At 65.1% G+C, this 56,491-nt stretch carries 51 protein-coding genes (2 of these 51 running past the window's edge); 19 read left to right on the top strand and 32 right to left on the bottom strand.

Annotated features, from left to right (window positions below):
* A protein-coding gene (locus tag AC2FNY_RS13880) for an EamA family transporter (RefSeq protein ID WP_234137915.1) crosses the window boundary here: on the top strand, positions 1 to 885 show its 3' portion. It extends 18 nt beyond the left edge of the window; 885 of the gene's 903 nt are visible here — the last part of the coding sequence; its start codon lies off the left edge, out of view; it ends in the stop codon at positions 883 to 885.
* 225 nt (positions 886 to 1,110) lie between these two features.
* Here AC2FNY_RS13880 and AC2FNY_RS13875 read toward each other — a convergent pair whose 3' ends face one another.
* The 10 genes from AC2FNY_RS13875 to AC2FNY_RS13830 all read right to left on the bottom strand — a co-directional run bounded on the left by AC2FNY_RS13875 (position 1,111) and on the right by AC2FNY_RS13830 (position 11,958).
* Positions 1,111 to 2,490 carry a DEAD/DEAH box helicase gene (locus AC2FNY_RS13875; RefSeq protein WP_496802830.1) on the bottom strand — a complete coding sequence of 460 codons (1,380 nt, stop codon included), beginning with the start codon at positions 2,488 to 2,490 and terminating at the stop codon, positions 1,111 to 1,113.
* Positions 2,491 to 2,680: 190 nt separating this feature from the next.
* Complete coding sequence (locus AC2FNY_RS13870) at positions 2,681 to 3,613, bottom strand: glycosyltransferase family 2 protein (RefSeq protein WP_496802829.1); 933 nt, start codon at positions 3,611 to 3,613, stop codon at positions 2,681 to 2,683.
* A 57-nt stretch (positions 3,614 to 3,670) separates the two neighbouring features.
* Positions 3,671 to 4,393, bottom strand: coding sequence for an SDR family NAD(P)-dependent oxidoreductase (locus AC2FNY_RS13865; RefSeq protein WP_496802828.1), 723 nt, complete (start codon positions 4,391 to 4,393; stop codon positions 3,671 to 3,673).
* Positions 4,390 to 5,166, bottom strand: a complete 777-nt coding sequence (locus AC2FNY_RS13860; RefSeq protein WP_496802827.1) for a cyclase family protein — start codon at positions 5,164 to 5,166, stop codon at positions 4,390 to 4,392. The genes AC2FNY_RS13865 and AC2FNY_RS13860 overlap by 4 nt, the downstream gene beginning before the upstream one ends.
* Positions 5,163 to 6,419: an SDR family oxidoreductase gene (locus AC2FNY_RS13855; protein WP_496802826.1), complete on the bottom strand. Its 1,257-nt coding sequence runs from the start codon at positions 6,417 to 6,419 to the stop codon at positions 5,163 to 5,165. Before AC2FNY_RS13855 ends, AC2FNY_RS13860 begins: the two co-directional genes overlap by 4 nt.
* Complete coding sequence (locus AC2FNY_RS13850) at positions 6,416 to 7,591, bottom strand: thiolase family protein (protein WP_496802825.1); 1,176 nt, start codon at positions 7,589 to 7,591, stop codon at positions 6,416 to 6,418. The genes AC2FNY_RS13855 and AC2FNY_RS13850 overlap by 4 nt, the downstream gene beginning before the upstream one ends.
* A complete protein-coding gene (locus AC2FNY_RS13845) occupies positions 7,591 to 9,204 on the bottom strand; it encodes an AMP-binding protein (protein WP_496802824.1) in 1,614 nt (537 codons plus the stop codon). The genes AC2FNY_RS13850 and AC2FNY_RS13845 overlap by 1 nt, the downstream gene beginning before the upstream one ends.
* Entirely contained in the window at positions 9,201 to 9,677 is a 477-nt protein-coding gene (locus tag AC2FNY_RS13840; protein ID WP_496802823.1) for an aromatic-ring-hydroxylating dioxygenase subunit beta, read from the bottom strand. The genes AC2FNY_RS13845 and AC2FNY_RS13840 overlap by 4 nt, the downstream gene beginning before the upstream one ends.
* 17 nt (positions 9,678 to 9,694) lie before the next feature.
* Positions 9,695 to 11,020 carry an aromatic ring-hydroxylating dioxygenase subunit alpha gene (locus tag AC2FNY_RS13835; protein WP_496802822.1) on the bottom strand — a complete coding sequence of 442 codons (1,326 nt, stop codon included), beginning with the start codon at positions 11,018 to 11,020 and terminating at the stop codon, positions 9,695 to 9,697.
* 11 nt (positions 11,021 to 11,031) lie between these two features.
* Positions 11,032 to 11,958, bottom strand: coding sequence for a PDR/VanB family oxidoreductase (locus AC2FNY_RS13830; RefSeq protein WP_496802821.1), 927 nt, complete (start codon positions 11,956 to 11,958; stop codon positions 11,032 to 11,034).
* Between the two features lie 67 nt (positions 11,959 to 12,025).
* On the opposite strand from AC2FNY_RS13830, the gene AC2FNY_RS13825 reads away from it, so the two are divergent.
* The 4 genes from AC2FNY_RS13825 (at position 12,026) to AC2FNY_RS13810 (ending at position 15,475) form a co-directional block, all read left to right on the top strand.
* On the top strand, positions 12,026 to 12,484 hold the full coding sequence (locus tag AC2FNY_RS13825) for a MarR family winged helix-turn-helix transcriptional regulator (RefSeq protein ID WP_496802820.1): 459 nt from the start codon (positions 12,026 to 12,028) through the stop codon (positions 12,482 to 12,484).
* Between the two features lie 113 nt (positions 12,485 to 12,597).
* A complete protein-coding gene (locus tag AC2FNY_RS13820; RefSeq protein ID WP_234137927.1) occupies positions 12,598 to 13,614 on the top strand; it encodes a TRAP transporter substrate-binding protein in 1,017 nt (338 codons plus the stop codon).
* A 56-nt stretch (positions 13,615 to 13,670) separates the two neighbouring features.
* Entirely contained in the window at positions 13,671 to 14,165 is a 495-nt protein-coding gene (locus AC2FNY_RS13815) for a TRAP transporter small permease (RefSeq protein WP_345790443.1), read from the top strand.
* Positions 14,162 to 15,475, top strand: a complete 1,314-nt coding sequence (locus AC2FNY_RS13810) for a TRAP transporter large permease (RefSeq protein ID WP_496802819.1) — start codon at positions 14,162 to 14,164, stop codon at positions 15,473 to 15,475. The genes AC2FNY_RS13815 and AC2FNY_RS13810 overlap by 4 nt, the downstream gene beginning before the upstream one ends.
* Before the next feature lie 2 nt (positions 15,476 to 15,477).
* On the opposite strand, the gene AC2FNY_RS13805 is transcribed toward AC2FNY_RS13810, so the two are convergent.
* Positions 15,478 to 15,909, bottom strand: coding sequence for an acyl-CoA thioesterase (locus AC2FNY_RS13805; RefSeq protein ID WP_234177690.1), 432 nt, complete (start codon positions 15,907 to 15,909; stop codon positions 15,478 to 15,480).
* Positions 15,910 to 16,086: 177 nt separating this feature from the next.
* Here AC2FNY_RS13805 and AC2FNY_RS13800 point away from each other — a divergent pair, with 177 nt between their 5' ends.
* From AC2FNY_RS13800 to AC2FNY_RS13780, 5 genes are all read left to right on the top strand, one after another.
* On the top strand, positions 16,087 to 16,566 hold the full coding sequence (locus AC2FNY_RS13800; RefSeq protein WP_234137931.1) for a MarR family winged helix-turn-helix transcriptional regulator: 480 nt from the start codon (positions 16,087 to 16,089) through the stop codon (positions 16,564 to 16,566).
* A 6-nt stretch (positions 16,567 to 16,572) separates the two neighbouring features.
* On the top strand, positions 16,573 to 18,720 hold the full coding sequence (locus AC2FNY_RS13795) for a thiamine pyrophosphate-dependent enzyme (protein WP_496802818.1): 2,148 nt from the start codon (positions 16,573 to 16,575) through the stop codon (positions 18,718 to 18,720).
* Positions 18,717 to 20,270: an indolepyruvate oxidoreductase subunit beta family protein gene (locus AC2FNY_RS13790; RefSeq protein ID WP_496802817.1), complete on the top strand. Its 1,554-nt coding sequence runs from the start codon at positions 18,717 to 18,719 to the stop codon at positions 20,268 to 20,270. The genes AC2FNY_RS13795 and AC2FNY_RS13790 overlap by 4 nt, the downstream gene beginning before the upstream one ends.
* Positions 20,271 to 20,370: 100 nt before the next feature.
* Positions 20,371 to 21,144: an aspartate/glutamate racemase family protein gene (locus AC2FNY_RS13785; RefSeq protein ID WP_496802816.1), complete on the top strand. Its 774-nt coding sequence runs from the start codon at positions 20,371 to 20,373 to the stop codon at positions 21,142 to 21,144.
* A 207-nt stretch (positions 21,145 to 21,351) separates the two neighbouring features.
* Positions 21,352 to 22,248 carry a sulfotransferase domain-containing protein gene (locus AC2FNY_RS13780; RefSeq protein WP_234218843.1) on the top strand — a complete coding sequence of 299 codons (897 nt, stop codon included), beginning with the start codon at positions 21,352 to 21,354 and terminating at the stop codon, positions 22,246 to 22,248.
* Positions 22,249 to 22,481: 233 nt separating this feature from the next.
* Here the strand turns inward: AC2FNY_RS13780 and AC2FNY_RS13775 are convergent, their stop codons facing one another.
* The 3 genes from AC2FNY_RS13775 to dctP all read right to left on the bottom strand — a co-directional run bounded on the left by AC2FNY_RS13775 (position 22,482) and on the right by dctP (position 25,442).
* Positions 22,482 to 23,819, bottom strand: a complete 1,338-nt coding sequence (locus AC2FNY_RS13775; protein ID WP_234137937.1) for a TRAP transporter large permease — start codon at positions 23,817 to 23,819, stop codon at positions 22,482 to 22,484.
* Positions 23,820 to 23,846: 27 nt separating this feature from the next.
* Complete coding sequence (locus AC2FNY_RS13770; RefSeq protein WP_234162932.1) at positions 23,847 to 24,350, bottom strand: TRAP transporter small permease; 504 nt, start codon at positions 24,348 to 24,350, stop codon at positions 23,847 to 23,849.
* A gap of 63 nt (positions 24,351 to 24,413) precedes the next feature.
* Complete coding sequence (dctP, locus tag AC2FNY_RS13765; RefSeq protein ID WP_234137939.1) at positions 24,414 to 25,442, bottom strand: TRAP transporter substrate-binding protein DctP; 1,029 nt, start codon at positions 25,440 to 25,442, stop codon at positions 24,414 to 24,416.
* A 207-nt stretch (positions 25,443 to 25,649) separates the two neighbouring features.
* On the opposite strand from dctP, the gene AC2FNY_RS13760 reads away from it, so the two are divergent.
* Positions 25,650 to 26,729, top strand: a complete 1,080-nt coding sequence (locus AC2FNY_RS13760) for an NAD/NADP octopine/nopaline dehydrogenase family protein (protein ID WP_496802815.1) — start codon at positions 25,650 to 25,652, stop codon at positions 26,727 to 26,729.
* Position 26,730: 1 nt separating this feature from the next.
* Positions 26,731 to 27,714 carry a 3-hydroxybutyryl-CoA dehydrogenase gene (locus tag AC2FNY_RS13755; protein WP_496802814.1) on the top strand — a complete coding sequence of 328 codons (984 nt, stop codon included), beginning with the start codon at positions 26,731 to 26,733 and terminating at the stop codon, positions 27,712 to 27,714.
* 84 nt (positions 27,715 to 27,798) lie between these two features.
* On the opposite strand, the gene AC2FNY_RS13750 is transcribed toward AC2FNY_RS13755, so the two are convergent.
* From AC2FNY_RS13750 to AC2FNY_RS13720, 7 genes are read right to left on the bottom strand one after another with little or no spacing between them, the layout of a single operon-like run.
* Positions 27,799 to 28,887 carry a pyridoxal phosphate-dependent aminotransferase gene (locus AC2FNY_RS13750; RefSeq protein WP_496802813.1) on the bottom strand — a complete coding sequence of 363 codons (1,089 nt, stop codon included), beginning with the start codon at positions 28,885 to 28,887 and terminating at the stop codon, positions 27,799 to 27,801.
* A gap of 50 nt (positions 28,888 to 28,937) precedes the next feature.
* Entirely contained in the window at positions 28,938 to 30,326 is a 1,389-nt protein-coding gene (locus AC2FNY_RS13745) for an FAD-dependent oxidoreductase (protein WP_496802812.1), read from the bottom strand.
* Positions 30,310 to 31,173: an isocitrate lyase/PEP mutase family protein gene (locus tag AC2FNY_RS13740; RefSeq protein WP_496802811.1), complete on the bottom strand. Its 864-nt coding sequence runs from the start codon at positions 31,171 to 31,173 to the stop codon at positions 30,310 to 30,312. Before AC2FNY_RS13740 ends, AC2FNY_RS13745 begins: the two co-directional genes overlap by 17 nt.
* Positions 31,170 to 31,790 (bottom strand): cysteine hydrolase family protein, encoded by a 621-nt coding sequence (locus AC2FNY_RS13735; protein WP_496802810.1) that lies wholly within the window; start codon positions 31,788 to 31,790, stop codon positions 31,170 to 31,172. The genes AC2FNY_RS13740 and AC2FNY_RS13735 overlap by 4 nt, the downstream gene beginning before the upstream one ends.
* Positions 31,787 to 33,853 (bottom strand): hydantoinase/oxoprolinase family protein, encoded by a 2,067-nt coding sequence (locus AC2FNY_RS13730; RefSeq protein ID WP_496802809.1) that lies wholly within the window; start codon positions 33,851 to 33,853, stop codon positions 31,787 to 31,789. The genes AC2FNY_RS13735 and AC2FNY_RS13730 overlap by 4 nt, the downstream gene beginning before the upstream one ends.
* Positions 33,850 to 35,544 (bottom strand): hydantoinase B/oxoprolinase family protein, encoded by a 1,695-nt coding sequence (locus tag AC2FNY_RS13725; protein WP_496802808.1) that lies wholly within the window; start codon positions 35,542 to 35,544, stop codon positions 33,850 to 33,852. Before AC2FNY_RS13725 ends, AC2FNY_RS13730 begins: the two co-directional genes overlap by 4 nt.
* A complete protein-coding gene (locus tag AC2FNY_RS13720) occupies positions 35,541 to 36,107 on the bottom strand; it encodes a tautomerase family protein (protein WP_496802807.1) in 567 nt (188 codons plus the stop codon). Before AC2FNY_RS13720 ends, AC2FNY_RS13725 begins: the two co-directional genes overlap by 4 nt.
* Before the next feature lie 92 nt (positions 36,108 to 36,199).
* On the opposite strand from AC2FNY_RS13720, the gene AC2FNY_RS13715 reads away from it, so the two are divergent.
* The 6 genes from AC2FNY_RS13715 to AC2FNY_RS13690 all read left to right on the top strand — a co-directional run bounded on the left by AC2FNY_RS13715 (position 36,200) and on the right by AC2FNY_RS13690 (position 43,902).
* Positions 36,200 to 37,018 carry a GntR family transcriptional regulator gene (locus AC2FNY_RS13715; protein ID WP_496802806.1) on the top strand — a complete coding sequence of 273 codons (819 nt, stop codon included), beginning with the start codon at positions 36,200 to 36,202 and terminating at the stop codon, positions 37,016 to 37,018.
* Positions 37,015 to 38,421, top strand: coding sequence for a 3-isopropylmalate dehydratase large subunit (leuC, locus tag AC2FNY_RS13710; RefSeq protein WP_496802805.1), 1,407 nt, complete (start codon positions 37,015 to 37,017; stop codon positions 38,419 to 38,421). Before AC2FNY_RS13715 ends, leuC begins: the two co-directional genes overlap by 4 nt.
* Complete coding sequence (gene leuD / locus AC2FNY_RS13705; protein ID WP_234137951.1) at positions 38,421 to 39,032, top strand: 3-isopropylmalate dehydratase small subunit; 612 nt, start codon at positions 38,421 to 38,423, stop codon at positions 39,030 to 39,032. Before leuC ends, leuD begins: the two co-directional genes overlap by 1 nt.
* Before the next feature lie 544 nt (positions 39,033 to 39,576).
* Complete coding sequence (locus AC2FNY_RS13700; RefSeq protein WP_234137952.1) at positions 39,577 to 40,284, top strand: ABC transporter ATP-binding protein; 708 nt, start codon at positions 39,577 to 39,579, stop codon at positions 40,282 to 40,284.
* A 7-nt stretch (positions 40,285 to 40,291) separates the two neighbouring features.
* Positions 40,292 to 42,655: an ABC transporter permease gene (locus AC2FNY_RS13695; protein ID WP_496802804.1), complete on the top strand. Its 2,364-nt coding sequence runs from the start codon at positions 40,292 to 40,294 to the stop codon at positions 42,653 to 42,655.
* Positions 42,656 to 42,660: 5 nt separating this feature from the next.
* A complete protein-coding gene (locus AC2FNY_RS13690) occupies positions 42,661 to 43,902 on the top strand; it encodes an efflux RND transporter periplasmic adaptor subunit (protein WP_496802803.1) in 1,242 nt (413 codons plus the stop codon).
* Positions 43,903 to 43,936: 34 nt separating this feature from the next.
* On the opposite strand, the gene AC2FNY_RS13685 is transcribed toward AC2FNY_RS13690, so the two are convergent.
* On the bottom strand, positions 43,937 to 45,445 hold the full coding sequence (locus AC2FNY_RS13685) for a fumarate hydratase (protein ID WP_234137955.1): 1,509 nt from the start codon (positions 45,443 to 45,445) through the stop codon (positions 43,937 to 43,939).
* A gap of 234 nt (positions 45,446 to 45,679) precedes the next feature.
* Here AC2FNY_RS13685 and AC2FNY_RS13680 point away from each other — a divergent pair, with 234 nt between their 5' ends.
* Positions 45,680 to 46,573, top strand: a complete 894-nt coding sequence (locus tag AC2FNY_RS13680; RefSeq protein WP_496802802.1) for an alpha/beta fold hydrolase — start codon at positions 45,680 to 45,682, stop codon at positions 46,571 to 46,573.
* Here AC2FNY_RS13680 and pqqE read toward each other — a convergent pair.
* The 10 genes from pqqE to AC2FNY_RS13630 form a co-directional block, all read right to left on the bottom strand.
* Positions 46,570 to 47,664 (bottom strand): pyrroloquinoline quinone biosynthesis protein PqqE, encoded by a 1,095-nt coding sequence (pqqE, locus tag AC2FNY_RS13675; RefSeq protein ID WP_496802801.1) that lies wholly within the window; start codon positions 47,662 to 47,664, stop codon positions 46,570 to 46,572. The genes AC2FNY_RS13680 and pqqE overlap by 4 nt on opposite strands.
* A gap of 94 nt (positions 47,665 to 47,758) precedes the next feature.
* The gene (pqqD, locus tag AC2FNY_RS13670) at positions 47,759 to 48,046 is read right to left on the bottom strand and encodes a pyrroloquinoline quinone biosynthesis peptide chaperone PqqD (protein ID WP_234166821.1); all 288 of its coding nucleotides are present in this window, start codon (positions 48,044 to 48,046) and stop codon (positions 47,759 to 47,761) included.
* Positions 48,043 to 48,768: a pyrroloquinoline-quinone synthase PqqC gene (gene pqqC, locus AC2FNY_RS13665; protein WP_234137959.1), complete on the bottom strand. Its 726-nt coding sequence runs from the start codon at positions 48,766 to 48,768 to the stop codon at positions 48,043 to 48,045. Before pqqC ends, pqqD begins: the two co-directional genes overlap by 4 nt.
* Positions 48,765 to 49,652 carry a pyrroloquinoline quinone biosynthesis protein PqqB gene (gene pqqB, locus AC2FNY_RS13660; RefSeq protein WP_496802800.1) on the bottom strand — a complete coding sequence of 296 codons (888 nt, stop codon included), beginning with the start codon at positions 49,650 to 49,652 and terminating at the stop codon, positions 48,765 to 48,767. Before pqqB ends, pqqC begins: the two co-directional genes overlap by 4 nt.
* A gap of 27 nt (positions 49,653 to 49,679) precedes the next feature.
* Positions 49,680 to 49,787 carry a pyrroloquinoline quinone precursor peptide PqqA gene (gene pqqA, locus AC2FNY_RS13655; RefSeq protein ID WP_011047241.1) on the bottom strand — a complete coding sequence of 36 codons (108 nt, stop codon included), beginning with the start codon at positions 49,785 to 49,787 and terminating at the stop codon, positions 49,680 to 49,682.
* Positions 49,788 to 49,872: 85 nt separating this feature from the next.
* Positions 49,873 to 52,086, bottom strand: coding sequence for a hybrid sensor histidine kinase/response regulator (locus AC2FNY_RS13650; RefSeq protein WP_234137961.1), 2,214 nt, complete (start codon positions 52,084 to 52,086; stop codon positions 49,873 to 49,875).
* Positions 52,087 to 52,092: 6 nt separating this feature from the next.
* Positions 52,093 to 53,262 carry an FIST N-terminal domain-containing protein gene (locus AC2FNY_RS13645; RefSeq protein ID WP_496802799.1) on the bottom strand — a complete coding sequence of 390 codons (1,170 nt, stop codon included), beginning with the start codon at positions 53,260 to 53,262 and terminating at the stop codon, positions 52,093 to 52,095.
* A 30-nt stretch (positions 53,263 to 53,292) separates the two neighbouring features.
* Positions 53,293 to 53,997: a response regulator gene (locus AC2FNY_RS13640; protein WP_496802798.1), complete on the bottom strand. Its 705-nt coding sequence runs from the start codon at positions 53,995 to 53,997 to the stop codon at positions 53,293 to 53,295.
* A 221-nt stretch (positions 53,998 to 54,218) separates the two neighbouring features.
* Positions 54,219 to 55,997, bottom strand: a complete 1,779-nt coding sequence (locus AC2FNY_RS13635) for a PQQ-dependent methanol/ethanol family dehydrogenase (RefSeq protein WP_496802797.1) — start codon at positions 55,995 to 55,997, stop codon at positions 54,219 to 54,221.
* Between the two features lie 288 nt (positions 55,998 to 56,285).
* Positions 56,286 to 56,491, bottom strand: the 3' portion of a protein-coding gene (locus AC2FNY_RS13630) for a c-type cytochrome (protein WP_234137964.1). Its footprint extends 202 nt past the window's final position; only the last 206 of its 408 coding nucleotides appear in the window; the start codon falls outside the window, past its right edge; the stop codon is at positions 56,286 to 56,288.

Below are 56,491 nucleotides of genomic sequence, written 5' to 3'. Positions count from 1 at the left end.
GTCACCCTCGCCGCCGCGCTTTTTCAGACCGTGCGGTTCATGCTGCAAAAATCGCTGGCGACGGTGAAACTGTCGGCCTCCGGCGCCACCTTTGCCCGCTTCCTCTATTCTGCACCGCTGGCGCTGGCGGGGCTCTTGATTGCCACCACCGCCGGTGGTTTTGATCTGCCGGAGCTGGGACCACGGTTCTGGCTGTTTGTCGCCATTGGCGGCACCGCCCAGATCCTTGCCACCATCTGCGTGGTGGCACTGTTCAAGCAACGCAATTTTGCCGTGGGCATCACCTTCAAGAAGACCGAGGTGATCCAGACAGCGATCGTCGGTTTTGTCATTCTGGGCGAGGGCGTCTCCTTTGGCGCGCTGGGCGCGATCCTGCTGGGGCTGGCGGCGGTGCTGCTCTTGTCGAAAACACCCGGAGGATCCGGCGCCTGGTGGCGCCACCTGACCAACCGCGCCTCGCAGCTGGGGTTGGGCTCGGGCGTTCTGTTTGCCTTTTCGGCAGTCAGCTACCGGGCCGCCTCGCTGGAACTGGGCGATCTCACGCCCTGGTTCCGGGCGCTGGTGACGCTGGCCGCGGTGGTGTCGTTCCAGCTGGTGTCGATGGCGCTCTGGCTCTGGTGGCGCGACCGGGCGCAGCTGGCGGCGGTCTGGGCCACGCGGAACACCGGCGCCTTTGTCGGGCTCACCAGCCTGGGCGGGTCGTTCTGCTGGTTTCTCGCCTTCACGCTTCAGAACGCGGCCTATGTCAAGGCGCTGGGGCAGGTGGAGCTGATCTTCAGCCTGATGGCCTCGACCCTGTTTTTCCGGGAAAAGATCACTGGGCGCGAGATTGCGGGCATCGCGCTGCTCGGCCTGTCGATCCTGGCATTGGTGCTGGCGATCTGACCCGAGAGCGGGGCGCTCCCGCCCCCGGCCTGGTGCTCTCTGCGAGAGCCCCGTCCGGCGTTGGGCTGGGCCGCGCGTGCCGCGCGGCGGTTTCTTGCGAGGCGCTGCCTCGCGCTCCGGAGTATTTCAGACCAGAAAGAAGCCCGATCTGTCCAAGCCTCTTCATTTCGCCAATAATACTCCGGGGGAGTCCGAAGGACGGGGGCAGCGCCCCCTTGTGCCCGCTCAGCTGGCGCGCCGCTCCTCGAAACTGAGCGCGATGAAGCTGGGCAGGTGATCTCCCATCCCAACCACCTTGGCGCCGCGGTCATCCTTGCGGTCGCGGCGGTCATCGCCCTTGCGGCTGCGCGGCTCACGCTTGTCGGTTTCGGGCTTGTCGGCCTCGCTGCGCCTGGGCTTGTCGGCCTTCGCGGGTTTTTCCTCGCGCCGGGGTTTGGCTTCGGGCTTTTCCGCCGTTTTGGCCGGGTTCTCGAGACGCGGGATCTCCTTCTGGATCAGCTTCTCGATGGCATCGAGCGCCTTTTCGTCACGCGGGATGCAGAGCGTGATCGCCTTGCCGTCGCGACCCGCCCGGCCGGTGCGGCCGATCCGGTGCACGTAATCCTCGGGGTGGCCGGGGACGTCGAAGTTGAACACATGGCTCACCGAGGGCACATCCAGCCCGCGTGCGGCCACGTCCGAGGCCACCAGCAGGCGCAGTTTGCCTTCGCGGAACCCGTCCAGCGTCCGGGTGCGCTGGCTCTGATCCAGGTCGCCGTGGATCGGCGCCGCATCATAGCCGTATTTCTGCAGCGATTTCGCGACGATATCCACATCCGTCTTGCGGTTGCAGAAGATGATCGCGTTGGTGCATTTCTCGCCCTCGGCGTCGATCAGCGCCCGCAGAACGGCGCGTTTTTCGCTCGCTTCGCGGTCGCGGCGCGAGCCTTTGAACAGCACCACGCCCTGTTCGATGGTTTCGGATGCCGTGGCCTGGCGGGCGACCTCGATCCGTGCGGGGGCGCTGAGGAAGGTATTGGTGATCCGCTCGATCTCGGGCGCCATGGTGGCCGAGAAGAACAGCGTCTGACGGGTAAAGGGGGTCAGGCTGAAGATACGCTCGATATCGGGGATGAATCCCATGTCGAGCATCCGGTCGGCCTCGTCCACCACCATGATCTGCACGCCGGTCAAGAGCAGTTTGCCGCGTTCGAAATGATCGAGCAGCCGGCCCGGCGTGGCGATCAGCACGTCGACACCCCGGTCGATCAGCGCATCCTGCTCCTTGAAGCTGACACCGCCAATGAGCAGCGCCTTGGTCAGTTTCAGGTGCTTGGTATAGGTATCGAAATTCTCGGCCACCTGGGCGGCCAGTTCCCGTGTCGGACACAGCACCAGGCTGCGCGGCATCCGCGCCCGGGCGCGGCCACGGGCCAGAAGGGTGATCATCGGCAGGGTGAAACTGGCGGTCTTGCCGGTGCCTGTCTGGGCGATGCCCAGCACGTCGCGGCCTTCGAGCGCGGGCGGGATAGCGCCTGCCTGGATCGGAGTCGGCGTTTCATAGCCGGCCTCTTCAATGGCCTTAAGAACTTTGGGATTGAGGTTCAGTTCAGAAAATTTTGTCATGAGTGTCCGATGTTTGCGGACACTATTCGGGCCCGCACGTCTGTCGTATCGCCGGGTCCGTGCGACCTGATTGCGCGTTTTTCGCGTAACGGCTAGGCGGGGCATAGCAAAAAGCCCAGTCAGCGTCAAATGGTGCGCGCGCAGCAGCGGATTTGGCGATATTTGTTTCTTTTTTGGAAACTATGGGGTGTTAGTTGGGAAACTGTTTGCGTATCGCCCCGTCGAGGTCGAGCGGGCGGTGCTTCAGCATCCCCGCGGCCCGCAACCGCGCCCGGCTTTCGGGGGTGGTTGCGTTCAACTCGTCGAAGAAGGCGCGCAAACCGGCTTCGCCTTCCTCTTCCTCGATACCGCTCAGCAGTTCGTGCATGCTCAGTCCGCCCGCCTCGCGCGGGACATTGGGGGCCAGGTCGGGGCGATAGGACCCTTTGGCGATGCGATAGCGATAGGCGGCGATCCAGTGATCCCAATCGGCGCCGTGCCGGTGGCACAGGTCGACCGTGTCCAACTCCACCTGGTGCGGGTTCATTTCCTTGTTGCGAAAGATGTTGTGGATGCGGAAGTCGACCTTTTCCATGCCGGTGCGCGCAAACACTTTGCCGGCCACATGGCTCATGAAGCCGCCTTTTACAAAGGCGCCGAAGGTGGGGTAGAGGCGGCGCACGATTCCGTCTCGGGCCGGACCGCCGGGGATGAACGCCTTGTAGAGCGCATCCTCGCCCGCAAGAGCCTCGATCGGGCGCATCCGGGCGCAAAGCGTGTCGTCGGACAAAGTGGACAGGATCGTCGCAATCGGCGTTTCGGACCAGATGAATTCATCCACATCGACATGGGCCAGCCAGTCCACATCGGCGCGGTTATAGGCATGGCGGGCATTCATCGTCTGGCGGGCCTGGTGCTTGACAGGGCGGGTCAGTTTGCGCCGCTGCCAGTAACTCTCGTCGCAGGCAAAGACCCGGATGTGCGGATGCGCCTTCAGCCGGGCAAAGACCGCAGGGTCGGGATCGTCGAGATAGAGGAACAGCCGATGCGCGCCCAGTTCCAGATGCCAGGCGGCAAAGCGCAGGATCTCGCGTTCGGGCGCCTTGACGGTGGCCACCACGCCCCAGGTCGGTGATGTGTTCATGGGGCTATTGGTGACCCGCCGGGCGGACCTTGGCAAGGTTGGAAATCGCAGGCAGCCTCAGATCTGGAGCGAGCCGACACTGGCCCCGCCGCAGACATACAGGGTCTGGCCGGTGACAAAGCTGTTTTCGGGATCGCAAAAGAACAGAAAGGCGCGGGTGACGTCGTCGACCCGGCCAAGGCGACCCATGGGAATGCGCTTGGCCAGCGCCTCTTGCTGGGGGCTGTCCTTTTCCACGATGCCCCAGAAATTGTCAGTCAGGATCGGGCCGGGCGCCACCACGTTGACGGTGATGCCATGGGGGGCCAGCTCCAGCGCCCAGGTGCGCGCCATGCCGATCATGCCCGCCTTGGTGGCGCCATAGGCGGTGCGTGTGGGTGCGCCAAGGGCGGCGCGTGAGCCGTTGAACATCACCCGCCCGAACTGGCGCGTCTTCATCGCGGGCAGAAACGCCTTGAGCAGGGTCAGGGCGGACCCCAGATGCAGTTGCGCCAGCCCGGTGATGTCCGAGGGTTCGGCCGCTTCGATCAGGTTGGGCCAGATCAGGCCCGCATTGTGGATCAGGTGAGTGACCTCGTGGTTGGTCGCGACTTCAGCGGCGGCTTCGACCACCGCCTGCGGGTCCAGGAGATCGGCCTCGACCGAGTGAAGGCGCGGGTGGGTGACCTCGGGCGCGTGACGCGAGATCGACACGACCGTGTAGTCGCGCGCCAAGAGCGCCCGCGCCAGATCGGCGCCGATGCCCTTGTTGCCCCCGGTGATGACGGCGGTATGGGTCATGTCTCCTCCACCAGCGCCAGTACCCTGAGCGGGCTGCCGGTGCCGTTCTTGATCTTGAGGGGGGCGGCGATCAGCACCGCACCGGTGGGCGGCAGCTGGTCGAGGTCCGACAGGCATTGCAGCCCGAAGCGCCCCGCGCCGTGCAGGTAGTAATGCGCCGGATAGGGCGGGGTATAATGGCTGCCCTGACCGGCATCGGTGCCCACGGTTTCCACGCCGAACCCGCGAATGTCGCGCTGGTCGATCAGAAAGCGGATGGCCTCGGGCGTCGGCCCCGGCGAATGCGGTCCGTCCTCGCGCATGTTGAGGTATGCGGCACCGCGCCGTTTCGACCAGTCGGTGCGCATCAGCACCCAGGCCCCGGCGGGGATGCGGCCATGGGCGGCTTCCCAGGCCTCGATCAGCGGCACGGTCAGTTCAAAATCTTCGTCCTGCGCGGCACCTTGCGAACAGTCGATCACGCAGACCGGGCCGATGAAATCGGCCGGGTCGATCTCGTCCACCGCCGCGCGCGGCAGGTCGCGGCCCGAGATCCAGTGCGCGGGTGCGTCGAAATGGGTGCCGGTGTGTTCGGACATCGAGATATTGTGCCATTTCCACGCCGGGCCGCGATGGTCATAGGCGCTGATCTCTTCCATCCGAAAGCGGGCGCATTGGCCGAATTCGGGCGGCAGGATGATGACCGGGAAATCGGGGTCGAGCGTGTGGGTCAGGTCGACGACCCGGATCTCTCCGCTGGCGATGCGGGTCGCGAGATCGGTCAGAGTGCTCATGCGCCTTCTCCTCCCAGCGTCATTTCGCGTTCCAGCACCTTGGGGTCGCGGCGAAAACGGTCGCGCAGGTCCTGGGCGATGTCGCCGCACCAGACGTCTTCCAATCCCCGTTGCAGCCCATCCACGACGGATCGCGCCAAGGCGGATGCGGTGACGCGCGGTGGTGGCAGTGGCTGGTACCAGTCGTCTTCTTCGGTGGGGCCAAAGAACACGTTCATCACCCGCAGGCCCGAGGGCCGGAATTCGGCGCGCAGCGACTGGCTGAGGGAATAGGCCCCCGCCTGGCTGGCGGAATAGGCGCCGAAAGGGCGCGCATTACTCAGCGCGCCGACGCTGAGCAGGTTGACCCAGGCGGCGGCGGCATTCACGCCGTCCGAGGCACGCGCGCACATGGCCGGACCGAATGCCTGCGCCAGGCGCATCAGGCCAAGGTAATTCACCTCCAGTTCGTCGCGGGCAAAGCCGGTATCGCCCCGGTCCAGTACGCCGCCGGGGCGCAGGAACCGGGCGGTATTGATCAGGATATCGGTCTTGCCCCCGATCTCGCCTGCCAGTTTCTGCACCGATGCGGTGTCGGTCACATCCATCGGCAGGATCTGGACACCCAAAGCCTCCAGTTCGGCGCGTTGCGGATAGGGTCGCCAGCTTTCTGGCTCGCCTGCGAAGATGATCGCCGCACCCGCCTTTTGAAGGGCGCGCGCCAGCGCGGGGGCCTGGGCACTGCGGGCATCGGTGATCAGCACGCGGCGGTGTTTGGGATCGGCAGAGAGGGCACGCATCAGCGGATCGTCCTCCATGTTCGGGGTATCGGTTTCGGGCAGGGCAACCAGCACGCCCTGGCCTGCCTGGTCAAGCCGGGCGGTGATGCGCACACGGGCGTGGCGCGCCACGTCGCCATGGATATGGGCCAGCACGGTGGGGCCGTCGTCCAGCTGCACGGTGCCCGCGCGCCATGGCATCCGCTCGCGGAAGTAAAGCCGGGGCGAGGTCTGCACCGTGGTTTCCGCGATCAGCCTGCCGCCCGGCGCCATGTCCTGCCACGGCAGGTCGGTGCTCAGGCAGGCGGAACAGGCGTCGCGCGGTGGGTATTGCACCTTGCCGCAGTCGGCGCAGCGTTGCAGGGCAAACCGACCTTCGGCGGCGGCGGCGGTCAGGTGGAGGGCGGCGCGCGAACGCACCTCGGGCGGCCGCGTCGGCGAGACCGAGCGTTTCTGCGGGTCTTTCTTGGGCGGCGGGGACAGGGGATGGGTCATGCGCGCGCTCCGGTCGTGAGGACAGCGGCGCTGGAACACAGGCCCCGGTCGAAATTGATCATGCCAAAGCCCGACACCAGCGCGTGTTCCGCATCCGGCACCTGCGTGCCGGCCGCCTGTCCGGTGACCTGGCGGATCGCCTCGACCATGCCGATGAAGCCGCCCGCCGCCCCGGCCTGACCGCCAGAAAGCTGGCCGCCCGAAGTATTGTGCGGGAAATCGCCTGAAACGGTCAGATCCTTGTCGCGCAGAAACGCAGGGGCCTCGCCCTTGGCGCAGAAGCCCAGATCCTCGATCTGCATCATCGAGATCACCGGATAGTCGTCATAGGTCTGCACCAGATCCATGTCCTGCGGTGCCATCCCGGCCTGATCCCAGAGCACATCCACATCCATCGTCCAGCCGCCGCGCAGCTGGATCGGGTCGTCGGCATGGGCATTGTGCCGCTCGATCGCGGCGGCCAGCCGGGCGTAGGGCAGGTTCAGCGCCCGCGCCCGATCCTCGGACATGACCAGAAACGCCTCGGCCCCAGCGCAGGGCATCACGCAGTCAAAGAGCGCAATCGGGTCGGCGATGGGGCGGGCACCCAGGTATTGCTCCATCGTCAGGGGTTTCTTCATCACCGCGTTCGGGTTTTTCAGCGCATTGGCGCGCTGGGCCACGCAGAGGCGCCCGAAATCTTCGCGCGTCGCGCCGTATTCGGTCATGTAGCGGTCGGTAAGAAGGGCAAAGCTCGCATTCGGGCCGCCATAGCCATAGGGATAGCTCGCATCCATGGCAAAGCGCGAGAAGCTGGACAGGAGTTGCCGGAAACTGTCGATATGGTTGGTGTCGCCCGCCACGCAGGCGATGATTTCGGCATCACCCGCCTGCACAGCGCGCGCGGCGCGGCGTAGGGCCACACCGGCCGAGGCGCCGCCCATCGGGATATGGTCGAGCCAGCGCGGGCAGAGGCCTAGATGCTGGGTCAGCCCCACCGCGGTATCGGGGAACAGCGTGAAGGACGCGACCTGGAACCCGTCCAGATCGCCGGGCTTCAGCCCCGCCGCCCGCAAGGAGCCGCGCAGGGCGGTGGCGATCCAGTGATGCGCGGTGTCGATGGAATAGCGCTGATAGGGCGTCGAGAAAGGCGCCACCAGCGCCACGCCCTCATAGCTGGCAGGCCGCGCCATCACGCCACCTGCCGTTTCTTGAGATGGGTCAGCGTCACCGTGGCCGGATCCGAGAGCAGCGCCTCGGCCATCTCCTTCAGCGCCTTGCGCTGGATCTTCTGGGTGGGGGTCATCGGCAGGTTGTCCACAAAGGCAATATAGCCCGGCACCTTGTAATAGGCCATCTGGGTCAGCGCCCACTGTGCGATCTGCTGGGCAAGATCGGGCGAGGGGGTGTCGACGGTGAGGCAGGCAAACACCTCGTCCCCGCGCATCGGGTCGGGCACGGCGGCCACGCCTGCCGCGCGGATGGACGGGTGGCGCATCAGTACGCTTTCCACCTCGACCGCGGCGATATTCTCGCCCGAGCGGCGGATCACGTTCTTCTTGCGGTCGACGAAGAAGAACTGGCCCTGCGCGTCGCGGCGCACGATGTCGCCGGTGTGGAACCAGCCGCCTTCCCAGGCCTCGGCGGTGGCCTCGGGGTTCTTGTCGTAATGCGAGAAGAAGCCGTAGCGCGGGTCGGGTCCGGCATTGCGGACGAGGAGTTCGCCGGGCTCGTCCGGGGCGGCGTCCTGGCCGGTATCGGTGACCACGCGGGCTGCGACCCAGCCTTCGGCCCGGCCCAGACAGGATTGGCCGATCAGCCGGTCATGCGTCTGCGCGGCGATCACCGCGCCCGCGCCGGTTTCGGTCATCGCCCAGGCCTCGATCAAGGGAAAGCCGAACCGCGCCTCGAACCCGGCCTGCAATTTCGGGTCGATGCCCGCGCCAAAGCCGAAGCGCACCTGATGGGCGCGGTCCTGCGGTCCCTCGGGCAGGGACATCAGGATCGAGGGCATGACGCCGAGGTAATGCAGGCAGGTGGCGCGCGCCTCGGCCACATCAGCCCACCAGCTGGACGGGTGGAACCGGTCGAGCGCGATCAGGCAGCCGCCCACGGTAACCATCGCCATGAAGGAATAGGCCATGGCATTCATGTGAAAGATCGGCAGGGGCGTGATCATCCGCTCGCCCCTTTCGGTCAGCGAGGCGACCCCGCCCAGATCGGCATACCAGCGCCCGGCCAGCAGGAAATAGGCATTGGGCAGCACGCAGCCCTTGGGGTTGCCGGTGGTGCCCGAGGTATAGAGCAGTGCCGCCTCGCGCGCCTCGCCCTCGCGCGGCTCGGTCACGGTGGCATTTGCGCGGGGTGGAGGTGGCGTGTCTTCGGCCCCGATGACCGGGGCTGTGACACCCGCCGCTGTGGCCGCCGCGCGCAACTCGTCCGCACGGGCGGGCAGGGCGACGATCAGCGCCGGTTGCGCATGGCCGATCAGGTATTCCAGTTCGGCGGCGCGCAGGTCGGGGTTGATCGGCACGATCGAGGCGCCGATGCGGTTGAGCGCGGCAAAGAGCTCGAAGAACACGGGCCGGTTTTCGAGCAACACCGCCACCCGCATTCCCGCGCCATAGCCCGCCTGTTCCAGCGCCCCGGCCCGCGCATCGACGCGCGCAAGGAAGGCGCCATAGCTGACCGGGCCGGCCGCGATGTCATAGGCCGCCGCCGTGCCGGGCAAAACGTCAAGCAGCGGGCGGTCCGGCCAGCGTGCCGCCGTGGCCGCGATGGCGGCGTAAACCGTCTCGGCGCTCACGGCAGCAGCTGGATATTGCCAAAGGCGGCGTCGCAATTGAGCAACTCCACCTTCTTGCCCGCGATGCGGAATGCGCCGTCCACCAGTGCCAGGTCATGGGTCACGGTCAGCGCCAAAAGCTGCTGTTCGTCCAGCCGCGTCTCGACATAATGCATGTTGGTCACGGTCTGGAACTTGCCCGCCTCGGGGTCGAACACATCGACAAAGGGCCGCTGGATCACGTGGTTGCAGCGCGATTTGGGTTTCTGCGAAAAGGTCCGCTCGCCATTCAGGCGCTCGACCCTGAGGCGCAGCATGAAATTATCCTCGTAGAGCAGCGAGGTCGCGTTGACCGGATCGGCCTGCTTGTAGTCGAGCGGCATCCAGTAGACCGCATCAGGCAGCCAGAGGTCGAGCCATTCGGAGTAGCGGCCTTCGTCCAGCATCCGGGTTTCGGCATAGATGAAGTCGATCACGTCGTCGCGGGTGATCATTGCTGCATTCCCCTCGATCATTGGGCGGCGACGCCAGCGGCGTCCTCCATGGACATGGTCATGAATTTGGCCCAGGCGTGGAACTGGTTCCGCATCTGCCGTTCGGTGGTGCCGTTTTCGACCGCTTCGGTCTCGAAATCCTCTGTCCCTGTATGCAACCGCCGGATATCGACCCATTGCATGCCCTCGGCATGCAGCCCCTCTTGCGCGCGTTCATACATCTCCAGATCGTCATGGCCCACGATCGAGGTGGGCGCATTGATCATCCGGTTATACATGGCCGACATGGCGGTCAGCTGCTCGGGCGCGCCGACCAGCCGGTAGACATAGCTTTCCACCAGCGTTCGGTCCGCCCCCAGCGGGATGAAGTTGCGCAGCTGCGTCAGCGGCGCCTTGACCATGACATTGGGGAAATAGACGGTATTGTGCCGGTTCTCGTCCAGTATCGCCTTGGCACGTTCCTCGCCGTAACTCTCGACCATGGCCTCGAAATAGCCGGGGATGGCGTCATAGTTCGAATGGATCGACATGTTGACGCCGGTATGGCCGTGGCCATTGGGCCAGGTGCGGATGCCCATATCCTCAAAGAACTCATAAGGGCTCATGAACGGCGCGATGATCTGCATCGCGGGGGGGCGCGGTTCGGGGTTGCCCATCTGTTCATAGATCTTCACCGCCGTCCCGGCCGAGCTTTCATGCGCCACCATAGGATGGCAGGTGTCGGTCTGGTTCTCGACCAGCATCTTCCAGTTGCACTTGTGCATGTAGCGCAGCGGCGGGCCGGAAACTTCCACGCGGCCTTCAGGCGCGCGGTCGACCATATTGTCGATGGAGCTGAGAGAGCCGCCAAAGAACTCGTCGAACCCGATGCCCTCCTCGGCCAGCCGGGCAAAGACAAAGCCGCGATAATTGTGCACCGCGCCCACCGCCTGCATCCCCTTGCCGTTCTGGGTCTCGGACAGGCCGGTGCCCTCGTATCCCTTCTTCAGCGGGATGGCGAGCAGGCAGCCGTCGGTCTTGAAGCTCCAGGCGTGGTAGGGGCAGCGAAAGAACTTGCCGGTGTTGCCGGCCCGGTCGATGGCGATCTTGGTGCCTTTGTGCGGGCAGCGGTTGTAAAGAACCTTCACCTCGCCATCGCTGTGGCGCACCATGATCACCGGCTGGTCGCCGACTTGGGTGGTGATGTAATCGCCCTTGGTCGGGGTCTGGCTGTCATGGCCGACAAAGACCCAGGCATTGGTGAACAGGTGGCGCATTTCCAGCTGATAGACCGCATCGCTGATATAGACATCGCGATGGACCTGGGCGGGCTGGATCATCGCCCTGATATCGTCCGCGTTCATGCCTTCCTCCCTTACAGATCCAGCACGAGGCGCGCGCTGAGCGCCCGGCTGACACAGATTTGCATGACCTTGCCGCTGTCGCGTTCGGCCTGGCTGAGCACCACGTCGCGGTGATCGGGGGTGCCCGCGATCACGTCGGTCTGGCAGATGCCGCAATCGCCGCGTTGACAATCATAAAGCGGGTCGAGGCCCGCGGCCTCGAGCGCCTCGATGATGGTCTGGTCGGGTGCGACGGTGATGACCTGGCCCGACGAGGCGATCTCGATCTCGAAGGCGCTGTCGCCCGCGCTGGGCGCGGCATTGGTGAACAGCTCCACATGGATCTCGGCGATACCCGCCGCCTCGGCGGCGGTGCGGGCGGCATCGATCATGCCCTTGGGTCCGCAGATATAGAGGGCGTGATCGGTCAGACCCGCCATCAGCGTGTTCAGGTCCAAGGGCGCGGTATCGTCGTAATGGGGATGGTAGCGGTCGCCAAAAGCAGCGGCCAAGCGGTCGACATAGGCCATGTCGCCCGCGCTGCGGCCCGCATGATGAAAGGTGAACACGCGCTCTGAGGTGGCCAGTTCCGTCGCCATCGAGATCAGCGGCGTCACCCCGATCCCGCCTGCCAGCAGGGTGACAGGCTTGTCACCGGGATGCAGTTCGAAATCGTTTTTGGGGGCGGTCGCCGTGATCGTGTCGCCCTCGGAAAGGGCATACATGGCACGGCTGCCGCCATCGCCCTCGTCCTCGCGCTGAACCGCGATCTGCCAGGCGCTGGGCTGCCGCTCGGGCCAGTCGATCAGCGAATAGGCGCGCGGCCCGGCTGCTGTCTGCACCTCGATATGGGCGCCGGCACGGTGGTCGGGCAGGGGGTCACCTTCGGCCGCGACCAGGGTAAAGGCCGAAATCCGCTTGGTCACGGCCTGTTTCTGCGCAATTCTCAGCAAAAGCATGTTTCGGCGCCTCCCTGTCGGAAATATGAAAAATCATATAAATCGAGTCAAGACAAATTCAGGACCCATGACCGAAACGCGCGACGACACCTTTGTTTCCGGCTATCTGCTGTACCTTCTGGCCGCCTCCAGCGAGGAGGCCAGCGCCCAGTTTCACGACCATATCCGCGCGCAGGGGCTGCGGGTGCCCGAATGGCGGGTGCTGGCCTGTCTGGTGGACAATGACGCGATGATGATCACCCGGCTGGCCAAACTGTCGCTGATGGAACAGTCGCGAATGACCCGGATCGTCGATCAGATGGACGCGCGCGGGCTGGTGACACGGGTGGCCGATGCCAAGGACAAGCGCCGTGTGCGGGTGCGGCTGACCGATGCAGGCCGGGCTTTGGCTGAGAGCCTTGTCACCGATGCACGCATGCATGAGGCGCGGCTGCTCTCGGCGCTGGCCGATACCGATGCCGCCCGGATCAAGGGGGTTTTGCGCACCTTGCTGGATGTGCTGGACCGCCCGGCCGAGGGGGCATGATCCGGGATACATGCAATTTCATATTTCTTGACAAGAGGCAAAGCTGGGTGTGATGCTGGCCGGTGAACGGGTGCCCGGATGCTCTGGCGCACCGATTCACGAGGGAGGAAGACATGAAGCATTTTGCACGGCTGGCCGCCGCCGCGATCCTGGCCGCCAGCACCGGCGCCGCCGCCTGGGCCGCCGACACAACCTTGCGCATTTCCACCTGGCTGCCGCCCACTCACGGGATCAATACCGAGATTTTCGCGGGGCTGATCGGGATGATGGAAGAGGCCACCGACGGGCAGGTCAGCGGCGAGCTGGTCTTTGGCCTGGCGCCGCCGCCGGCGCAGATGGACCTGATCCAGGACGGCGCTGCCGACATGGCGATCATCTTTCATGGCTACCAGCCGGGCCGGTTCATCGGCACCAAGCTGATCGAATTGCCGGGATACGAGGGCAATGCCGAGGCCGCCTCGGTCGCCTATTGGCGGGTGCATACCCAGCATCTGGGCAAGCTGGGCGAACATCGCGGCGTCAAGCTGGTGGCGCTCAACACCCATGGTCCGGGCCAGATCCACACCAGCAAGGACGTGGCCACGCTGGCCGACCTGAACGGGCTGAAAACCCGGATCGGCGGCGGTGTCGCCGGCGATGTCGGCGCGGCGCTGGGCCTTGTGGGCATCAACGTGCCCGCGCCCAAGGTCTATGAGACGCTGGAATCGGGTGCCGCCGACGCGGTGGCGATGAACGTGGGCGAGCGGGTGGGCTTCAAGCTCAACGAAGTGGCCAAGAACCTCTATGACATGCCCGGCGGGCTTTATCGCGGCTCATTCGCCATCATCATGAGCCAGGAGACCTTTGACAGCCTGCCGGCCGATGTGCAGGCGGCGCTGGATGAAAAGGTGTTCGGCGAACCGGCCAGCCGCATGGCGGGCGCTGCTTGGGACAAGTCCGACATGATCGCCTATGAGGCGACGCGCGGTACCGAGGGCGCCAAGATCGTCGAGGCCTCGGCCGAGGATCAGGCGGCATTTGCCGCCATCGCCGCCGAGGTGACCGCCAAGGTGCTGGCCGAGCTTGATGCCGCTGGCGTCGATGCCCAGGCCGCCTATGACATGGTCAAGGCCGAAATGGCCGCCAACTGAGCGGCAGGACCGGCGCCGCGCGGGTGCGGCGCCGGGTCTGATAATATGACATCATGATGAAACGCGTTCTTTCTCTTTCGGTCTGGCTGCCGGGGCTGCTGGCCTCGGCGGCGCTGTTCGTGCTGATGGTGATGACCTTTGCCGATGTGCTGCTGCGCTCGATCTTCAACGCGCCCATCGAGGTGGCCGCCGATCTGACGCGGCTGTTGATGGCGGTCATGGTGTTTTCGGTGATGCCGGTGCTGTCGGGCCGGAACGCTCATGTCAGCGTCGATCTGCTGGACGGCCCGTTCCACCGCCTGCGCCTGTCGCGCTGGCGCGACGCGGCGGTCTGCCTGTTCTGCGGCATCATCCTGTTCTGGCCCGCCAGCCGGGTCTATGACCTGGCCGAACGGTCGCGATCCTATGGGGATGTGATGGAATATCTGCGCTTGCCGCTGCATTACGTCGGCTGGTTCATTGCCCTGCTGACCCTGGTCACGGCGGTGGTGCTGGTGGTGCGGGGCGTGCTGCTGCTGGTGGCGCCACGCCTTGCGGGAAGCGCCTCATGACCGCATCCCTGATCGGCTTTGGCGCGGTTCTGGCGCTGATCTTGCTGCGTGTTCCCATCGCCTTTGCCATGGGCTTTGTCGGCATGGTCGGCTTCATGACCGAGACCAGCTTTCGCGCCTCGATCTCGATGGTGGCGCGGCTGATCATCGACACCAGTCAGGACTATGGCCTGTCGGTGGTGCCGCTGTTCATCCTGATGGGCCTGTTCGTGAACAAGGGCGGCATCAGCCGCGAGCTTTACGCCGCCTCGAACGCCTTTCTGGGCCATCTGCGCGGCGGTCTGGCGATGGCGACCATCGTGGCCTGTGGCGGGTTCGCCGCCATTTCCGGCTCGTCGCTGGCCACGGCCGCCACCATGGCCAAGGTGGCCATGCCCGAGATGCGGCGGTTCGGCTATTCCGACTCGCTGTCCACCGCCTCGATCGCGGCGGGGGGGACGCTGGGCATCCTGATCCCGCCCTCGGTCATTCTGGTGATCTATGGGCTGTTGACCGAGACCTCGATCGGCAAGCTGTTTGTCGCCGGTATCGTGCCGGGGATGCTGGGCATCCTGCTGTACCTCTGCGCGGTGCGCTGGACGGTCTGGCGCAATCCGGCGGCGGGCCCCGCGGGCGAGCGGGTGCCGCTGCGCGGGCGGTTGGCCGCCCTGCGCGAGGTCTGGGCGGTCATGCTGTTGTTCTTCCTGGTGATCGGCGGGCTTTACGGCCTGTTCGACGTCCCGCCGCTCAACATCAACTTTTCCCCGACCGAGGCGGCAGGGATGGGGGCGATGGGTGCCTTCCTGATCGCGCTGGCGCGGCGCCGGCTCACCCTCAAGGATTCGCTTGAGGTGCTGCTGGAAACCTCGATCACGGCGGCCAGCCTGTTCGCGGTGCTGATCGGCGCCTGGATATTCTCCAACTTCGTCAATATCGCCGGGCTTCCAACGGCGCTGAGCGATCTCATCACCACCTATGAGTTGCGCCCCTGGCAGGTGATGGCGGTGATCCTGGCGATCTATATTGCGCTGGGTTGCGTGTTTGAATCGCTGTCGATGCTGCTGCTCACCGTGCCGATCTTCTTTCCGCTGGTGACCGGGCTGGGCTATGACCCGATCTGGTTCGGCATCGTGGTGGTGGTTGTGACCGAGATCAGCCTGATCACCCCGCCCGTGGGGCTGAATGTCTTTGTCCTCAAGGGCGTGGTCGGCGACGTGACCACCGGCACCATCTTTCGCGGGGTGACCCCGTTCTGGATGGTCGACATCATCCGCCTGGCGCTGTTGCTGGCGGTGCCGGCGCTGGCGCTCTACCTGCCCGGGCAGATGTAGGATCAGAACCCGAGTTCATCGGCAGACGTAAGCCGCGCCTCCAGCGCCGCGCGCATCGCGTCGGGCCATGGGATCGAGGTGTGCTTGTCCAGATCACTGGCGGCCAGCACCTGGGTCGAGGACCAGCGGACCTCGTCACCACAGCTGATCCGGTGGCGCACGGTGACAGACGAGCGACCTAGCTTGACGACCGCCAGCTCGAACCGCAGCGTTTCGCCAAAGAAGGAGGGTTTCGAGAAATCGCAGCTCAGATGCACGGTGGGCGTGCCCCAGCGTTCGTTCCAGATGATGTCGTGCCAGGCAAAGCCGAGGCTCGCCCAGAATTCCTCGTTCACGCCGTTCAGGATATCCAGATAGGACGGGAAATAGGCGGTCCCTGAAATGTCGCAGTCGCCAAAACGAAGCTCGCGTTCGGTGATGAAGGTCTTGTCCATGTCGTGGGTCTGTCCTCTCTCTGGTCGTGTTGTTGCCTGCCCGTGATTGCCGGGTCGGGGGGATTTGACAAGCCCGAAGCTCCAAAACCGGCGGGTTGCGCCGCCGAGGGATCGAGTTTACTTGCATTTGCATATAATTTCGGGAACTCTGAAGGCAGCAACGACCGAAAGACCCAGATGGCCGAATCGACCGATCAAACCGAACAACTCAGGGAATTGGCCGAAATCGGCCTTGAAGGCTATGCGCCATACCTGATGAACCGGATCATGGGGCGCTACAACGCCAACCTGCGCAAGGAGATGACCGCGCTGGGGCTGAGCACCGCCAAGATGCGGGCGCTGGCGATCCTGTCGGCCAAGGATGGTTTGCCCATCGGAACGCTTGGCATCTACGCTGTGGTCGAGCAATCAACCTTGTCACGGGCGCTCGATGGTTTGCAGGCCGATGGGCTGGTGCGTCGCGAGGTGGATAGCGACGATCAGAGGTCCAGCCGCGTCTACCTGACACCTGAAGGGCGGGCGGTCTATGACCGTCTCTGGCCGCATATGCGAGCCAGCCATGACCGGATGTTCAAGGGCATCTCCTCGGCTGAGCGGCATGCCTTGCTGGCGACATTGAACAAGATGCTCACCAATATCCGCATCCACGAGATCTGACGTACGATGGCGGAACGATCCTTCAAACGAGAGGTTCAGGACCTCAAGCTCGGTGCCGGCGAGACCTTCACCGGCGAAGGCATCCTGGCCATCACAAAGGCGTTGCTGGAATCCGGCGTCGGCTATGTGGGGGGCTATCAGGGCGCGCCGATCAGCCACCTGATGGATGTGCTGGCCGATGCGCAGGACCTGCTGGGTGAACTGGGCGTGCGGTACGAGGCGAATGCGTCCGAGGCCGCGGCGGCGGCCATGCTGGCGGCTTCGGTCCATTACCCGATCCGGGGCGCGGTCACCTTCAAGGGCGCGGTGGGCGTCAACGTCGCCTCGGACGCGCTGGCCAATCTGGCCTCGTCCGGCGTCACCGGCGGCGCGCTGGTGATCGTGGGCGAGGATTATGGCGAGGGCTCCTCGATCATGCAGGAACGCAGCCACGCCTTTGCGATGAAATCGCAATTCTGGCTGCTCGACCCGCGCCCGAACCTGCCTTCGATCGTGCAGGCGGTGAAACAGGGGTTTGAGCTGTCCGAGGCGTCGAACACGCCGGTCATGCTGATGGTGCGGATTCGGTCCTGCCACGTCACGGGGCAGTTCGCATGTGCCGACAATCAGCGCCCGCCGCTCAGCGTGCGCGACGCGCTGTCGGAGCCACGCCGCGATTTCGCCCGCGTGGTGCTGCCGCCGATGTCCTATCAGCATGAGCGCGACAAGGTGGAAAACCGCTGGCCTGCGGCCGAGCGGTTCATCACCGAACAGGGGCTGAACGAGATGTTCGGCCCCGACACTGCGCCCGTGGGGTTGGTGGTGCAGGGCGGCATGTATAACGGCGTGATCCGTGCACTCCAGCGTCTGGGTCTTGCCGATATCGAGGGGCGTTCGGCCATCCCGCTCTATGTGTTGAACGTGACCTATCCGCTGGTGAAGGATGAGTTTCTGGCGTTTGCCAAGGGCAAGGGGGAGCTGCTGGTCGTTGAAGAGGGGCAACCCGAGTTCATCGAACAGGGGCTGGCCGCGATGCTGCACCGGGCCGGGTCGCCGGTGCGTCTGTTTGGCAAGGGCCTTTTCCCCATGGCGGGCGAATATACCGGCCAAATCATGCTCGACGGGATCGCGGGTTTCCTCAAGGACACCGCGCCACAGTTCTTGCCGGGGCAGGTGATTGCCCCCAATGCGCCGCCGCCCGAGATGCCCGACCTGTCGCAGACTGTACCGATCCGGCCGCCGGGCTTCTGCACCGGCTGCCCGGAACGGCCCATCTTTGCCGCGATGAAGCTCGTCGAGCAGGAGCTGGGCAAGCACCAGATCACCGGCGATATCGGCTGTCACCTCTTTGCCGCCCTGCCGCCCTTCGAGATCGGCGGCTCGACCATGGGATACGGGCTTGGCCCGGCCTCGAACGCGGCGTTTGACGGCGGCGGCGCGCGGCGGGCGGTCTCGTTCATCGGCGATGGCGGGTTCTGGCATAACGGGCTCAGCTCCTCGATAGGCAACATGGTGTTCAACCGCTCGGACAGCGTGGCCATCGTGGTGGACAATTACTATTCGGCGGCCACCGGCGGGCAGGATGTGCTGTCCTCGCGGGCCAAGAACCCCTCTAAGGCGACGGGAAACCCGATTTCCAAGGCGCTGGAAGGGGTGGGGGTGAAATGGGTGCGCCAGATCGACCGCACCTATGACGTGGGCCATATGCGCGACACCATCCGCGAGGCGCTGACCACCGATTATGACGGGCCGAAACTGATCGTGGCCTCATCGGAATGCATGCTGAACCGGCAGCGGCGCGAGAAACCGTTGCGCGCCCAGGCGATCCGCGAGGGGCGCCGGGTCGAGGCGCCGCGCTTTGGCGTGGATGCCGACATCTGCACTGGCGATCACGCCTGTATTCGCCTTTCGGGCTGTCCCTCGCTGTCGCTCAAGGTGCTGGACGACCCGCTGCGCGACGATCCGGTGGCCAGCATCGACCAGACCTGTGTCGGTTGCGGAAATTGTGGCGAGGTGGCGGATGCCGCCGTTCTGTGCCCTTCGTTCTATCGCGCGGACCTGGTGCACAATCCGCGACCTTGGGAGCGGCTGTTGGCAGGCTGGCGCAGTCGCATCATCACATGGCTGCAAGCGCGCCGTGCCCGGCGGGTGCTAGATTTCGGAGAAGCGTCATGACCCGGATGGACAGCGTGATGACACCGCAGGGCGCCGACAGCGCTCGCGCGATCACCAAGCTGGTGGTCATGGCCGTGGGCGGGCAGGGCGGCGGCGTGCTGACCGGCTGGATCGAGGCGGTGGCCCGCGCCGCTGGCCGGGCGGTACAGGCGACCTCGGTCGCGGGCGTGGCCCAGCGCACCGGCGCCACCATCTATTACATCGAAATCGCGCCAGAGGGTGTGGCGGCGCCGGTCTTTTCCCTGGCCCCCGCCGCCGGAGATGTCGACATCCTGATCGCCGCCGAGATGATGGAGGCGGGCCGGGCGATCCAGCGCGGCTATGTCACCCCGGATCGTACCGTGCTGATCGCCTCCGAACACCGGGCGCTGGCGGTGTCGGAAAAGATGGTGCCGGGCAACGGGATCGCGCAGGCCGACGAGGTGATGGCCGCAGCCGGTATCGCCGCGCAGCGGTTCCTGAGTGCCGATATGGAGCGGCTGGCGGTCGCCAAGGGGTCGGTCATCTCGGCCAGCCTGTTTGGCGCGCTAGCGGGATCGGGCGCCCTGCCTTTTCCACGCGAGGCGTTTGAGGCCGCGATCCGCAATTCGGGCAAGGGGGTCGAGGCCAGCCTTGCCGCCTTTGCCGCCGGGTTCGAAGCGGTCTCGGCCGGTCCCACCCAGCCAGAGATGTCAGTCGCGGTGGAAACGCATGCAGAGCCTGCCGTCCAAGGGCCAGCGGCACAGCTGACGGCTTGGACGGCCTTGACCGTGCGGATCGAGGACCTGCCTGCCGCCGTACGCGAGATGGCCCGTGCCGGGCTGCGCAAGGTCGTCGACTTTCAGGATTGCGCCTATGGCGATGAATATCTCGACCGGCTGTTTGCACTGGTCCGGATGGACGATCCCGCGCGGGGTCATGAACTGACCCGCGAGGCGGCCAAATACATCGCCAATGCGATGGCCTATGACGATGTGATCCGGGTGGCAGGTCGCAAGACGCGTGCTGCCCGGCGCAATCGCATCGATGCTGAAATGGGTCGGGCGCCCCGGCAGGGGATGCAGGTGACCGAGTTCCTGCACCCGCGCGCCGAGGAGATATCCTCGATGCTGCCGGCAGGTCTGGGTGCTCGGGTGGCGGCTTCTCCGCGCTGGATGGCGCGGCTGGACCGCTGGTTCGGCCATGGCCGCCGTATCCGCAGCGACCGGGTGAGTGGTTTTCTTCAGCTTTACGTGCTGGCCGGGCTGCGCGGCTATCGCCGCCGCACCCTACGCCACGCACAGGAGCAGGCGCATCTGGAGGCATGGCTAGACCGCGTGGCCATGGCGCGGCAGCCCGATTATGATCTGGCGGTGGAACTGTTGCGATGCCGCAGGCTGATCAAGGGGTATTCGGACACCCATGCGCGCGGCCTGTCCAAATTCGATCATGTGCTCGCAGGGGCCGAACTGGTTGCCGGGCGGGCCGATGCCGCCGACTGGGTGCGCCGCCTGCGCGAGGCGGCGTTGGAGGATGAAGAGGGCAGGGCGCTGGACGGGGCGCTTCAGACGATCCGGTCCTTTGCGGGGTGATGTCTTGCGAGGCTCCGCCTCGCGCTCCGGAGTATTTTGAACCAGAAAGAAGCAGGTGCACACGCAAAGCTTGCACCGATGCGGGTCAGGGAGGAAGGCGATGAAACTCTGGTATCAGAGCTATGTGGATTACGAGAACGGGGCGGAATACTGGGACATGCTGGGGCCGCATCTGGAAGCGGTGTCGGCGCCGGGCACGCAGGTCGACATCCGGGGGATCACGCCGTTTGACAGCTATGCCCATCCGTTGGTGGAGTTCCGCTGCGCACGCGAGATGATCTGTAACGCGATCCGGGCCGAGCGCGAGGGCTATGACGCCTTCATTGTCGGCCATTTCCAGGATGCGGGCCTCTATGAGGCGCGCTCGGTTGTGGATATCCCGGTGATTGGCCTCGGCGAGGCGACCATGCTGTGGTGCTGCCAGATGGGCCAGCGGCTGGGGATCGTCACCATCAACCCGCGCTTCATCCCGTGGTTCCATCACCAGATCGGTAAATACGGGCTGCGCGAGCGGGTCTCTGGCGTTCATGCGATGACCTTCGAGCCGGGGCAGATCCTCGGCGCCTATGGCAATGCGGACAAGGCCGCCGAAGTCAAGCGCCTGTTCGAGGAACAGGGCCGGCCGCTGGTGGCGGCGGGCACCGATGTGCTGATCCCCGGCGGCGGCATCCCGATGCTGCTGTTCTCGCAGTTCCACGACCATCAGATCGACGGGGCACCGGTGGTCAATGGCATCCCGATCGCGGTGAAGATGGCCGAGATGGCGGTGGGTCTGAAACGGCTGACCGGGCAAGGCGTCAGCCGGGTAGGCGATTACACCAAGGCGCCGGATCATATCATCGAAGAGTTCCTGACCCATCCCAAGGGGCTGTGAGGCTACGGGGGGCTGGCGGAGGCAACGGTACGCCCACTTCATATTGCGACACGTTTTGCGGCCCTTTGCGGGCATTGATCCCTAAGAGGCAGCGGGCGGATTTGGGCCCATAGTCGAGGTTGTTCACCTCATATCCCTGACGCTCAAACTGCTTTGCGGTTTGATGCTGGTCGACTAACGTGGGGTTACGGACTTGGGGGAAGCCAAATGCAGACAGTCCAGACAGAACGTCTCCGCGATTATCTCGGCCCGGTCACGAATACCGACATATGGGATGAATTTCAGCTGCGACCCAACGATGTGATTGTTTGTACGCCCCCTAAATGCGGCACGACATGGACGTTGAATATCGTCATGATGCTGATACATGGCAGGGTCGTTCCGGATGCCGGCAACAGAGACGAAGCGCCTTGGCTCGATTGCGGATTTCGCGACCGAAAAGCAATCGCCGCAAAACAAGCCAGCCTGACGCGTCGGCGCTGCCTCAAAAGCCATACGCCCATGGACGGCATCTCATATGGTTCAGAGCCAACCTATGTCGTTGTGTATCGTCACCCAGTCGATGCCCATTTCTCATTTCGGAGCCACGTTGAGAACATGAAAGACGCGGGTCCTCTATTAGAGATGTTCCCCGACGATATCCCGGCAGGTTTCAGCAGGTTTGTTGAGGGACCACTGACCGATACGGGCACGGATGATCTTACAGTGCGCTCCATCATACATCACTACCAGCAGGCCAGAGCGCGTGAGGGGAAGGGAAACGTGCATTTCTTCCATTACGCCGATCTGAGCAAAGATCTGCAGGGACAGATTGCGCGGCTTGCCCGAATTCTGGAAATCGATCTGACACCGGAAACTCTGGCTGCGCTGACAGAGGCAAATACGTTTGCCAACATGCGCAAGGTCGCCGAATCCAGCGAAAGACGCTTTCACAAAGAGTCGCCCTTCGTCGACCAAGCGAAGTTCTTTGCGTCCGGCACATCCAACAAGTGGGAAGGCCGCCTAAGTGACAATGAACTCGCACGCTATCATGAACGTTGCGCTTCGCTCCTGTCGCCCGAGGACGCTGCCTGGTTGAACTGGGGGGATCAACGCGAACCTTGAGGTTGTCGTCATTTGATCTAACGCTTCGGTCATATACAAACGCTTAACAGAGGCTTCGTCCCGCTCGGCATTGTCAGGAGAGGCGGCCAGCGAATGTCCTTTTGGTCAGCAATGAGGCCGCTCCTTTATCTCGCTGCGCATGCCGGGCTCCCAAGCGGTGCACTGGAGCCCCCCGCGATAAGTGGGCTCCAGTCGATTGACTTACGCGCGCTTTGGCCGGTTGCCTGCAACTCCTACTGCCCCAGCCCCGGAAGCCAGAGCGCGATACCGGGGAATACGATCAGCAGCGCCACCAAGAGCATCGAACAGCCGATGAAAGGGATCGCCGACACGTAGATGTCGCGCATGCTGGTGCCCGGGGCCGAAACTCCCTTCATCACGAAGAGCAGCAGGCCGAAGGGCGGTGTGGTGAAGCTGATCTCGAGCGCGAGCAGCACGATCACCCCGAACCAGATCAGGTCGAACCCCAGCGTCTGCGCCAGCGGAAAGAAGATCGGCACGGTCAGCAGCATCATGCTGAGCTGGTCCATGAACATGCCCAGAACCAGAAGGATGGCGAACATGATCAGGAGCATCGTGCTGGGTTCCAGGTCGAACCCGGTGGCCCAGCGGATCAGCCCCGAGGAGGCCCCGGAGAAGGCCAGGAGCGCCGAGAAGGTGGCCGAGCCGAAGATGATCAGCAGCGCCATGGTGGTCACCTTGAGAGCGCCGGCCACGGATTTGACGATCCCCTCCCATGTCAGCGAGCGATAGAGGGCTGCCAGCACGACGACGCCGAGGCAGCCGAAGGCCGCGCTTTCCGACGGTGTGGCGATGCCGAACATGATCACCAGGATCACGCCGATCACGATGGACACCATCGGCAGGATGTCCACGAAGAGCAGGCGCATCTTCTCGGTCCAGCTGGAGCTTTCGACCTCGTAGGCGGGGGCAGCGTTGGGATCGTATAGCGCCATGCCGAGGATCATGACCGCGTAGAAGATTGCCAGCATCAGGCCGGGCATGATGCCTGCGATCAGCAGGTCGCCGATATCCAGTTCTGCCAGCGTCGCCAGCAGCACCGCCAGCGCCGAGGGCGGGATCAGCATCGCGAGGCCCCCGGTGCCCAGGATCGGGCCAATGGCCATGTGCTTCTTGTAGCCGCGTTTCTGCATCTCGGGCACCATCAAAGACCCCAAGAGTGCGGTGGAGCCCATCGAGGATCCCGACAGCGTGGCAAAGGCGGTGCCGCCTGCGACGGTGACAAAGGACAGGCGCGCGGGCAGCTTGCCCATCAGCCGGTCGACCGCGCCAAACATGCGATTGGCGAGGCCGGTGAAGAAAAAGATCTCGCCCATCAGCAGGAACATCGGCACCGGCATCAGGTTGAACGAGGTGACGGTGGGAATCGCGTTATTGGCCAGCTGCCCGATGCCGCGCGCCATCTGGCTGGCGATATCGCCGCGCCCGCCCATGAAATAGGCCGCACCGATCATGTTGGCCGCCAGAAAGGCCAGCGCCACCGGAATGCCGAGCGCCATGAAAAAAAGGATCATGCCCAGCAGAAAGACGAGCGCCTCATACCATTCCATTGCCTGCGCCTCTTTTATTCTTGATTGTCATTCGTGTACGCCCGCTTCGCCGGTATGCATGGTCTCAGGGCCAAAGACAAAGCGGAGAAACTGTGCCGCCATCAGGCCGAACCCGATCGGCATCGCGCCCAGAAGCAGGTATTTCGGCATATCGAGGCTGCGCATCTCGGCATCGCCGAACTTCCAGGCCCGGGCCGTGGCGCCCCAGGTGTACCAGACCAGCACAAGGCATATCACGACACAGAGCGCCGAGATCACCCGGCTGTAGGGCCGTTGCATCCGGAGCGGCAGGGCCGCGCTCAGAAGCTCGATGAACACATGGCCCCGATGGCGCACCAGCCAGGGCGAGGCGGCCATCACGATATAGAGCAGTCCGAATTCGGTGAAGGTGAAGATATGGCTGGACCAAGAGCCGGACAGGTTCAGCGTGCGGGCCAGCGCGCTGATCACGATCCCGAACATGATCCCTACCAGATAGATACCGGCCAGTATGGCCAGCAGGTCGCAAATACGGTCGATCAGGCGCATCATTTCTTGGCTTTGTTTGCTGGGGCAGGCCACGGCGTCACAGCCGCGGCCTGCCTTCAGGCTGTGTTACTCTTCCAGAGCATAGGTCTTGCGCAGGGCCTTGTAGGTTTCGGCACCGGCGCCGCCGCCGTCAATGCGCTCGTACATCCGCGCCCAGGCGGCATCGTCGGCCATCTTGCGATAGACTTCGCCCGCTTCGGCGGAATGGGCAACAAAGGTCATGCCGCCATCGGCCAGGGTCTTGGCATCCGCCGCAACTTCCGCCTGACGGTCGGCATAGGATTTGCCTTCCCACTCGATCACCACCTCTTCGATCAGCTTCTGGCTTTCCGGGGAAAGCGCGTTCCAGGCGTCGAGGTTGAAGATCACGCCGATATCGGTGTTGTAGAAGGTCGGGTCCACCCGATACTTGAGGAATTCGTTCCACTTGAGCTGCGGAATGCCGATTTCGGTCCAGGCCGCCGCGTCGACGACGCCCTTTTCAAGCGCCGAATAGACTTCGGTCGCCGGCATCGAGGCGGTGGTCGCGTTCAGTTGCTCGAAGAAGGCGTGATAGATCGGGTTGTCGCGCAGCTTGACCCCGGTCAGATCCAGAATGCCGTCGTCGCGGAACTTGGGTTCGCTGTTCATGTAGATGTGGAACTTGATGCCGCCATCGATCCAGCCCAGGTGGCGGACGTTGAAGCGCTCTTGATGTGCCTTGTCCATCAGTGCCGCGCCGCCATTGGCCCGGGCCTCCATCGGAGTCACGCGCGAGGCGACCATTGCGTCGATCTCGGGCACGTTGGCGCCATAGAAACTGCCGGGCGTGTGCACCATGTCGACCACGCCGTCACGCACGGCGGCGGGTTGCTCGAACATGCCGATCGCCTCGGGACCACCCCGCACCTCGATCTGAACGACGCCCTTGCCGCGCTCGTTGATGTCCGCGACCATTGCGAGAAAGGTCTTGGTGTAAACCAGAAACTCGGGGAACGCATGGACCGCGCTGACCCGGTCCTCGGCCTTGGCCGACATCGGGGCAGCCATGACGGCGAGTGCTGTCGCCGCCATCAGATAAGTGGCTTTTCTGGAAAGCCCGCTGAAGATTTTCATGTCACAACTCCCTGTTGATCCAACGGAGGATGAACCGCCTTCTGTCGGGCGGTACATTCCCTAAGGTGAAGTTAGGTCGGTCTGTCCCGACTTCTATGCATTTTCATGTAAGACCGGCCATCGGGCCCAATGCAATAGAAATATCCTTGATATATGATTTTTCATGTATGTAATCTGCTCCAGCAACTATCGGTGCGGGAGGGGGCGATGGAGATTGCAGTTCTAGGCGGTGGCAACGGCTCGACCGCCGCAGCGGTTGATCTGACAGCGCAGGGGCACAACATACGGTTCTGGCGCAGAAATGCGTCTGCGCAAGCAGAGCTGAGGGTGCGCGACAACGTCATCACGCTCAAGGATTTCGAGGGCGCGCGACCGATTCGCATTTCAATGGTCACTGACGATATCGGCGAGGCCATCCGGGGCGCCGACCTGATCGTCTGCCCGACACCGGCCACGGCCCAAGCCGATATCGCGGCGGCCATGGCGCCCTACCTGACAGACGGGCAGGTCGTCTTTCTGCCGCCGGGCAGCTTTGGCAGCTGGATCATGGCCGATATCGTCCGCAAGGCGGGAAACCACGCCGATGTCAGCTGGGCCGAAACCGGCACCCTGCCATATCTCACGCGGCTGCACGGAGCAGATACCGTCGCCATCACCACCCGCGCCACCCGTCTGCCGACCGGGGTCTATCCGCTGCGCAACGCGGAACACGCGCATTCGGTCCTTGCGCGGGCCTATCCTGCGGTCGAACCGGCGGGGGACGCGCTGTCTGGGGCACTGATGAACGCAGGCCCCATCATCCATCCGCCGCTGATCACGATGAACGCGGGCCCGATCGAGCATTTCGACCATTGGGACATTCACAACGAGGGCACCCAGCCCGCCATCCGCCGGGTCACCACGCGGCTCGATGCCGAGCGTATGGCTGTGCGCGAGGCACTGGGCTATGGTGCGCCGCACTTCCCGCTGGCCGATCACTATGAAACCTCGGATTGGATGTACGGCAACCTCGCCCATGACAAGTTGATCGACAGCGGCGATTGGCGCGAACATCTGGTGCTGACCGAGCATCGCTACATGCGCGAGGACGTGGCGGTGGGGCTGGCCTTGCTGGTCTCGGTCGCCGATTGGGCCGGGGTACCTGCGCCCACGGCGACGGGGCTCCTGGCGCTGGGCTCGGCGATCTGCGATGACGATTTCCGCCAGAGCGGCCGGACGCTGGAAAACCTCGGGCTGGCCGGGACCGACCGCGCCGCTTTGCAGACCATGCTGCGGGACGGGGCCTGAGATGGCGGCGCGGGAAATCATCGCCGCCGTGGGCGCCGGGCGCATGGGCCGCGGCATGGCCGTCGCCTTCGCCTATTCCGGCCACCCGGTCCGCCTGATCGACGCCAAGCCGCGACCGATGGCAGAGTTCGACCGGCTCCGGGCCGAGATACGGGCCGAACTGCGCGCCACCTTTGCGCTGATGGCCGATGTGGGCCTGATGCAGGCGGCCGAAGCTGACGCCATGCTGGCGCGTGTCGAGGTTGTGGGCCACGAAGATCTGGCGGCGGCGCTTGCCGGGGTGCCCTTTATCTTCGAAGGTGTGCCCGAGACGCTGGAGGCCAAGCGCGAGGTTTTCGATCTCCTGTCGCGCCACGCGGATGCAGATGCGGTGATCGCCTCGACCACCTCGACCATCCTGTCAAACGACCTTCAGGGGTTTGTCACCCCGCCCGAACGGTTCCTCAACGCCCACTGGCTCAACCCCGCCTATCTGGTGCCGCTGGTCGAGGTTTCGCCCGGCGATGCCACCGATCCGGCGATAACCGCCCGCCTGATCGACCTGCTGGAGCGGATCGGCAAGGTGCCGGTTACCTGTGCCGCCAGCCCCGGCTATATCGTGCCGCGCATCCAGGCGCTGGCGATGAACGAGGCCGCGCGACTGGTCGAAGAGGGGGTGGCCAGCAGCGCCGATATCGACAAGGCCACGAAATACGGCTTCGGCTTCCGATTTGCGGTGTTGGGCCTGTTGGAATTCATCGACTGGGGCGGCGGCGACATCCTCTACCACGCCAGCCGCTACATGACCCGCGCCACCGGGCAGGACCGGTTCGCCGCGCCCGACATCATCGAGACCAACATGGCCGAGGGCCGGCGGGGCCTGCGCGACGGGCGCGGCTTTCTCGACTATGACGGGCTTGATGTCGCCGCCTATCAGAGGGAGCGTATCGGCGCCTTCGCCGCCATGCTGCGCCATCTCGACAAGATACCGGTCAAGGGCGACTAGATCGAAGGCGCATCCCGCATCCTGCTTCTTTCTGGTCAAAAATACTCAAAAAACACCGGTGCCGCCCGCGCCGCCATTCCCGGTTTAGCGTTGCCCGATGAACCTGCGCACACTGTCCAGCAGCAGATCGTTATGCGCGGGCAGCGACAGCGAGAAGCGGAAGAACGCTTCCAGCCCCGCCTCGCGGGTGCGGTTGACGACGATCCCGGCGTTCTCGAACAGATGCTCGACCAGTGCTTCGGTGCGAGCTGGGTCTCCGTCCCGGAAACGGGCCATCAGAAAGTTGGTCCGGCTTGGGGTCACGAACAAACCCAGCTGTCCCAGCGCGCCGGTCAGACGCGCGCGTTCGGACACGATCTCATCGACCCGCGCCTGGATCGCCTTAGGGGCGGCAAGACCTGCCACCGCCCCGGCCTGCGCCAAGGCATTGACGGTGCCCATGCCCCGCGCGGCATAGAGGACGGGCACCATCCAAGCGGGGGCTTGGCACCAGCCAACCCGCGCGCCTGCAAGGCCATAGGCCTTGGAAAAGGTCCGGGTGACAACGATGTTCTCGTGGTTTGCCGCCAGGCTGTGCACCGCCGCGCAATAGTCGGGCGCGGCGAACTCGCCATAGGCGAGGTCAAGCACCAGCACGACCTGCGCAGGCAGGTCGCGGGCCAGCCGGGAAAGCGCCTCCATCTCCAGCATGGTGCCGGTCGGGTTGTTCGGATTGGCCAGGAACAGGAGCCGCGTGCGCTCACTCACCGCCGCCAGCAGGGCGTCGACATCGCTAGTGTAGTCACGCTCGCGCGCCTTCACCAATGTCGCCCCCACCCGGTTGGCGGTCAGGGCGAACTGGATGTATCCGAACTCCGAGATCAGGATCTCGTCCCTCGGCCGGGCGAAACAGCGGGCAATGACGTCGAGCAGCTCTTCGGATCCGTTGCCGCAGACGATCTGCTCGGGGTCCAGCCCATGCGCCGCGCCCAAGGCATCGCGCAGCGCGTCACAATGCGGGCTGCCATAGGATTGCGCCCTCGCGGCGGTCTCCTCCATCGCGGCGCGGATCGCGGGCAGGGGCGGATAGGGCAACTCGTTGTAGCCCATGTTGATGATCGGCAACCCCTTGGGCTGTGGTCTGCTGATGCGGCCGCGCAGGGGCATCGGGGCGAGATAGGGCGTCGGGCGCATGGGATCCTCGGGGTTGTTTCACGACATGAGAGGGTGATTTACGGGCAGGTTCAAGACAGAGGCCCACTATACGATCCCGCGATTCGGCCGAGAACGACCGCGCTCAGTAAGCCGTTGCCGGAGAGATATCCGCTGTCGCCGCTGCCCGAGACGCCACAGGCCGCGCCGCCTCCGGCATAAAGACCCGGCACTGGCGTCCCATCGGGGCACAGCACGCGCGCGCGAGTATCGGTCCTCAACCCGCCCTGGGTGTGAAACAGCGCCCCCGTCACCCGTACGCCGCAAAAGGGCGGGGCAAGCGGTGGGAGCTGGAACAGTCGCCCGAACCCATCGGTTCCGTCGCGGGGCAGGTCGCGCAGGGTTTGCGCCAACGCGTCGGGCGGCAGGCCGAGCAATCGGGCAAGCGCCTCGGGCGTATCGGCCTGCCGGATCGCACCTGCGGCTTCGGCGCGGCGAAAATCCTCGAACTGGCGCGCGATACCCGCGATACGCGCGTCGAAGATTGCAAAAGCCTCGCCTCCGGGTTGCTCCATCACCGCGCGGGCGGCTTCGGAATAGCCTTGGCATTCATCCCAGAACCGCTCCCCGTCGCGGTTCACCTGCACCCCGCCCGAGGTGATCACCGCCCAGGTGATCAAGATCCCATGCGGATGGGCGACATTGCCATGCCCCTGATAGGCCCCGAGATGACGCAGATCGGCCCCCAGCGCCGCGCCCCAAAGCACCGCCTCGCCACGGTTGCCATCATGTCCGAACCAGAGCGCCTCGCGGATCTCTGGCATGTGGTCGGTGACCAGTTGCCGATTGCCACCAAACCCATTGCAGGCCAGGATCAGCCGGTCGCAGGCGATGGTTTCGCCGCTGCCGTCGGGGCCAAAGACTGTGACACCGCGCACACGGCCGTTTTCCATATGCAGGATATGCGCCCGCCGGGAACAGATGATGTCGATCCCCTGCGCCTCGCAGGCGTGGCGCAGCGCGTCGATCAGTTCTTCGCCCGAGCGGCCGGGCAGGCCGTGCATCCGGCGGCGGCTGTGTCCGGGATAGTCGAAATCGGTGACAACGGAGAAGGGCAGACCATGGCGCTGAGCCAGCCAGTCGATGACCGGCCCGGCCCCTGCGGCCAGGGTATCGACCAGATCAGGGTCGTTCTCCCCCTTGGCCTTGGCCTGGATGTCCTGCGCGAAGAGCGCGGCGCTGTCCTGGATCCCCGCCGCGCGCTGCATGGTGGTGCAGGGCGCAGGGATCAGCCCGGCCGAGAGCGCGGTCGAGCCGCGCGGCAGGGCGTCGGCCTCGACCACCAGAACCTCTTGCCCCGCTTCGCGTGCCGCAAGCGCGGCCACCAGCCCGCACGCCCCGGCGCCGATGATCAGCGTCTGGCAAGCGATGTCGAAGCGCGCGGGCGGCGGCGCGATATGCGGGTCACTGTCCGGGGTCATAGCGTTTGCCGCGGTCCAGCATCTCGCTGGTTCCAATCACCTCGTTCAGGCCGGCAAAATCATACATCCGGTCCCGGAACGGCGCGGTGGTGCCATGCGCGCGCAGGCTGCTGTAATAGTCGCGCGCGGTATGGGCGAGCGCCCGCACGATGCCACCGGGAAAGATCACGAGGCGGAAGCCCAGCGCCTGCAACGCTTCGGCCGAGCGTATCGGCGTCGCGCCCCCCTCGACCATGTTCGCCAAGAGCGGCACACGCGCCGCGAACCTGTCCGCGATACCGGTGAGTTCTGCCTCGGTCTGCGGCGCCTCGACGAACAACACGTCAGCTCCGGCGGCCAGATAGGTCTCGGCCCGCTCCAGCGCCGCGTCGAAGCCTTCGACCGCGATCGCATCGGTGCGGGCGATGATCAGCGTCCGGTCCGAGCGGCGGGCATCGGCCATGGCGGCGATCTTGCCCGCCATCTCGGCGGCCGGGATCAGCGCCTTGTCCTTCAGGTGGCCGCAGCGCTTGGGATAGGTCTGATCCTCGACCTGCAAGGCTGCCGCGCCTGCCCGTTCATAGAGCCGCATGGTGCGCTGGGCGTTCAGCGCGTTGCCGAAGCCGGTATCGGCGTCGATGATCACCGGCAGTCGGGTGCGGTCGGCGATAAGCGTCATCGTCTCGGCCATTTCCGTGACCGAGGTCAGCCCGATGTCGGGCCGCCCAAGCCGGGTATAGGCCACCGCCGCGCCGCTGAGATACAGCGCCTCGAACCCCGCCTGTTCCGCGATCAGCGCGGTCAGCCCATCGTAAATGCCGGGCGCCAACACGATGCCATCCCCGGCCAGCCTTGCCTTGAGCGTCATGCCGCGCCCTCCAGCCAGCCCAGTGCCTTGGCACAGGTCATCTGATGCGTGACGGTGCCCAGCGACAGCAGGGTGGCGTCATGCACCTCGTCCCGGAAGGCCGCACAGCCGTCGGTCAGCATCACGGTGTCGATGTCGCGCAGATGCGCGTCGCGCAGGGTCGATGCGACGCCGCCATTGGTGACGATGCCGCCGACGATCAGTTGGCGGATATTCATCGCGCGCAGGATGTATTCCAGCCGGGTTTGGTAAAAGGCGGAATAGGCCACTTTCTCGACGGTGAAGTCTGCGGGTTGCAGCGTATCGACCAGCTGATGCCCGAAACTGCCGGGCGCGAAATCGCCCAGAGTGAGGAAGGGGCGCAGCGCCTTGAGATGCGGCGAGATCAACGGCTCGCCCCCCGGACCGGGCACCAGCGTGAACTGGGCCGAGATGTAAAGCCCGCCCTTGGCCCGCAGCGCCGCGACCAGCGGCGCGATGCGGGCGGGCAGGGCGGCGATGGCCGCCGCCCCCTGTCCGGCCCGGCCATAGGCGCCCTCGGGATGCAGAAAGTCGTTTTGCAGGTCGATGGTCAGCAGCGCGGTCTGCGCCAGGGTCCAGCCTCTGGGATCGCTCATGCGCCTGCCTCCGGTCCGGTTTCAAGTATGACATTGCCCAGCGGGTCGACCCGGCCCACAAGCCCCGGTTCGATCAGCACCGTGGTGTCGGGCTGTTCCAGGATCGCTGGCCCGGTGATCACGGTGCCGACCGGCAATGTCAGGCGGTCGTAGATCGCGGTTTCATACCAGTCCGTGCCAAAATGAACCTTGCGGGTGGATTTCGGACGGGCCGGGTCGGTCACCGTGGGGGCCAGCGTGGCCAGGTCGAACTTGGGCCGCTTGCCGGTCACGGCACTGCGCAGGTTCAGGATGCGCCGCACCCCGCCGGGCAGAAGCCGCCCAAAAGTGTCGCGATAGACATTGTCGAAGGCGGCGGCGATCTGGGCCTGCGTCGGCGAATGCACCTTGCCCGCGCTCACCTGCGCGGGGATCGGCACCGAAACGGTATGGGTCTGGCCGATATAGGCCATGTCGAGCGCGAATGTCGCGTCGCGCGCCTCGAACCGGGTGCCGGCGGCCTTCAGCATCGCCATGCCTCGATCATGATGGTCCTGCATCACCGCGCCAAGCATCTCGGTGTCCAAACCGTCCAGCATCGCGTTGAGGGTCTGGACGAAATCCTGCCGCATGTCGGCGATGACGCAGCCCAAGGCCGAGGTCACGCCCGGATAGCGCGGCACGATGGCGCGCGCGATCCCGACCTCGGCCAGCATCGCGCCCGCATGCAGCGCGCCGCCGCCACCAAAGGGCATGAAGGCGAATTTCTTGGGGTCGAAACCGCGCTCGATGCTGACCAGCCGCAAGGCGCCCGCCATGCGCGAGTTGGCCACCCGCAGGATCGCCTCGGCGGCCGCCAGCGTGTCGAGGCCCAGCGGCTGGCCGACATGGATGTCGATGGCCCGCGTCGCCGCCTCGACATCCAGCCGCGCAAGCTTGCCGCCGATGGGGTTCTCGGGGTCGATGCGGCCCAGCACCACATTGGCATCGGTGACGGTGGGGCGATCATTGCCCAGCCCATAGGCCACCGGTCCCGGCTCCGAGCCCGCGCTTTCCGGGCCGATGTTCAACAGGCCTCCCTTGTCCACCCAGGCGATCGAGCCGCCGCCCGCGCCGATGGTGGTGATCTCGATCATCGGGGTCCGCACCACCATGCCAAAGTCAATCGAGGTCTGCGGCGCCAGCATCGAGCGCCCTTCGGCGATCAGCGAGACATCGAAACTGGTGCCCCCCATGTCGCCGGTGATCACGTTGTCGAACCCGGCCGAGCGGGCGATATAGCCCGCCGCGATCACCCCTGCCGCAGGACCCGACAGGGCGGTGCGGATCGGAAAGCGGCAGGCGGTGTCCACATCCATCACACCGCCATTTGACTGCACGATCATGAACTCGCCGCCGAACCCGCCCTTGTCCAGCGCCGCCCCCAGCCGCCCCAGATAGCCCGAGACCTCGGGTTGCAGATAGGCGTTGAGCGCGGTGGTTGAGAACCGCTCGTATTCGCGGATCTCGGGCAGGATTTCCGAGGAGGCGGAGACATGTTCGTTGGGCCAGATCTCGCGCAGGGCAGCCACGGCGGCGGCCTCGTTGGCGGGGTTGGCATAGGCGTTGGCAAAGAGGATAGCGACAGCGATACAGCCCTGATCCTGCAATTGCCGGGCTGTGCGGCGCACCGCATCCAGGTCAACGGGTGTGGGGATGGTGCCATCGGCCAGCGTCCGTTCCGGCACTTCCAGCCGGTCGCGCCGGTCCACGACCGGCTCGAAATCGCCGCGCAACCCCCAGGTGCGGGGCCGGTCGCGGCGGCGCATCTCCAGCACGTCGCGCAAGCCTTGGGTGCAGATCACGCCCGTCCGCGCGCCCTTGCGCTCCAAGAGCGCATTGGTGCCCGCCGTGGTGCCATGCACCACCACGCCGACGCTGCCGATATCGGCGACCGCCTCGGTGATCCCTTGCAGGAAGCCCGTGGACTGGTCGGGGCGCGAGGTCGGCACCTTGCCGACACGGGCGGTGCCGTCGCTTTCATCGAGGACAAAGATATCCGTGAAAGTGCCGCCGACATCGACACCGATCATCTTGCCGCTCATCGCATGCCCTCACGCCAGGTTGGACCGTAAAGGCGGTCGGCCTCGGCCTCGCTCAGATAATCGCGCGCCACGTCCAGCGCCACGGCGGTGGGGTCACGTTCGGCGGGCGGGCCATAGCCGCCGCCGCCGGGGGTTTCCAGCCGCACCGCCTCGCCCTGTTTCAGGCGGATGCCACGCATCTTGGATACCAGCGGCGGGTGCGGCCACTCCGCCCCCTGCTGGTAGGTGAACACGTTCAGCGCGCCTTCCTGCCCGCCCGCCACGCCCTTGGGCGCAAAGCGCCCGCGCTCGCCGAACAGGAAGCCTTCGGCGCCGTTCTCCTCCAGCACCTCGATTTCATAGACCGCGCCCAGCCCGCCGCGATGCCGGCCCGCGCCCGCGCTGTCGCGCCTCAGCGCCCATTGCCGGAACATCACCGGATAGGCGGCCTCGAGGATCTCGAGCGGCGGGATGGTTGCCGTGGATATCGGCGCATTGCCGTGGTTCAACCCGTCGCCCTCGGGTGATCCGCCATGGCCGCCGCCGTAAAAGCTGAACATCACCCAGGGCTTGCCATTGCTGCGCCGCCCGGCAATGGAAAGCGCGTTGATCGTGCCATAGGCATTGGCCACCACCCGGTCCGGCACCGCTTGCGCAAAAGCGCAGAATACCACGTCGATCATCCGCAGGATGGTTTCGGTATAGCCGCCGGTGGGCGCGGGAAACTCCGCCGACAGGATCGAGCCCTCGGGAACCGTGACCTCGATGGGCCGCATCACACCCGCGTTAGCGGGCAGCAGCGGGAATATATGTTTGATGGCTACATAAACGGTGGCGATGGTGGTGGGCAGCGCGATATTCACCGGCCCGGCACATTTCGGAGCAGAGCCGGTGAAATCCAGATGCATCCGGTCGCCCCTGATCTCCAGCGCCACCCGGATCGGCAGCGGCTTGTCGGCAATGCCGTCGTTGTCGAGAAAATCCTCGGCCTCCCAGCGCCCGTCGGGAATAGCCTCCAGTTCCGAGCGCATCAGCCGTTCCGCCCGCAGTCCCAAAGCGTCAAGCGCCGCATCGACCGTGTCCGCCCCGTATTCGTCCAGGAGCTCGTCCATCCGACGCACGCCGAGGTCGAGCGCGCCCAACTGGCCGTTCAGATCGCCCTGCGCCGATTGCGGCAGGCGGGTGTTGCGCAACAGGATGTCGATGATGTCCTGGTTGACCACACCCGCGCGCGCCAGCCGCACGGGTGGCAGCACAAACGCCTCTTGAAACACTTCGGTCGCGGCCGGGTTGTAATTGCCCGGCACGGCGCCGCCCACATCATGCCAATGACCGACCGAGGCCAGCCAGCAGAACAGGTTCCCTTCCCGGAAATAGGGCCGCACAAGGCGCATGTCGCTCAGATGCGTGCCGCCGATATGGGCGTCGTTGAAGATGAAGATATCGCCATCGGCCAGGTCGCCATCTGCGGCGACCTTTTCGATCACCGCCTTTACGGCAAAGGACATGACACCCACAAAGATCGGCAGGCCCGATTTGCCCTGTACCAGCGTGTCACCCGTTTCGGCGTGATAGAGGCCGTGGCTGGCATCATGCGCTTCGGCGATGATCGGGTTGAAGGCGGCGCGAAAAAGGGTGGCGTCCATCTCGTCGGCAATCTGTTCCATGCGCCCGGCCAGAACCGAGAGCGTGATCGGGTCAATCTCGCTCATGTCCGCCCCCGCATTTCGCCCATGTCGTTCCACACGTCCTGCCGGGTGATCTTTCCTCCGATCAACTCGAACCGGTCGATGAAGCGGATGCCGGAAAAGGCGGCGCCATCCAGCCATTCGCCCGACAGCGTGCCACGGCAGTAGACGACGGATGTATCTCCCGCGCCGGGCATGGCGTCGAACCCCTCATAGGTCTTGGTCACAAAGCTGTAGCGGGGACGCGCCCAGTCGATCAGATCGGACAGATCGGTCATCGGGCCGGTACCGGGGAAAAACATGGTGAACCCGTCGCCCTGCATCGCGCGGGCGGCGTCCAGATCGCGCGCCTCCATCGCGGCCAGATAGGCATGCACGACTTCGGCCGGGTCGGGCAAGGCGGGTGCAGGGGTCTTTGTGCTGCGGCCCCTGAAATAAGCATCGGGCGCCATTTCGTGGATCATCACCACGACGCCTTCGGGCGCGGCAGGCACGACGAACCGCACCGCATCCGTCAGCGCATGGCCCAGGCGGCGCTTGTCCTCTTCGCCATACCCTTCGATCAGGTGCAGTTCGACCACCGGCATCGCATCCCTCCACGGATGAAAGCTGTATCATTGATAATACATTTAACCGGTATATAGTCAGAGGCAATTCTTTCCTTTCGAACGGGTCGAAAATGACAGAGCCGGGGATGCAGACGGGGGGCGGGATTCGGTTACCCGCAGGCGCGAAATCGCGTCGCGTCTACCTGTCCTTGCTGGAACAGATCTCGGCCGGGCGGCTGGAGCCGAGCCGGAAACTGCCGGGCGAGGAGCAACTGGCCGAGGATTACGGCGTCTCTCGTGTCACCGTGCGCCGGGCGCTGGATGCATTGGCGGAAAACGGTTTTCTGTCGCGGCGTGCGGGCAGCGGCACCCGGGTGCGGCCGCGCCCCTCTGCGCCACAGCCGGTGACGATGGATTTCTCGACCCTGCTGCCGCAGCTGGTGGAAATCGGGCGCAGCACCGAGGTGCGCCTGTTGTCCAGCCGCATGGACGCCGCCCCCGAGCATGTGGCGCGCGCATTGGGCCTGGCGCCGGGCGAAGCGGTGCAGATCGCACAGCGGACGCGCAGTATCGGTGGAACGGCCTATTCGCATCTGACCACCTATGTGCCGTCGCGCATCGCGGTGGGTATCTCTGACGACGATCTGTCACGCGAGCCGCTGCATGTGCTGCTGGAACGCAATGGCGTGCAGATCGCCGATGCGCGGCAGTCGGTGTCGGCCACCCTAGCAGGCCCCGAAGTGGCCTCGGCACTTGGCCTGCCCGAAGGCGCGGCCCTGCTGTCGCTGGACCGGGTCGTGCGTGATGCCACGGGGCGGGGGGTCGAGTTTCTGACCGGCCTCTACCGCCCCGACATGTTCCGCCTCGACATGAGCCTGGCGCGGGTCGAAAATGGCGAGGGCCGCCATTGGGAACCGGCCATCACCCCACTGAAGGAAACACCCCGATGAACGCGCCGCTGACCCTGTTGGACCGGCTCTGGTCGATACACGAGGTGCATCGCGGCGAGGATGGCGCATCGCTGCTTTGGGTCGACCGGCACCTGGTGCATGAGGGATCGCACCACGCCTTTGCGCGGCTGGCCGAGCGGGGCCTGCCGGTGGCCGAACCCGGCCTGACATTCGCGTTGGTGGATCACTATGCGCCGACCCGCAGGGCGGGCCCGATTGCCGACCCGGCGATTGCCCGCATGATCGAGACCCTGCGCGGCAATGCCGCCCGGCATGGGCTGCGCCTGTTTGACCTTGATGACCCCGATCAGGGCATCGTGCATGTGGTCGGGCCCGAGCAGGGGCTGACGCTGCCCGGCCTGCTGATCACCTGCGGCGATAGCCATACCTCGACCCACGGCGCATTCGGTGCGCTCGCCTTCGGCATCGGCGCGACCGAGGTGGCGCATGTGCTGGCAACCCAGACCATCTGGCAACGCAAGCCGCAGGCGATGCGGATCACCGTTGACGGCGCTTTGCCCGCGGGTGTGTCGGCCAAGGATATCGCACTGAACTGGATCGCGCGGCTCGGCGCTGACGGGGCACAGGGCCATGCGGTGGAATATGCTGGCAGCGCCATCCGTAGCCTGTCGATGGAGGGTCGGATGACCCTGTGCAACCTGACCATCGAAGGCGGCGGGCGCATGGGCATGGTGGCCCCGGACGAGGTGAGTTTTGCCTATCTGCGCAACAGGTCGCAGGCGCCCAGGGGCGGGGACTGGCACAAGGCGCTGGACAACTGGCAGGCCTTGGCCAGCGATGCCGATGCAATGTTCGACCGCGACGTCGCCCTGTTGGCCGAGGAGATCGCGCCCATCGTAACCTGGGGCACCAGCCCCGAACAGGCCCTGCCCATTGATGCGTCCGTTCCCATCCCCGACACATTGCCGCCAGCCAAGGTGCAGGCCGCCCGCGCCGCGCTCGACTACATGGGGCTGGTGCCGGGTCGCTCGTTGGCGGGCACGCCGGTCGATCAGGTGTTCATCGGCTCCTGCACCAATGGCCGGATCGAGGATCTGCGTGCCGCCGCCGCGGTTCTGGCCGGGCGCAGGGCGCGCGTGCCCGGGCTGGTCTCGCCCGGTTCAGCCCGGGTCAAGGCGCAGGCCGAAGAGGAGGGGTTGGACCGTGTGTTCACCGAGGCGGGGCTGGACTGGGTCGCGTCGGGTTGTTCCATGTGCGTGGGCATGAACGGTGATCTGGTCGCCGCGGGCAAGCGATGCGCCTCTTCCACCAACCGCAACTTTCGCGGCCGTCAGGGCAAGGGCGCACGCACGCATCTGATGTCACCGGCCATGGTGGCGGCGGCGGCGGTCACCGGCACGCTGTGCGATGTCCGCCCCATGTTGCGGGGGAGACCAGTCTGATGGCGGGGTGGAGCGAACAGCGTGGCAAGGCGATACTTTTGCCAATGGCCAATATCGACACCGATCAGCTGATCCCGGCGCGGTTCATGTCGACACCGCGCGCCGAGGGCTATGGCCGGTTCCTGCTGCACGATGTGCGGCGCACTTCCGAGGGCGAGATGGACCCGGAGTTTCCGCTCAATGCCCATCCGGACGCCTGCATTCTGGTGACAGGCCGAAACTTCGGCAGCGGGTCCTCGCGTGAGGCGGCGGTTTATGCGCTTGTGGATGCCGGGATACGCGTCGTTGTGGCGCCCAGTTTCGGCGATATCTTCGCGGGAAATGCGGTCAATAACGGCCTGCTTCCGGCCCGCGTGAGTGAGGCGGATGCGAAGTTGTTGACCAAGACCCTGTCCTCGGGCGTGGGGACCGGTGTCGCCGATCTGGCCTCGCGTTTGCTGCTTATCCGGGGGGTGTCGGTTCCGTTCCAGCTGGATGATGTCTGGCGAACCAAGCTGCTGAACGGATGGGACGATATCGACCTTACCCGCCACCACAGCGCCGAAATAGCGGCATATCGCGGACGCATCCTTTCGGAACCGGGCCGCTTCCCCGCTGGCGACGCGCCCTGACACCGGCTGCAGGACCTCTGAAAGGGACAAGACCAGAGCCGCAGCATCGACCAATGGAGCGGGGTTCGATACTACTGGAGCGACGACCGTCGTTCGGTGGCAGCTGCGTTTCCACGTCGAACCCTGCGTCCGACAAGATCGTCGGCGCGATTTCTCTGTTGCTGTACCAGAGGTCTCGCCCTCAGAAAACCTACCACGAGAAGGCTGTTTCGCGGCAAAAGCGCCAGAACATGGATGCCAGGAACGAGCCTATTTCTGTCACCCGCCGCAAAGCCGGGACGCGCAAAGTCATAATGCCGGACGCGGTCCTGGCGGTCGTTGTCCGACCGAAAAGCTTGGGCAAAGGTCATCAAAGTGAGCGCCTCGGGACCACCGGGAAGCGCTTGTGCCGGTATTCAGCCCGCTGCATGCGGTGTATCGACGCCATCCGTACCGAACCTGCCCGCAAAACTTGCTGAAACACGTTATGCGACTTTAGATTGTTGCTGGGCACGGGAGTGTTGCTAGTCGGGGGATGGCCCGGGAAATGCCGAAAGGTGCGGTCTTGACCGAGAACACGTTTACCATTCGAAATCTCAAGAAGATTTACGGCCACGGAGATACCGCCGTGCATGCCCTGCGTGGTGTCGATCTGGATATTCCGGTGGGCGAGTTCGTGGTTCTGCTGGGGGCGTCGGGCAGCGGAAAGTCGACACTCCTCAACATCATTGGCGGGCTCGACCGCGCCAGCGAAGGTACAGTATTGTTTCGGGATCGTGAGCTGACCACAATGTCGGACAGCGAGCTGACGCGATATCGGCGTGACCACGTGGGCTTTGTCTTTCAGTTCTACAACCTGATGCCAAGCTTGACTGCTCGCGAGAATGTCGAACTGGTGACCGAGATCGCCCGCAAACCGATGGACGCCGATACCGCGCTGGCGCTGGTGGGGTTGGCCGAGCGGGCCGATCATTTCCCGGCCCAGCTCTCGGGTGGAGAACAGCAGCGGGTGGCGATTGCCCGCGCGGTGGCCAAACAGCCCGAGGTGCTGTTCTGCGATGAACCCACCGGCGCGCTGGACAGCACCACGGGCCGCGCGGTGCTGAAGGTTCTGAAAGAGGTGAACGAGCGGCTGGGTGCCACGGTTCTGGTGGTCACCCATGCGGCCTCGCAGGCGGCCATGGCCGACCGGGTGATCCGGTTCGGCGACGGGCAGGTGATCGAGGTCAAGGTGAACGAGACCAAGCTGACCCCGGAGCAGATCGAATGGTAGGGGGGCGATGTCACCGCTAAGCATCAAACTCGGCCGCGATCTGTGGCGGATCAAGGGGCAGGCCGTCGCCATCGCCCTGGTGGTGGCGGTAGGGGTGCTGCTACAAGTGATGCAAACAGGTCTGGTGCGCAGTCTCGACGAGACCCGGCGGGCCTATTACGAGCGATACCGGCTGGCGGAGGTATTCGCCCCGGTCACCCGCGCGCCCGTCCATGCGGCGGTCGATCTGCGCAAGATCGACGGTGTTGCCGCGGTCGAGACCCGGGTCGCAGGTGCAGCGATGGTCGATTTGCCCGGTGCGGCGGTGCCGGTGCGGGCACAGGTCGCCTCGCTGCCCGCGCAGGGCGCGCCCCGGCTGAACGATGTGCTGCTGACCGACGGGCGCGCCCTGTCGGGCGAGCGTCCCGATGAAATCCTGCTGTTGCAAAGCTTTGCCCGCGCGCATGGGCTGAAACCGGGTGACCGGATCAGCGCCACCATGAACGGGGCGCGGCACGACTTTACCGTCTCGGGCCTCGCCGTCTCTCCCGAGTTCATCTATACTACTGCGCCCGGTGAACTGGTGCCCGATGACCGCCGCTTTGCCCTGCTGTGGATGACCCGAACCGCGCTGGAGGCGGCGTTCGACATGGATGGCGCCTTTAACGAGGCGCTGCTGTCGCTGTCGCGCGGGACCGAGCCCGACGCGGTGATGGCCGAGGTGGACCGGCTGCTTGATCGCTATGGCGGCACCGGCGCCTATCATCTGGACGATCTACCCTCGAACAAATTCGTGGTCGAGGAGATTTCGGGCATCAAGCGAACCTCGAAAACGGTTCCGCCGGTGTTCATGGCGGTGGCGGCCTTTCTTCTCTACATCGTGATCTCGCGCCTGGTGGATGCCGAGCGCAAGGAGATCGGGCTGATGAAGGCCTTTGGCTATACCAGTTGGGAGGTGGGGGTACATTACCTCAAGATGGTGCTGGTGATCGCGGTTGGGGGCGCGGTTCTGGGCAGCGTATTGGGCGTCCTGGCGGGGCGCTGGTCGGTCAATGTCTACATGTTGTATTACAAGTTTCCCTTTCTGGTATTCCGGCTCGACCCGCCCAGCTTTGCTATCGGGTTCGGCGTCAGTGTGCTGGCGGCCTCGGCGGGTGGGCTCTTGGTGCTGCGGCGGGTCTTTGCCCTGACGCCGGCGGTGGCGATGCGCGCCGCCGCGCCCGCCGACTACAGCCGCGCCCGCCCGCTGGGTGGCTGGTTGGGCCGGGTGCTGGATCAGCCCACGCGCATGGTGTTGCGCCGATTGACGCGCCAGCCGCTGCGCATGGGGGGTGCGATCGCCGGAGTGGGCGCGGCAACCGCGCTGGGGGCGGCGATGGCCTCGTTGTTGGCCGCCTATGACGCCATGGTCGAGACGAGCTTTGGCGTCATAGACCGCAGCGATGTCACCGTGACCTTCACCCATCCCATCGCCGAGCAGAGCCGGTATGACCTTGCTTCCATTCCTGGCGTCATCGAGGTCGAGCCGATCCGGATTGTCAGCGCGGTGTTGCGTAACGGGCGCCACAGTTATCGCGGCGCGGTCAACGGCATGGCCGAGGCGCCGCGCCTGTACCGCGCGGTCGATGCGGATATGACCGATATCCCGATCCGCAGAGACGGCATCATCCTGTCCACGGGTCTGGCGCGCGAGCTGGAGATCGAAGCGGGCGACCGGCTGATCCTGGATGTACGAGAGGGGCGTCGACCCATTGTTGAGGTCCCCGTCAGCGGTGTCTCGGAAAGCCTGATCGGCTCACCCGCTTATATGGAGATCGGCGCGCTGAACCGGCTGCTGAAAGAGCCGCTGCGTATCTCGGGCGCCTTCCTGCGGGTGGACCCGGCACAAGGCGACAGTGTCTACCGTAACCTCAAGGACCGGCCCATGGTGGCGGGGGTGGCGCTGAAATCCGAAAGCCGCGCCGCCTTGCGCAAGATGATGGACCAGGGCGCTGGCGCCATGCGCTATGTCATGGCGGTGATCGCCGGGGTGATCACATTTGGTGTCATCTACAACGCGGCCCGGGTGGCCCAGGCCGAGCGCGAGCGCGATCTGGCGGGGTTGCGGGTGCTTGGCTTTACTCGGGGCGAGGTCGCCTTTGTCCTGCTGGGAGAGCTGGCAGCGGTGGTGGTGCTGGCGATGCCTCTGGGTGCTTTGGGGGGCTATTGGCTGAACCTTGCGATTTCGGCGGGGTTCAGCACCGATCTTTATCAGATACCGGCCAGTTTCGGGCTGACCGGTTTTGGCCAGGCGATGATCGTGGTGCTGATCGCGGCGCTGCTGTCGGGTTGGCTGGTGAAACGTGATATCGACAGGACCGACCTGATCCTGGCGCTGAAAAACAGAGAGTGACGAGAGTGGCCCGGCAACGAAGACGATCCCGCAGCGTTCTGACCCTCGCAACCGCGCTTGGTGTGGCCGGGTTTCTGGCCTTCGCCTTCTGGCCGCGCCCGATGCTGGTGGATATGGCCGAGGTCCGGCAGGGCCGCATGGTGCTCACCATCGACGAGGAGGGGCGCACGCGGGTCAAGGAACCCTATGTGGTCTCTTCTCCAGTGGCCGGCGAGTTGCAGCGTGTCACGGTGGAACCGGGCGAGGTGGTCGAGCGTGGCAAGACCGTGGTGGCGCAGATGCGGCCCGCCAACCCCTCGGCGCTGGATGTGCGCACCCGCGAACAGGCCCATGCCGCCGTCACCGCCGCCGAGGCGGCGCTGCGCCTGGCCCATGCCGATCTGAACGCGGCCGAGGCCAAGAAGGACTTTGCCGAGAGTGAGTTGGAACGCGCCCGCAAGCTGGTCGAGCGTGGGGTAACCAGTCAGGTCACGTTGCAACGGGCCGAGCAGGAGGCACGGGTGGCACGGGCCAATCTGGACACGGTGGGCGCGGCCATCGCCATGCGCGAGGCAGAACTGGCCAATGCGCGCGCGCAGTTGATCGGATTTGACGACGCGGCGTTGGGGGCCGCGCTCTCCGAGCGCAACCCCGACGGCCACAGTATTCCGCTGCGCGCGCCCATCGACGGCACCATCCTGAAGGTGATCCAGAAGAGCGAGACGACCCTGCCGGCCGGTGCCCCGATCCTGGAAATCGGCGATATCGAGGGCGATCTGGAAGTGATGGCCGAACTGCTCTCCTCGGACGCGGTGCAGGTGCAAACCGGGGACCGGGTGATCATCACCAATTGGGGCGGCGCGCGCGATCTGTCCGGTATCGTCAGCCGGATCGACCCCTATGGCTATACCAAGCATTCCGCCCTCGGGGTCGAGGAACAGCGGGTACAGGTCATCATCCAGTTCGAGACGCCCAGCGACGAGCGCGAGAACCTGGGCCATGGCTATCGTGTTGAGGTGCGGATTGTTGTCTGGGAGCGCGCGGATGCGCTGATCGTGCCCTCGGCGGCGATCTTCCGCCATGGCGACGCTTGGGCAGTCTTTGCGGTCGAAGAGGGGCGCGCGGTGCTGCGCGAGATCGAGGCCGGGCGCAACAACGGGCGCGAGGCCGAAGTCCTGTCTGGGTTAAAGTCCGGCGCGCGGGTGGTACTGTTCCCCTCGGCGGAACTGGTCGAGGGCGCGAAACTGGCACAGCGCCAACTGGATTGAGCGGCGCGCGGGACGGCCCCGCGCGCCTTATGCATCAGCTGCCTGCGGCAGTGGCGCGGCGCCACTTGGCCGGGCCGCTCTGGTGGATCGAGTTGCCCTTGGTGTCGACCGCGACGGTTACCGGCATGTCCTCGACCTTGAGCTCGTAGATGGCTTCCATCCCGAGGTCCTGGAACGCGACTGGCTTGGCCGCCTTGATCGCCTTGGAGACCAGATAGGCCGCGCCCCCCACCGCGATCAGATAGGCCGCCTTGTGCTTGGCGATCGCCTCGATGGCGACCGGGCCGCGCTCGGCCTTGCCGACCATCACCTTGAGCCCGGTATCGCCCAGGATACGGTCGGTGAACTTGTCCATCCGGGTCGAGGTGGTCGGGCCCGCCGGGCCGATCACCTCGTCGCCCACCGCATCGACGGGACCGACGTAATAGATCGCCTTGCCCTTCAGATCGACGGGCAGCGGTTCGCCCTTGTCGAGCATGTCGACCATCCGCTTATGCGCGGCGTCGCGCCCGGTATAAAGCGTGCCCGAGAGCAGCAGCGTCTGTCCCGGTTCCAGCGCCGCCAGCGCGCTGTCGTTCAGATCGTCGAGGTTGAGCCGCGTCGCCTGTGCCCCGGCCGCATCCAGCAGGATGTCGGGATACAGGTCCATCGAGGGCGGGGTGAATTCGGCGGCCCCCGACCCGTCGAGGGTGAAATGCACATGCCTTGTGGCAGCGCAGTTGGGGATCAGGCCGACAGGCAGCGAGGCCGCATGGGTCGGGAAGCTCTTGATCTTGACGTCAAGCACGGTGGTCACGCCGCCCAGGCCCTGTGCGCCGATCCCCAGCGCGTTGACACGGTCATAGATTTCCAACCGCAGCTCCTCGGTCTTGTCCGAGGGGCCTCGGCGCAGCAGGTCGGCCATGTCGAGCGGTTCGCTCAGCGCCTGTTTGGCCAGCGCCATCGCCTTGTCGGCATTGCCGCCCACGCCGATGCCCAGCACGCCCGGCGGGCACCAGCCGGCACCCAGCGTCTCGACCGTCTGCACCACCCAGTCGGCCACATTGCCCGAGGGGTTGAGCGTGGTGAATTTCGACTTGTTCTCGGATCCGCCGCCCTTGGCCGCGACCTCGACCTCGATCGTGTCGCCGGCGACCATCTCGACCGTCAGCATGCAGGGCGTGTTGTCGCCCGAGTTCTTGCGGGCGCCGAACGGGTCGACCACCACGCTTGCGCGCAGCGGGTTGGTGTCGCGCTGGTATCCCTGGCGGGTGCCCTCGTCACAGATCTCTTGCAGCGAGCGGCTGAAATCGGTCTTGGCCTGGACGCCCACCTTGACGTGGATATTGGCGGCGCCGGTATCCTGACAGATCGGGCGGCGGCCCATGGCGCACATGCGCGAGTTGACCAGGATCTGTGCCATCGCGGCCTTGGCGCCGGGGTTTTCCTCGCGCTCCCAGGCGCTGGTCATGGCGCCGATGAAATCAGCCGGGTGGTAATACGAGATATATTGCAGCGCCTCGGCGATGCTTTCGATCATGTCGCTTTCGCGGATCACGCCCATGTCGGTCCTCCTGGGTGCGGCGGGCCGCGCCGGGGGCGCGCGGGTTGCCGGGTTGCCTGGTCTTGGGTGTCTGGCCACGCAAAGCGGCCGGTTTATGCGGGGTTTAGCGCGATTCCGGGGGGTGCTGCCATAGGGATATGCCCGGTGCGGCCTCGCGCCCCAATCTGGGCTTGCCTGTTGTGGCGCACTGGCGCAGCCTGCCGCAGTGGTCACGAAACAGGAAGGGCGGCGAAGATGCAGCAGCGAACAGTTACCGCAGGCGTGCTCGCGGTCACCTATCTGGAGACGGGGCCCACCGATGGCTGGCCCTGTATCCTGAGCCATGGCTTTCCCTATGACGTGCAGACCTATGCCGAGGCCGCGCCGCTGCTGGCGGCGGCGGGGGCGCGGGTGATCCTGCCCTGGCTGCGCGGCTATGGCCCGACCCGGTTCCTGTCGCCCGACACGCCCCGCTCGGGCGAGCAGGCGGCGTTGGCGGCCGATCTTCTGGCGCTGATGGATGCGCTGGGGATCGGGCGCGCGGTGTTGGGGGGCTATGACTGGGGCGGGCGCGCCTCGTGCATTGTCGCGGCGCTTTGGCCCGAACGGGTCGAGGCGCTGGTCAGCGGCAATTCCTACAACATCCAGAACATCCCCCGTTCGGGCGAGCCCGAGGCGCCCGAGATCGAGGCAAGTTTCTGGTACCAGTACTACTTTCATTCCGAGCGCGGGCGTCGCGGGTTGGAACGGGACCGCCGCGCGCTGGCCCGAACGCTCTGGCGCATGTGGTCGCCCACATGGGCGTTCAGCACGGCAGAGTTCGACCGCACGGCGGACGCCTTCGACAACCCGGATTTTGTTGACGTGGTGATCCATTCCTATCGCCACCGCTTCGGCTTGGTGCCGGGTGATCCGGCCTATGCCCATATCGAGACGCAGCTGGTGGCGCAGCCCAGGATCAGCGTGCCGACGGTGGCAATCGACGGCAACCGCGACGGGGTGAACGTCGGAACCGCAGGGCATGCGACACAGTTCACCGGCCCGTTCGATTATCGGGTTTTCGAGGGTGCGGGCCACAATCTGCCACAGGAGCGGCCCCGTGATTGGGCGCAAGCGGTGCTGGATGCGGGGGCAATGGCGCGCGCCTAACCTTTGCGCGGCATCCGGCGATAGGTGAACTCTGCCGCGTCCCCCTCGGCCAGCGCGGTCTCGAGCAGCGCGGTGACCTTGTGATGATCGGGTGAGCGGGAGCAGACAGGATCGGTCGCCGCCGCGTCGCCGGCCAGCGCCAGCGCCTGGCAGCGGCAGCCGCCAAAGTCGATCCCGACCCGCTCGCAGCTGCGGCAGGTCTCGGGCAAGTGGTCGGTGCCGCGATAGGCGTTGAAGGCGGCGCCGTCATACCAGATCTCGCGCAGGGTTTTATCGGGGAACCTGTCAAAGTCGAGATGCGGGATGGTCTCGGCCGCATGACAGGGCAGCACAGTGCCATCGGGCGCGATGTTCAAACCTGCCGAACCCCAACCGCCCATGCAGGCCTTTGGATAATCGGCGTAATAGTCGGGCGGCACGAAATCGAAGGCAAGTGTGCCGCGCAGCCGCGCCTCGGCCTCGGCCACGATCCGCTTGGCAGCCTCGGTCTGGGCGCGGCTGGGCAGCAGTGCGGCCCGGTTGCGCGTGGCCCAGCCGTGGAACTGCACGCAGGCCACTTCGAGCCGGCGGGCGCCCAGCTCGATGGCCAAATCGATGGTGCGTTCAAGGTCGTCGAGATTATGGCGATGCATCACCGCGTTCAGGGTCAGCGGGATGCCGCGCGCCTTGATCTCGGCGGCTACTGCCATCTTGCGGGCAAATCCGCCCTTGTAGCCGCCGATGCGGTCGGCCAGTTCGGGCGTGGTGCCTTGCAGCGACAGCTGGATATGGTCGAGCCCCACGGCCTCGAGCGCGTCGAGCCGCGCGGGGGTCAAACCGATGCCGCTGGTGATCAGGTTGGTATAGAGCCCTGCCTCATGGGCCGCGCGGGTCAGATCGACCAGATCGGGACGCGAGGCGGGTTCGCCGCCAGAGAGATGTAGCTGCAATACACCCAGTTCGGCAGCCTCACCAAAGGCGCGCGCCCAGGTTTCAGTGTTCAGCTCGTTCCCCTTTCCGTGGAGCGCAAGCGGGTTCGAGCAATAGGGGCAGGCCAGCGGGCAGCGATGGGTTAGCTCGGCCAGCATGGCGATGGGAGCGGGAACACTCATGCGGGACGCCTCGCCGCCGGAATTCGGCACGAATTCCGGCTCGGAAAACCGGTGGTTTTCCGGATCGTTTTCCGTGCCGGAAAACGCCGCCCCGTCATGGCGACACCATCAGGAACATGCGGGCGCGCAAGCCTTGCAGAAAGGCCTGCACATCCTTCTCGATCTCTGCCCGGGGCGCGTCATAGGCGGCCGCCAGCTGGTCGACCAGCGCCGCCAGGCTGGTCTGCCCGTCCATGCGCGACAGGATCGCCTCGCCCACCGGATCGAGCGCCACCGCCTTTTCCGGCGCCAGCAGCACAAGGCCGCCGCGCACCCGGTCCGCCACCAACCGCACGCCGCGCGGCAGATAGGGGCGGTCGGTGGGGGCCAGCGCCAGCGTCATGCCATGCCCTCGCCGGGGCGCCATGCGCCGGGGGGCACATGGCCGTCGACATAGGCGCCCCAGAGCGCGTCGAGCTGCGCCCAGAGCACATCCGTCTTGAAGATCAGCGCCGCGCAGGCCATGTCGGCCTTCTCGGGCGTATCCGCGTGGTCCAGCACCCAGCCCAGCCCATAAGCCACGTCGCGCGGCGCCTCGGTCAGGCGTTTGCGGAAGTAACTCAGGCTGGTGTCGTCGGCGAAATCATAGTGCCTGAGCAGCCCCTCGATCCGGTTCTCGTGGATTTTCGGCGCGAACAGCTCTGTCAGGGACGAGGCCACCGCCTGCAACAAAGGTTGTTCGCGGACATAGTGGATATAGGCCTCGACCGCAAAGCGGGTGGCGGGGAGGATACCGCGCCCCGAGGCCACGTAGTCGGGGTCGAGCCCCACTGCCTCGGCCAGTTTCAGCCAGCGCCGCAGCCCGCCGCCGCTGTCGACCCCGCCATCGTGATCCTCGATCCGCGACCGCCAGGCGCGACGGATATCGGGATCGGCACAGCGCGACAGAAAGGCCGCGTCCTTCATCGGGATCGCCGCCTGATAGGCCCAGCGGTTGATCACCCAGGCGCGGACCTGATCGGGGGTGCAGTCGCCGCCATGCAGCTTGTGATGGAACGGGTGCTTGTCGTGATAGCGTTCGGCGCCGATGGCGCGCAGCCGGGCCTCAAGGTCTTTGCGGCTCATAGCACGATCTCCAGTCCGTCATGGGCCACCTGCCAGCCCTGCCGCGCCACTTCGGCGCGTTCTGCGCCGCCCTCGCGCCAGACCGGATTGGTGTTGTTGATATGGATATAGGTCTTGTTCGCGGCCAGCCCGGCGAGCCGGACCATCGAGCCATCGGGGCCCGAGATCGGGATATGGCCCATGCGGCGCCCGGTCTTGATGCCGGTGCCGCTGCGGATCATCTCGTCATCGTCCCAAAGCGTGCCGTCGAACAGCAGATGATCGGCATCCGACAGCCGGTCCAGCAGATCGTCGGGCACATGGGCGCAGCCGGGGATGTAATAGGCGGTGCTGCGCCCGTCGCTGAGGCGCAGGCCGACCGTCTGTTCGCCGATCAACCCGGTATCGACGGTCTCGCCCTCCATGAACAGAGGCACCTTGCCGGGCACAGCGAACAGCATGGCGTCCAGCCCGTCATGCAGCGCAAAGGGCGTGTCCAGAGCGACGCGGCGGCGGGCGACCTTGTCGCGGGCCAGTGCGTCAAAGATACGGTTGCCCTCCAGAACCTCGTGAATACCGGCAGTGGCAAACAGATCAAACGGCGTCTGCTCGCGCAGCGACAACAGCCCGGCGATATGGTCGATATCGCCATTGGTCACCAGCACCGAGGCCACGGGCGAGTCGCGCAGGCCTTGCGGGTGCAGCACGGGCCTGTCCTGCATCTGCTGGCGGATATCGGGCGAGGCATTCAGGATCGACCAGCGCGACCCGTCCGCCGAGACCGCCAACGACGACTGGCCGGACGACCTGAGTCGCCCGGCACGCGCATCGTTGCAATTGACGCAGCCGCAATTCCATTGCGGCAGGCCCCCACCGGCCGCGGCACCCAGAACGACGATCTTCATCTTCGGGCCTCCGCGGCGGGGTCGTGGTTACAGGATCGGGTCGGTGCCGCGACCGCCTTCATCCTCTGCCGGGGCGTACATGTTGATTTCCATGCCGCAGTTCACTTCACGAAGCTTCGGAGCCGTCCAAGCCATTTTTCACCTCCACTGGCTGATTGTCTTATCGGTCAGCCTACCGCGTGGGACCGGACTGGCAAATGCTCCTTTGGTCGAATGCCGGTCAGGATGTGCTGGCGGTGGCCCCGGACAGAAATCCGCGCAGGGTTTCGGCCGCGATCGGCTTGTGAAACAGCTCCCAGCCTTGCTGCACGCAGATGTCGATCACCGCCGGAGAGCGCGAGGCTGTGATGATGCATGACGGTACCGGCCCCAGACGGGTACGGATCATGTTGAGCAGCACGGTCCCCATCTCGCCCCGGTCCAGTTGCAGATCGGCGATCACCGCATCGGGCTGAATGCCTTCGTCGTCGATCAGCGCCAGCGCCTCGGCGATCGAGGCTGAGGGCAGGACACAGACATCCCAGGCCTCCATCGCGATGGTCAGTGCGTTGCGCAATTCGGCATCGTTCTCGACCAGCAGCACGATCAGGCCGTTCAGCCCCGACGGAGCCAGTGCAGGGCCGGAGGTGCGGCGGAAACTGGTGAAATCCGGTGTCGGCGCCACCGACAATTCGACCAGAAACCCCGAGCCGCGCCCCACGGTCGAAACCAGATCGAGCGGATGGCCAAGCAAGGCGCAGGCCCGCTCGACAATGGCCAGACCCAGCCCCATCCCCTCGGCGGCCGAGGCGGCGGCGTCGAGCCGCTGGAATTCGCGAAAGATGATGTCACGCTGTTCGGCGGCAATGCCCGGTCCGGTATCCCATACCTCGAGCCGCACCGATTTGCCCCGCCGCCTTACCCCCACCACGATCTTGCCCTTGCGGGTATACCGAATGGCATTGACGATCAGGTTCTGCGCGATGCGGCGCAGATAGGTAGCGTCCGACAGCACCACCGCGCCCGAAGGGATCACCCGCAACTCCAGCCCCTTGGCGCGGGCGGTGGGGCCCAGCTCCTCGGCCAGTTGTGCTAGGATCACCCCCAGCGGCACCGGAGCACGATGCACTTCGGCCTTGCCGGAATCGAGGGTCGAGATATCCAGCAGCGCCTCGAGAATGGTCTCGACACTGTCGAGCGAGCGCCGGGCCTTGTCGGCGATCTGGTGAATCTGGGTGGGGTCCTGACCCGGCTCGATCGAGGCCATGTAGAGCTTGGCCGCTGAAAGGGGCTGAAGCAGATCGTGGCTGGCCGCCGCGACAAAGCGCGATTTCGAGGCATTGGCGCGCTCGGCCTCGGACAGGGCGTCTGCCAGTTCCAGGGTGCGTTCGGCCACCCGCGCCTCGAGCAATTCGTTGGCTTGCCGGATCGCGCGCACGGCGGCGCGTTCTGCGGACACGTCGCTGAACGAGATCACGAAACCACGGTCCGGCATCTCCTGGGCATGCACCGAGAGGGTCTTGTTCTCGCCCTGGCGGATCTCGAAGCCGATCGGCGGGCGGCCGTCGGTGGCGGTGATCCAGGCACGGATGGTTTCCTCGGTGATGCCGTTCGAATATGAGGCGTTGCGGGTAAAGCCTTCGAATAGCGAGAAAAACCGCACCCCCATCGAAAAGCGCCGGGCCGGGATCGACAGCATTTCCCCCACCCGCTGGTTCCAGCCCGCCAGCCGGCCCTGATTGTCGAAGATGCACACGCCCTGATCGAGATGTTCCAGCGTGGCGCGGATCAGCCGGGCCTGATCGTCCAGCATCCGGTCGCGCTCCTGCCGCTCCAGCCGCATGATGTCGCTGACATCGGTTTGCAGGATCACGGTGCCGCCATCGGGGGTGCGATGCTCGCTGACCTGAACCCAGCGGCTGCCGACCATGCGGACGTTGAAGATGACATGATCGTCGGTGTGCCGCCGCATCCGCTGTGCCGCCCAGTCGCGCGGTGTCTTGTTTTCCGGCAGGGACAGATAGCGCGAGCCGCTGACCAGATCGACATATTGGCGAAAGGTGATGCCGGGGCGGAAACGGTCTCGGATATCAGGCATATGCAGGCCAAAGCGCGAGTTGCACATGACCAGCCGCTCGTCGGGATCGAAGAGGGCAAACCCCTCCTGCACCGTCTCGATGGCATTGGCCAGGTTCGAACGCGCCTCTTCGGTGGCGCGGTTGGCCTCGGCCAGGCGGGCGTTGGAATCGTTGAGAAGGTCGAGCGCGCGTTCCAGGTCGCGGGTGCGGTTGCGCACCTCTTCCTCGAGCAGGGCGGCGCGCTCGAACTGGGCATAGGCCGCGCCAGAGGCGTCGGTGGCCTGTTCCACACGGCGCATCAGGGCGGCGTTGATCTTGACCAGCTTCTCGATCTGCCGGTCCGGCGTGTCGGCGGGGTTGAGCAGCGATCCCGGCATGGGGCCTCACAAATCGTCGGGTGGGTAGATGGCCACGCCGGTCAGCGTCTGGTTCACATGCATCGAGTTGAACTGTTCGCCATACGTCGAGAAACCGACAACACGATTCTCTCGCAGAATGTCTGACAGCGCACCCAGAACCTGTTTCTGCTGCGCCTCCATCCGCCGCAACAGGCAGTCGCAGCCCAGGATCACCGCGGGCGGACCATCGGTCGAAAGGCGGGATAGTTCCTCGCGCAGATGCTCGCGCATGTCGCGCGCCTCGGCCAGGGTCAGCACCAGCCCCTCGTCGATCGCGGAGAAGAATACCAGGTCGCCATTCTCGGCCACGCGCTGGATCGAGCGCACATGATGCTGGCCCCCGATCCGGACCACGACCGGGTGGGCTGCAAAGGTAAAGGTGGTGAGTTGTTCGGGATCCTTGCCCAGAATGCGCGCATATTCGCGTGCGGCCGGTTCGGCGTTGAGCTCGTGCACCAGCCGCCGGTCGGGATTGGCGCCGGTGACCACCATGCGTTGTTCGGTGGGCGACAGGTGGTCCGTCTTGAACACCTGGATCGGGCAGCGGGTTCGGACCTGCATCAGCACCGCGGCGTTGCTGTGGGCGCGGCCATCGTGGAATACGAACGTGGCACCGAACCGTTCGCCATCGCCCGCCGATCCACCAAACAGCGGTACCGGCCCAAGCCCGATGGCCAGATCCGAGACCAGCCGGTCCTCGAGCGTTGACAAGCCGTCGATCAGCAGAAAATTGAACTCGTGTCCCCAGTCGGGCTGGGCAACGGCCAGATCGTTGCGGGTCTGGATCATCCGGTCGATCAGGGCCTGGGGATCATAGTCCAGGAGATCGGGGACCAGCATCGTCTGCGCCTTGAAATAGGCCCGAGGCATGCCGATGGCGACAATCTCTCCCTCGGTATAGCCGGCGGCCGAAATTTCGCCTGCCGTGGTGCAGCCGACAATCCGGGTGCCTGGCAGAACCAATGCGGCGCGGGCCAGAAGGGCCGGGATATCCGCCTGGGGTGAAGCCATCAGCAGCAGCAGTTCCAGTTCGACCGGACCCAATGCTTCGGCCAAGGCCTCGACGGCATGCGGATGGTCGTGGTGCACCGAGGCGGTGCACAACACCTGAGGCGCGGCCTGTGCCGCGCGGATCGGACCCAGACTGAGGTCCAAGCGCTCCTCCCTTTTCTCCCGACTGGCAGGTTATGCCTGTTTCTGCGCCTCTGGCAAGAAACTCGAGAAACTGGTCTTTTTGGCGATCAGCACCGCCTGGGTGCGGCTTTGCACCCCGAGCTTACGCATGATGGCGGTGACATGGGCCTTGACCGTGGTTTCGGCAATCGACAGGTCATAGGCGATCTGCTTGTTCAGCTTGCCCTCGCAAACCAGTTGCAGGATGCGGGCCTGCTGGTTGGTCAGCGCCGAGAGGCGGGCCAGCGCGTCCTCGACCTCGGGGCCGTCGCCCTTGTCCCCGGCAACATCGACATATCCCTCAGGGGTGAAGACGGCACCGGTCGAGACGGTCTCGATGGCGGTGCGGAACACTTCGCGCTGGGAATGTTTGGGCACGAAACCGGACGCACCCGCCTGGATCACGCCCGAGATCACCCGATTGTCGGCCATGGACGAGACCACGATGACCGGGGTGCGGGCGGCGGTGCGGATGCGGACCAGCCCGTCGAGCCCTTCGACATCGGGCAGGTTGAGGTCGAGAATGACCAGATCGGGGGCAGGGTGGCCGCCCAGCCAGTCCAGCGCCTCCTCGAGCCGGGCAAGGGTCTGCACGGTGCGGATGCCGGACACGGCTTGCAGGGTCATCGACAGGGCGTCGCAGAACAGCGGGTGGTCATCGACGATAAGGGCGGAGCGAAACGGCTGCGCCGGGGGTGTCCCTGCCTGGGTCTGCATGGCCCGATCCGTAGGTTTGTTCATGCTGCAACTGTAACGCGGGTGCGGCGAAACGCCATTGGCCAAAGGTCGAATACCGGGTCCTACCATCTGGCGATGGCGGAATTCTGCAAGAATTCCGAGCCGGAAAACATTGTTTTCCGAGCCGTTTTCCCTGGGAAAACGGCAAGCAAAAAAAACGCGCGCCCGGGGGGCGCGCGTTTGCGTCAATGGCGATGCCGTCAGTTCGCGGCGGCCAGCTGCTTGGGCAGCTTGAAGGTCCAGAGCGTGCCGCCCTGGTTGAGATAGTTCACCTTCTTGGCAACCTCTCCACCCCAGAGCGGCACAGCGCCACCCCAGCCGGAGATGACCGAGACATATTGCTCGCCGCCCATCTCCCAGGTGACGGGCTGGCCGACGATGCCCGAACCGGTCTGGAACGACCACAGGACCTCGCCGGTTTCGTCGTCAAAGGCGATGAACTTGCCCTCGGGCGTACCGGTGAACACCAGCCCGCCGGCGGTGGTCATCACGCCACCCCAGAGCGGGGCGTCGTTCTTGAACTCCCACTTCAACTCGCCGGTATCGGGATCGATCGCCTTGAGGCTGCCGATATGGTCCTCATAGTTCGGCTTGATCGTGAAGCCCGCGCCCAGATAGGCCGCGCCCTTCTTGTAGGTGATCGGCTCGTTCCAGATATCCATGCCCCATTCGTTCGAGGGCACGTAGAAATTGCCGGTCCTCTGGCTGAACGCCATCGGCATCCAGTTCTTGCCGCCCAGGAAGGAGGGAGAGGCAAAGATCACCTCGCCCTTGGCGCCATCGGCCGCCGCTGCCGGGTCGCCCGGACGGTTGTCCTCGTTGAAGATCGGGCGGCCGTTCTCATCCAGGCCGGAGGCCCAGGTGATATCCTTGACGAACGGCACGCCGCGCACGAACTTGCCGTCCTCGCGGTTCAGCACATAGAAGAACCCGTTGCGGTCGGCGGTGGCCCAGCGTTTGTTGCCGTCGCGGTCGGTATAGGCCACGACCTCGTTCACACCGTCATAGTCCCAACCTTCGCGCGGGGTGGTCTGGAAATGCCACTTGATCTCGCCATTGTCGGGATTGATGCCGATGCGCGAGGCGGCATAGAGGTTGTCGCCCGAACCATCGTTGTTCTGACCGGCATCGCGCAGCCAGCTGTTCCAGGGTGCGGGGTTGCCCGCGCCAAAGACCAGCGTATCGGTCTCGGCGTCATAGGAGCCGCCCAGCCAGGTGGCGCCGCCGCCGGTCTTCCACATGTCGCCCGGCCAGGTCGCGTTCAGTGTGCCGGTCATGGTGCTTTCTTCGCCTTTGAAGGTGCCCATGTGGCCTTCGATCACGGGCCGGGTCCAGACCATCTCGCCGGTCTCGGCGTCGCGCGCCTGTACCTCGCCCACGATGCCGAACTCACCACCCGAGTTGCCGGTGATCACCAACCCCTTCACGATCAGCGGCGCGGCGGTATAGGAATAGCCTGCCTTGTAATCGGCGATCTTCTTGTTCCAGACCACGTCGCCGGATTTGGCGTCCAGCGCCACGATCCGCGCATCGAGGGTGCCAAAATAGATCTTGTCGCCATAAATGGCCGCACCGCGGTTGATCACGTCGCAGCAGGGAAGGATACCTTCGGGCAGACGGGCATCGTACTGCCAAAGCTCCTCGCCGGTGTTGACGTCGATGGCATAAAGCCTGCTGTACGAGCCGGTGATATACATCACGCCGTCATGAACCAGCGGCTGGGTTTCCTGCCCGCGCTGTTTCTCTCCACCAAGGCTGAAGGCCCAGGCGGGCATCAGGTTCTTGACATTGTCCTTGTTCAGAATGTCCAGCGGGCTGTAGCGCTGCAAATGCCGGCCCATGCCGTTGGTCAATACGCTGGACGTGTTGGCCGTGTCATTGGCCAGGTCCTCTTCGGTGACACCGGCCGCCAGCGCGGTGCTGTGCCAGCCCGCTGTCGCGACCAGGCCCGCCACTGCGGCCATGATGATCTTGTTCATCGGTTTCCTCCCTTGCATCCTCTCCAAGCCGAACCACCCCAAACCTCGGGTTTTTGGCTGAGCGGTATTATTGGAACGAAGCCGCTCGCGCGAAATTGAACAAAGGTCGTAGGGTCAACCAGAGGTGTGTCGCTGGGGGCATGGCCACAGGCAAGCCGTGCCCGTCGGTGTGCACGATGTGGGTTCATCTTTTGCTGAAGGTATATGATGTTGTGTATTGATTTTGAACAAAAAGAATTCATGTTCACCCCGACGCCAGACCGTCCTGTCCGGCGCCGGGTTCCGGGTTCAGTCCGAGATCTTCTTGGGGTCGCGGGTGCTGAGGCTGGCCAGATAGGCAAGAATGAAATCCTGCACGGTGCGGTCCTCGATCCCGACATGGCGCATCTTGGTGCCTGGCATGAAGCCGGTATTGTCCTCCATCCATGCGCGCAGCGCCGCTGGCGTCCAGACGATGCCCGAGGCCTCGAGCGCGATGGAATAATCATAGTCGG

It is taken from the genome of Ruegeria sp. BHSC223, assembly GCF_059613025.1.
The sequence above is the reverse complement of the archived record's forward strand: the minus strand, read 5'-3'. Positions and strand labels throughout refer to the sequence as shown.

Coding starts and splice junctions, on each gene's coding strand:
- AC2FNY_RS13875 (WP_496802830.1), bottom strand. CDS start 2,490: ATGACAAAATTTTCTGAACTGAACCTCAATCCCAAAGTTCTTAAGGCC.
- AC2FNY_RS13870 (WP_496802829.1), bottom strand. CDS start 3,613: ATGAACACATCACCGACCTGGGGCGTGGTGGCCACCGTCAAGGCGCCC.
- AC2FNY_RS13865 (WP_496802828.1), bottom strand. CDS start 4,393: ATGACCCATACCGCCGTCATCACCGGGGGCAACAAGGGCATCGGCGCC.
- AC2FNY_RS13860 (WP_496802827.1), bottom strand. CDS start 5,166: ATGAGCACTCTGACCGATCTCGCGACCCGCATCGCCAGCGGAGAGATC.
- AC2FNY_RS13855 (WP_496802826.1), bottom strand. CDS start 6,419: ATGACCCATCCCCTGTCCCCGCCGCCCAAGAAAGACCCGCAGAAACGC.
- AC2FNY_RS13850 (WP_496802825.1), bottom strand. CDS start 7,591: ATGGCGCGGCCTGCCAGCTATGAGGGCGTGGCGCTGGTGGCGCCTTTC.
- AC2FNY_RS13840 (WP_496802823.1), bottom strand. CDS start 9,677: ATGATCACCCGCGACGACGTGATCGACTTCATCTATGCCGAAACCCGG.
- AC2FNY_RS13835 (WP_496802822.1), bottom strand. CDS start 11,020: ATGAACGCGGACGATATCAGGGCGATGATCCAGCCCGCCCAGGTCCAT.
- AC2FNY_RS13830 (WP_496802821.1), bottom strand. CDS start 11,958: ATGCTTTTGCTGAGAATTGCGCAGAAACAGGCCGTGACCAAGCGGATT.
- AC2FNY_RS13825 (WP_496802820.1), top strand. CDS start 12,026: ATGACCGAAACGCGCGACGACACCTTTGTTTCCGGCTATCTGCTGTAC.
- AC2FNY_RS13820 (WP_234137927.1), top strand. CDS start 12,598: ATGAAGCATTTTGCACGGCTGGCCGCCGCCGCGATCCTGGCCGCCAGC.
- AC2FNY_RS13815 (WP_345790443.1), top strand. CDS start 13,671: ATGAAACGCGTTCTTTCTCTTTCGGTCTGGCTGCCGGGGCTGCTGGCC.
- AC2FNY_RS13810 (WP_496802819.1), top strand. CDS start 14,162: ATGACCGCATCCCTGATCGGCTTTGGCGCGGTTCTGGCGCTGATCTTG.
- AC2FNY_RS13805 (WP_234177690.1), bottom strand. CDS start 15,909: ATGGACAAGACCTTCATCACCGAACGCGAGCTTCGTTTTGGCGACTGC.
- AC2FNY_RS13800 (WP_234137931.1), top strand. CDS start 16,087: ATGGCCGAATCGACCGATCAAACCGAACAACTCAGGGAATTGGCCGAA.
- AC2FNY_RS13795 (WP_496802818.1), top strand. CDS start 16,573: ATGGCGGAACGATCCTTCAAACGAGAGGTTCAGGACCTCAAGCTCGGT.
- AC2FNY_RS13790 (WP_496802817.1), top strand. CDS start 18,717: ATGACCCGGATGGACAGCGTGATGACACCGCAGGGCGCCGACAGCGCT.
- AC2FNY_RS13785 (WP_496802816.1), top strand. CDS start 20,371: ATGAAACTCTGGTATCAGAGCTATGTGGATTACGAGAACGGGGCGGAA.
- AC2FNY_RS13780 (WP_234218843.1), top strand. CDS start 21,352: ATGCAGACAGTCCAGACAGAACGTCTCCGCGATTATCTCGGCCCGGTC.
- AC2FNY_RS13775 (WP_234137937.1), bottom strand. CDS start 23,819: ATGGAATGGTATGAGGCGCTCGTCTTTCTGCTGGGCATGATCCTTTTT.
- AC2FNY_RS13770 (WP_234162932.1), bottom strand. CDS start 24,350: ATGATGCGCCTGATCGACCGTATTTGCGACCTGCTGGCCATACTGGCC.
- dctP (WP_234137939.1), bottom strand. CDS start 25,442: ATGAAAATCTTCAGCGGGCTTTCCAGAAAAGCCACTTATCTGATGGCG.
- AC2FNY_RS13760 (WP_496802815.1), top strand. CDS start 25,650: ATGGAGATTGCAGTTCTAGGCGGTGGCAACGGCTCGACCGCCGCAGCG.
- AC2FNY_RS13755 (WP_496802814.1), top strand. CDS start 26,731: ATGGCGGCGCGGGAAATCATCGCCGCCGTGGGCGCCGGGCGCATGGGC.
- AC2FNY_RS13750 (WP_496802813.1), bottom strand. CDS start 28,887: ATGCGCCCGACGCCCTATCTCGCCCCGATGCCCCTGCGCGGCCGCATC.
- AC2FNY_RS13745 (WP_496802812.1), bottom strand. CDS start 30,326: ATGACCCCGGACAGTGACCCGCATATCGCGCCGCCGCCCGCGCGCTTC.
- AC2FNY_RS13740 (WP_496802811.1), bottom strand. CDS start 31,173: ATGACGCTCAAGGCAAGGCTGGCCGGGGATGGCATCGTGTTGGCGCCC.
- AC2FNY_RS13735 (WP_496802810.1), bottom strand. CDS start 31,790: ATGAGCGATCCCAGAGGCTGGACCCTGGCGCAGACCGCGCTGCTGACC.
- AC2FNY_RS13730 (WP_496802809.1), bottom strand. CDS start 33,853: ATGAGCGGCAAGATGATCGGTGTCGATGTCGGCGGCACTTTCACGGAT.
- AC2FNY_RS13725 (WP_496802808.1), bottom strand. CDS start 35,544: ATGAGCGAGATTGACCCGATCACGCTCTCGGTTCTGGCCGGGCGCATG.
- AC2FNY_RS13720 (WP_496802807.1), bottom strand. CDS start 36,107: ATGCCGGTGGTCGAACTGCACCTGATCGAAGGGTATGGCGAAGAGGAC.
- AC2FNY_RS13715 (WP_496802806.1), top strand. CDS start 36,200: ATGACAGAGCCGGGGATGCAGACGGGGGGCGGGATTCGGTTACCCGCA.
- leuC (WP_496802805.1), top strand. CDS start 37,015: ATGAACGCGCCGCTGACCCTGTTGGACCGGCTCTGGTCGATACACGAG.
- leuD (WP_234137951.1), top strand. CDS start 38,421: ATGGCGGGGTGGAGCGAACAGCGTGGCAAGGCGATACTTTTGCCAATG.
- AC2FNY_RS13695 (WP_496802804.1), top strand. CDS start 40,292: ATGTCACCGCTAAGCATCAAACTCGGCCGCGATCTGTGGCGGATCAAG.
- AC2FNY_RS13685 (WP_234137955.1), bottom strand. CDS start 45,445: ATGGGCGTGATCCGCGAAAGCGACATGATCGAAAGCATCGCCGAGGCG.
- AC2FNY_RS13680 (WP_496802802.1), top strand. CDS start 45,680: ATGCAGCAGCGAACAGTTACCGCAGGCGTGCTCGCGGTCACCTATCTG.
- pqqE (WP_496802801.1), bottom strand. CDS start 47,664: ATGAGTGTTCCCGCTCCCATCGCCATGCTGGCCGAGCTAACCCATCGC.
- pqqD (WP_234166821.1), bottom strand. CDS start 48,046: ATGACGCTGGCGCTGGCCCCCACCGACCGCCCCTATCTGCCGCGCGGC.
- pqqC (WP_234137959.1), bottom strand. CDS start 48,768: ATGAGCCGCAAAGACCTTGAGGCCCGGCTGCGCGCCATCGGCGCCGAA.
- pqqB (WP_496802800.1), bottom strand. CDS start 49,652: ATGAAGATCGTCGTTCTGGGTGCCGCGGCCGGTGGGGGCCTGCCGCAA.
- pqqA (WP_011047241.1), bottom strand. CDS start 49,787: ATGGCTTGGACGGCTCCGAAGCTTCGTGAAGTGAACTGCGGCATGGAA.
- AC2FNY_RS13650 (WP_234137961.1), bottom strand. CDS start 52,086: ATGCCGGGATCGCTGCTCAACCCCGCCGACACGCCGGACCGGCAGATC.
- AC2FNY_RS13640 (WP_496802798.1), bottom strand. CDS start 53,997: ATGCAGACCCAGGCAGGGACACCCCCGGCGCAGCCGTTTCGCTCCGCC.
- AC2FNY_RS13635 (WP_496802797.1), bottom strand. CDS start 55,997: ATGAACAAGATCATCATGGCCGCAGTGGCGGGCCTGGTCGCGACAGCG.